General features: G+C 42.4%; 71 protein-coding genes and 2 other annotated features. Of the genes, 69 read left to right on the top strand and 2 right to left on the bottom strand.

Annotated features, from left to right (window positions below; translation table 11 throughout):
• Positions 1-477 precede the first annotated feature (477 nt).
• The 67 genes from radA (at position 478) to IHV09_RS20435 (ending at position 52,877) form a co-directional block, all read left to right on the top strand.
• Positions 478-1,854 (top strand): DNA repair protein RadA, encoded by a 1,377-nt coding sequence (gene radA, locus IHV09_RS20765; RefSeq protein ID WP_197195986.1) that lies wholly within the window; start codon positions 478-480, stop codon positions 1,852-1,854.
• An 8-nt stretch (positions 1,855-1,862) separates the two neighbouring features.
• On the top strand, positions 1,863-2,936 hold the full coding sequence (disA, locus tag IHV09_RS20760) for a DNA integrity scanning diadenylate cyclase DisA (RefSeq protein ID WP_066390602.1): 1,074 nt from the start codon (positions 1,863-1,865) through the stop codon (positions 2,934-2,936).
• Positions 2,937-3,030: 94 nt separating this feature from the next.
• A complete protein-coding gene (locus tag IHV09_RS20755) occupies positions 3,031-4,122 on the top strand; it encodes a PIN/TRAM domain-containing protein (RefSeq protein WP_197134221.1) in 1,092 nt (363 codons plus the stop codon).
• An 18-nt stretch (positions 4,123-4,140) separates the two neighbouring features.
• Entirely contained in the window at positions 4,141-4,836 is a 696-nt protein-coding gene (gene ispD / locus IHV09_RS20750) for a 2-C-methyl-D-erythritol 4-phosphate cytidylyltransferase (protein WP_197265377.1), read from the top strand.
• Complete coding sequence (gene ispF / locus IHV09_RS20745) at positions 4,833-5,309, top strand: 2-C-methyl-D-erythritol 2,4-cyclodiphosphate synthase (RefSeq protein WP_197192144.1); 477 nt, start codon at positions 4,833-4,835, stop codon at positions 5,307-5,309. Before ispD ends, ispF begins: the two co-directional genes overlap by 4 nt.
• Before the next feature lie 200 nt (positions 5,310-5,509).
• On the top strand, positions 5,510-6,979 hold the full coding sequence (gltX, locus tag IHV09_RS20740; protein ID WP_197265376.1) for a glutamate--tRNA ligase: 1,470 nt from the start codon (positions 5,510-5,512) through the stop codon (positions 6,977-6,979).
• Between the two features lie 55 nt (positions 6,980-7,034).
• Positions 7,035-7,265: a binding site (T-box leader), on the top strand.
• A 287-nt stretch (positions 7,266-7,552) separates the two neighbouring features.
• Positions 7,553-8,200, top strand: coding sequence for a serine O-acetyltransferase (cysE, locus tag IHV09_RS20735; protein ID WP_197265375.1), 648 nt, complete (start codon positions 7,553-7,555; stop codon positions 8,198-8,200).
• Entirely contained in the window at positions 8,201-9,604 is a 1,404-nt protein-coding gene (cysS, locus tag IHV09_RS20730; protein ID WP_197134210.1) for a cysteine--tRNA ligase, read from the top strand.
• Entirely contained in the window at positions 9,605-10,012 is a 408-nt protein-coding gene (locus IHV09_RS20725) for a Mini-ribonuclease 3 (RefSeq protein ID WP_197134207.1), read from the top strand.
• A 3-nt stretch (positions 10,013-10,015) separates the two neighbouring features.
• On the top strand, positions 10,016-10,789 hold the full coding sequence (gene rlmB / locus IHV09_RS20720) for a 23S rRNA (guanosine(2251)-2'-O)-methyltransferase RlmB (protein ID WP_197265374.1): 774 nt from the start codon (positions 10,016-10,018) through the stop codon (positions 10,787-10,789).
• Positions 10,786-11,304: an NYN domain-containing protein gene (locus IHV09_RS20715; RefSeq protein ID WP_137792248.1), complete on the top strand. Its 519-nt coding sequence runs from the start codon at positions 10,786-10,788 to the stop codon at positions 11,302-11,304. The genes rlmB and IHV09_RS20715 overlap by 4 nt, the downstream gene beginning before the upstream one ends.
• A 79-nt stretch (positions 11,305-11,383) precedes the next feature.
• Positions 11,384-12,034, top strand: coding sequence for an RNA polymerase sporulation sigma factor SigH (gene sigH / locus IHV09_RS20710; RefSeq protein WP_066390628.1), 651 nt, complete (start codon positions 11,384-11,386; stop codon positions 12,032-12,034).
• Positions 12,035-12,600: 566 nt separating this feature from the next.
• A complete protein-coding gene (gene rpmG / locus IHV09_RS20705; RefSeq protein WP_197134202.1) occupies positions 12,601-12,750 on the top strand; it encodes a 50S ribosomal protein L33 in 150 nt (49 codons plus the stop codon).
• Between the two features lie 57 nt (positions 12,751-12,807).
• Complete coding sequence (gene secE / locus IHV09_RS20700; protein WP_197134200.1) at positions 12,808-13,014, top strand: preprotein translocase subunit SecE; 207 nt, start codon at positions 12,808-12,810, stop codon at positions 13,012-13,014.
• A gap of 75 nt (positions 13,015-13,089) precedes the next feature.
• Complete coding sequence (gene nusG / locus IHV09_RS20695; RefSeq protein ID WP_066390634.1) at positions 13,090-13,623, top strand: transcription termination/antitermination protein NusG; 534 nt, start codon at positions 13,090-13,092, stop codon at positions 13,621-13,623.
• A gap of 158 nt (positions 13,624-13,781) precedes the next feature.
• A complete protein-coding gene (rplK, locus tag IHV09_RS20690) occupies positions 13,782-14,207 on the top strand; it encodes a 50S ribosomal protein L11 (protein ID WP_066285502.1) in 426 nt (141 codons plus the stop codon).
• A 161-nt stretch (positions 14,208-14,368) separates the two neighbouring features.
• Positions 14,369-15,070: a 50S ribosomal protein L1 gene (gene rplA, locus IHV09_RS20685; RefSeq protein WP_066390636.1), complete on the top strand. Its 702-nt coding sequence runs from the start codon at positions 14,369-14,371 to the stop codon at positions 15,068-15,070.
• A gap of 45 nt (positions 15,071-15,115) precedes the next feature.
• Positions 15,116-15,266 (top strand) — a sequence feature (ribosomal protein L10 leader region).
• A 39-nt stretch (positions 15,267-15,305) separates the two neighbouring features.
• A complete protein-coding gene (rplJ, locus tag IHV09_RS20680; RefSeq protein WP_144704568.1) occupies positions 15,306-15,806 on the top strand; it encodes a 50S ribosomal protein L10 in 501 nt (166 codons plus the stop codon).
• A 47-nt stretch (positions 15,807-15,853) separates the two neighbouring features.
• On the top strand, positions 15,854-16,219 hold the full coding sequence (gene rplL / locus IHV09_RS20675) for a 50S ribosomal protein L7/L12 (protein ID WP_066237995.1): 366 nt from the start codon (positions 15,854-15,856) through the stop codon (positions 16,217-16,219).
• Between the two features lie 345 nt (positions 16,220-16,564).
• Positions 16,565-17,167, top strand: coding sequence for a class I SAM-dependent methyltransferase (locus IHV09_RS20670; protein WP_197265373.1), 603 nt, complete (start codon positions 16,565-16,567; stop codon positions 17,165-17,167).
• Positions 17,168-17,458: 291 nt separating this feature from the next.
• Positions 17,459-21,001 carry a DNA-directed RNA polymerase subunit beta gene (gene rpoB, locus IHV09_RS20665; RefSeq protein WP_197134196.1) on the top strand — a complete coding sequence of 1,181 codons (3,543 nt, stop codon included), beginning with the start codon at positions 17,459-17,461 and terminating at the stop codon, positions 20,999-21,001.
• Between the two features lie 29 nt (positions 21,002-21,030).
• Positions 21,031-24,654 carry a DNA-directed RNA polymerase subunit beta' gene (gene rpoC / locus IHV09_RS20660; RefSeq protein WP_197192142.1) on the top strand — a complete coding sequence of 1,208 codons (3,624 nt, stop codon included), beginning with the start codon at positions 21,031-21,033 and terminating at the stop codon, positions 24,652-24,654.
• 84 nt (positions 24,655-24,738) lie between these two features.
• The gene (locus IHV09_RS20655; RefSeq protein ID WP_066237983.1) at positions 24,739-24,987 is read left to right on the top strand and encodes a 50S ribosomal protein L7ae-like protein; all 249 of its coding nucleotides are present in this window, start codon (positions 24,739-24,741) and stop codon (positions 24,985-24,987) included.
• Between the two features lie 116 nt (positions 24,988-25,103).
• Positions 25,104-25,526 (top strand): 30S ribosomal protein S12, encoded by a 423-nt coding sequence (gene rpsL / locus IHV09_RS20650; protein ID WP_197134192.1) that lies wholly within the window; start codon positions 25,104-25,106, stop codon positions 25,524-25,526.
• 46 nt (positions 25,527-25,572) lie between these two features.
• Positions 25,573-26,043 carry a 30S ribosomal protein S7 gene (rpsG, locus tag IHV09_RS20645; RefSeq protein ID WP_197134190.1) on the top strand — a complete coding sequence of 157 codons (471 nt, stop codon included), beginning with the start codon at positions 25,573-25,575 and terminating at the stop codon, positions 26,041-26,043.
• A gap of 75 nt (positions 26,044-26,118) precedes the next feature.
• Positions 26,119-28,197: an elongation factor G gene (gene fusA, locus IHV09_RS20640; protein WP_197134187.1), complete on the top strand. Its 2,079-nt coding sequence runs from the start codon at positions 26,119-26,121 to the stop codon at positions 28,195-28,197.
• A gap of 116 nt (positions 28,198-28,313) precedes the next feature.
• A complete protein-coding gene (gene tuf / locus IHV09_RS20635) occupies positions 28,314-29,504 on the top strand; it encodes an elongation factor Tu (RefSeq protein WP_066390665.1) in 1,191 nt (396 codons plus the stop codon).
• 897 nt (positions 29,505-30,401) lie between these two features.
• The gene (rpsJ, locus tag IHV09_RS20630) at positions 30,402-30,710 is read left to right on the top strand and encodes a 30S ribosomal protein S10 (RefSeq protein WP_053356198.1); all 309 of its coding nucleotides are present in this window, start codon (positions 30,402-30,404) and stop codon (positions 30,708-30,710) included.
• Between the two features lie 49 nt (positions 30,711-30,759).
• Entirely contained in the window at positions 30,760-31,398 is a 639-nt protein-coding gene (rplC, locus tag IHV09_RS20625) for a 50S ribosomal protein L3 (RefSeq protein ID WP_066237965.1), read from the top strand.
• Between the two features lie 17 nt (positions 31,399-31,415).
• Positions 31,416-32,039, top strand: coding sequence for a 50S ribosomal protein L4 (rplD, locus tag IHV09_RS20620; protein WP_066390669.1), 624 nt, complete (start codon positions 31,416-31,418; stop codon positions 32,037-32,039).
• Positions 32,039-32,326 carry a 50S ribosomal protein L23 gene (gene rplW / locus IHV09_RS20615; RefSeq protein WP_137792245.1) on the top strand — a complete coding sequence of 96 codons (288 nt, stop codon included), beginning with the start codon at positions 32,039-32,041 and terminating at the stop codon, positions 32,324-32,326. Before rplD ends, rplW begins: the two co-directional genes overlap by 1 nt.
• Before the next feature lie 28 nt (positions 32,327-32,354).
• Entirely contained in the window at positions 32,355-33,185 is an 831-nt protein-coding gene (gene rplB / locus IHV09_RS20610; protein WP_066390675.1) for a 50S ribosomal protein L2, read from the top strand.
• Positions 33,186-33,242: 57 nt separating this feature from the next.
• The gene (gene rpsS / locus IHV09_RS20605) at positions 33,243-33,521 is read left to right on the top strand and encodes a 30S ribosomal protein S19 (protein WP_066237951.1); all 279 of its coding nucleotides are present in this window, start codon (positions 33,243-33,245) and stop codon (positions 33,519-33,521) included.
• Between the two features lie 19 nt (positions 33,522-33,540).
• Positions 33,541-33,882 (top strand): 50S ribosomal protein L22, encoded by a 342-nt coding sequence (gene rplV / locus IHV09_RS20600; RefSeq protein WP_066237948.1) that lies wholly within the window; start codon positions 33,541-33,543, stop codon positions 33,880-33,882.
• A gap of 3 nt (positions 33,883-33,885) precedes the next feature.
• Entirely contained in the window at positions 33,886-34,545 is a 660-nt protein-coding gene (gene rpsC / locus IHV09_RS20595; RefSeq protein WP_066237945.1) for a 30S ribosomal protein S3, read from the top strand.
• Between the two features lie 2 nt (positions 34,546-34,547).
• Positions 34,548-34,982: a 50S ribosomal protein L16 gene (rplP, locus tag IHV09_RS20590; protein WP_066237943.1), complete on the top strand. Its 435-nt coding sequence runs from the start codon at positions 34,548-34,550 to the stop codon at positions 34,980-34,982.
• Positions 34,972-35,175 (top strand): 50S ribosomal protein L29, encoded by a 204-nt coding sequence (gene rpmC / locus IHV09_RS20585; protein WP_066237940.1) that lies wholly within the window; start codon positions 34,972-34,974, stop codon positions 35,173-35,175. The genes rplP and rpmC overlap by 11 nt, the downstream gene beginning before the upstream one ends.
• Positions 35,176-35,197: 22 nt before the next feature.
• The gene (gene rpsQ / locus IHV09_RS20580; RefSeq protein WP_066390676.1) at positions 35,198-35,461 is read left to right on the top strand and encodes a 30S ribosomal protein S17; all 264 of its coding nucleotides are present in this window, start codon (positions 35,198-35,200) and stop codon (positions 35,459-35,461) included.
• Positions 35,462-35,506: 45 nt separating this feature from the next.
• Entirely contained in the window at positions 35,507-35,875 is a 369-nt protein-coding gene (gene rplN / locus IHV09_RS20575; RefSeq protein ID WP_066237936.1) for a 50S ribosomal protein L14, read from the top strand.
• 57 nt (positions 35,876-35,932) lie between these two features.
• Complete coding sequence (gene rplX, locus IHV09_RS20570) at positions 35,933-36,244, top strand: 50S ribosomal protein L24 (RefSeq protein ID WP_066294477.1); 312 nt, start codon at positions 35,933-35,935, stop codon at positions 36,242-36,244.
• Between the two features lie 26 nt (positions 36,245-36,270).
• On the top strand, positions 36,271-36,810 hold the full coding sequence (rplE, locus tag IHV09_RS20565) for a 50S ribosomal protein L5 (protein WP_066390678.1): 540 nt from the start codon (positions 36,271-36,273) through the stop codon (positions 36,808-36,810).
• 24 nt (positions 36,811-36,834) lie between these two features.
• Positions 36,835-37,020, top strand: coding sequence for a 30S ribosomal protein S14 (gene rpsN, locus IHV09_RS20560; RefSeq protein WP_066390681.1), 186 nt, complete (start codon positions 36,835-36,837; stop codon positions 37,018-37,020).
• Between the two features lie 32 nt (positions 37,021-37,052).
• A complete protein-coding gene (rpsH, locus tag IHV09_RS20555) occupies positions 37,053-37,451 on the top strand; it encodes a 30S ribosomal protein S8 (protein ID WP_066390683.1) in 399 nt (132 codons plus the stop codon).
• Positions 37,452-37,475: 24 nt separating this feature from the next.
• Positions 37,476-38,015: a 50S ribosomal protein L6 gene (gene rplF, locus IHV09_RS20550; RefSeq protein ID WP_066390685.1), complete on the top strand. Its 540-nt coding sequence runs from the start codon at positions 37,476-37,478 to the stop codon at positions 38,013-38,015.
• 31 nt (positions 38,016-38,046) lie between these two features.
• Positions 38,047-38,409, top strand: coding sequence for a 50S ribosomal protein L18 (gene rplR, locus IHV09_RS20545; RefSeq protein WP_066237916.1), 363 nt, complete (start codon positions 38,047-38,049; stop codon positions 38,407-38,409).
• 14 nt (positions 38,410-38,423) lie between these two features.
• On the top strand, positions 38,424-38,924 hold the full coding sequence (rpsE, locus tag IHV09_RS20540) for a 30S ribosomal protein S5 (protein ID WP_066237913.1): 501 nt from the start codon (positions 38,424-38,426) through the stop codon (positions 38,922-38,924).
• Positions 38,925-38,938: 14 nt separating this feature from the next.
• Positions 38,939-39,127 (top strand): 50S ribosomal protein L30, encoded by a 189-nt coding sequence (gene rpmD / locus IHV09_RS20535; RefSeq protein ID WP_066237910.1) that lies wholly within the window; start codon positions 38,939-38,941, stop codon positions 39,125-39,127.
• 31 nt (positions 39,128-39,158) lie between these two features.
• Positions 39,159-39,599: a 50S ribosomal protein L15 gene (rplO, locus tag IHV09_RS20530; RefSeq protein WP_197134184.1), complete on the top strand. Its 441-nt coding sequence runs from the start codon at positions 39,159-39,161 to the stop codon at positions 39,597-39,599.
• The gene (gene secY / locus IHV09_RS20525) at positions 39,599-40,900 is read left to right on the top strand and encodes a preprotein translocase subunit SecY (protein ID WP_197134181.1); all 1,302 of its coding nucleotides are present in this window, start codon (positions 39,599-39,601) and stop codon (positions 40,898-40,900) included. The genes rplO and secY overlap by 1 nt, the downstream gene beginning before the upstream one ends.
• Positions 40,901-40,968: 68 nt before the next feature.
• Positions 40,969-41,622, top strand: a complete 654-nt coding sequence (locus IHV09_RS20520; RefSeq protein ID WP_066390692.1) for an adenylate kinase — start codon at positions 40,969-40,971, stop codon at positions 41,620-41,622.
• Positions 41,619-42,365, top strand: coding sequence for a type I methionyl aminopeptidase (gene map, locus IHV09_RS20515; RefSeq protein ID WP_197134178.1), 747 nt, complete (start codon positions 41,619-41,621; stop codon positions 42,363-42,365). Before IHV09_RS20520 ends, map begins: the two co-directional genes overlap by 4 nt.
• A gap of 14 nt (positions 42,366-42,379) precedes the next feature.
• Positions 42,380-42,703, top strand: coding sequence for a KOW domain-containing RNA-binding protein (locus IHV09_RS20510; RefSeq protein ID WP_137792243.1), 324 nt, complete (start codon positions 42,380-42,382; stop codon positions 42,701-42,703).
• Entirely contained in the window at positions 42,696-42,914 is a 219-nt protein-coding gene (infA, locus tag IHV09_RS20505; RefSeq protein WP_066237890.1) for a translation initiation factor IF-1, read from the top strand. The genes IHV09_RS20510 and infA overlap by 8 nt, the downstream gene beginning before the upstream one ends.
• Before the next feature lie 35 nt (positions 42,915-42,949).
• On the top strand, positions 42,950-43,063 hold the full coding sequence (gene rpmJ, locus IHV09_RS20500) for a 50S ribosomal protein L36 (protein ID WP_007203526.1): 114 nt from the start codon (positions 42,950-42,952) through the stop codon (positions 43,061-43,063).
• A 21-nt stretch (positions 43,064-43,084) separates the two neighbouring features.
• Positions 43,085-43,450, top strand: coding sequence for a 30S ribosomal protein S13 (gene rpsM / locus IHV09_RS20495; RefSeq protein ID WP_066390695.1), 366 nt, complete (start codon positions 43,085-43,087; stop codon positions 43,448-43,450).
• A gap of 20 nt (positions 43,451-43,470) precedes the next feature.
• Complete coding sequence (gene rpsK, locus IHV09_RS20490; RefSeq protein ID WP_066237883.1) at positions 43,471-43,866, top strand: 30S ribosomal protein S11; 396 nt, start codon at positions 43,471-43,473, stop codon at positions 43,864-43,866.
• A gap of 143 nt (positions 43,867-44,009) precedes the next feature.
• The gene (locus IHV09_RS20485) at positions 44,010-44,954 is read left to right on the top strand and encodes a DNA-directed RNA polymerase subunit alpha (RefSeq protein WP_066390697.1); all 945 of its coding nucleotides are present in this window, start codon (positions 44,010-44,012) and stop codon (positions 44,952-44,954) included.
• Between the two features lie 58 nt (positions 44,955-45,012).
• Complete coding sequence (gene rplQ, locus IHV09_RS20480; protein WP_066237878.1) at positions 45,013-45,375, top strand: 50S ribosomal protein L17; 363 nt, start codon at positions 45,013-45,015, stop codon at positions 45,373-45,375.
• A 350-nt stretch (positions 45,376-45,725) separates the two neighbouring features.
• On the top strand, positions 45,726-46,556 hold the full coding sequence (locus tag IHV09_RS20475; protein ID WP_197134175.1) for an energy-coupling factor ABC transporter ATP-binding protein: 831 nt from the start codon (positions 45,726-45,728) through the stop codon (positions 46,554-46,556).
• A complete protein-coding gene (locus IHV09_RS20470) occupies positions 46,541-47,407 on the top strand; it encodes an energy-coupling factor ABC transporter ATP-binding protein (RefSeq protein WP_197265372.1) in 867 nt (288 codons plus the stop codon). The genes IHV09_RS20475 and IHV09_RS20470 overlap by 16 nt, the downstream gene beginning before the upstream one ends.
• Before the next feature lies 1 nt (position 47,408).
• Complete coding sequence (locus IHV09_RS20465; RefSeq protein ID WP_197265371.1) at positions 47,409-48,206, top strand: energy-coupling factor transporter transmembrane component T family protein; 798 nt, start codon at positions 47,409-47,411, stop codon at positions 48,204-48,206.
• A 13-nt stretch (positions 48,207-48,219) separates the two neighbouring features.
• Complete coding sequence (gene truA, locus IHV09_RS20460) at positions 48,220-48,972, top strand: tRNA pseudouridine(38-40) synthase TruA (protein ID WP_197265370.1); 753 nt, start codon at positions 48,220-48,222, stop codon at positions 48,970-48,972.
• Positions 48,973-49,123: 151 nt separating this feature from the next.
• Positions 49,124-49,561, top strand: coding sequence for a 50S ribosomal protein L13 (gene rplM, locus IHV09_RS20455; protein ID WP_066237860.1), 438 nt, complete (start codon positions 49,124-49,126; stop codon positions 49,559-49,561).
• 16 nt (positions 49,562-49,577) lie between these two features.
• Entirely contained in the window at positions 49,578-49,970 is a 393-nt protein-coding gene (gene rpsI, locus IHV09_RS20450) for a 30S ribosomal protein S9 (RefSeq protein WP_066237857.1), read from the top strand.
• A 342-nt stretch (positions 49,971-50,312) separates the two neighbouring features.
• Positions 50,313-50,753 (top strand): DUF2521 family protein, encoded by a 441-nt coding sequence (locus tag IHV09_RS20445; protein ID WP_197265369.1) that lies wholly within the window; start codon positions 50,313-50,315, stop codon positions 50,751-50,753.
• 72 nt (positions 50,754-50,825) lie between these two features.
• Positions 50,826-51,551 (top strand): N-acetylmuramoyl-L-alanine amidase CwlD, encoded by a 726-nt coding sequence (gene cwlD, locus IHV09_RS20440; protein ID WP_197134160.1) that lies wholly within the window; start codon positions 50,826-50,828, stop codon positions 51,549-51,551.
• Positions 51,552-51,827: 276 nt separating this feature from the next.
• Positions 51,828-52,877, top strand: coding sequence for a P-loop NTPase (locus IHV09_RS20435; RefSeq protein ID WP_197134157.1), 1,050 nt, complete (start codon positions 51,828-51,830; stop codon positions 52,875-52,877).
• Positions 52,878-52,907: 30 nt separating this feature from the next.
• Here the strand turns inward: IHV09_RS20435 and gerD are convergent, their stop codons facing one another.
• Complete coding sequence (gene gerD / locus IHV09_RS20430) at positions 52,908-53,537, bottom strand: spore germination lipoprotein GerD (protein ID WP_197192137.1); 630 nt, start codon at positions 53,535-53,537, stop codon at positions 52,908-52,910.
• A gap of 148 nt (positions 53,538-53,685) precedes the next feature.
• Here gerD and IHV09_RS20425 point away from each other — a divergent pair, with 148 nt between their 5' ends.
• Complete coding sequence (locus tag IHV09_RS20425; RefSeq protein WP_197195973.1) at positions 53,686-54,306, top strand: KinB-signaling pathway activation protein; 621 nt, start codon at positions 53,686-53,688, stop codon at positions 54,304-54,306.
• A 22-nt stretch (positions 54,307-54,328) separates the two neighbouring features.
• Here the strand turns inward: IHV09_RS20425 and pdaB are convergent, their stop codons facing one another.
• A complete protein-coding gene (gene pdaB / locus IHV09_RS20420; protein ID WP_197192135.1) occupies positions 54,329-55,090 on the bottom strand; it encodes a polysaccharide deacetylase family sporulation protein PdaB in 762 nt (253 codons plus the stop codon).
• A 150-nt stretch (positions 55,091-55,240) separates the two neighbouring features.
• Between pdaB and IHV09_RS20415 the strand changes: the two genes are divergently transcribed.
• Positions 55,241-55,465, top strand: coding sequence for a hypothetical protein (locus tag IHV09_RS20415; protein ID WP_231618441.1), 225 nt, complete (start codon positions 55,241-55,243; stop codon positions 55,463-55,465).
• Positions 55,466-55,641: the final 176 nt, after the last annotated feature.

Raw genomic sequence — 55,641 nt, 5'->3', positions numbered from 1 at the left:
TACAAAAGACCCGGAAGACAGACATGTCCTCCGGGTTTTTGTCGAAATAATCTTAGCTGTTCGCCTTTTTTTGCAGAGCTCAAATGGAAGTAGTTGTTAGGTTTTATGTTATGATATTAGTGAATAAATCTTGATATTTTCAGTATTTAACTTGTTAAATTAGTAAACCTATATTGATATACAATGATGCCTTGAAAGTGGTTGATTTCCGTTACAGGTGTTCGCTTTCCGCGGGGCGTGCGGTGAGCCCCCTGCCGCTTTGCGCCTTTAGGGGTCTCTCCTGCCCACTCGTCCCGCAGGAGTCTCACACCTTTCACTTCAATCAACCTTTCTATGAAGTCTTTTCAGGGATACTCTAGAAAAGTCTTTTCAGTAATACTTTAGAAGCATCAACTCACCAAGCGTCTGAAAGTAGAAACTAAAGGTTATGAAATAGATAGATATTAAAGTGTTAAGTTTGGAAGAGGAGTTTTTTAGATGGCTAAAGTAAAATCAATCTTTCTTTGCCAAGATTGCGGTTATGAATCTCCGAAATGGATGGGAAAATGTCCGGGATGCCATGCGTGGAACACGATGGTGGAGGAAACGATTCGACCTGAAAAAAATATTAGAGGATTAAGCTCTGGCGGAGATAAGAACGTAAAGCAGAAACCCCAGTCAATAGCAGATGTAAAAAGTGAGCAAGAGCCGCGCATACCGACAAACTATCAGGAATTCAACCGTGTTTTAGGTGGGGGGATCGTTCCAGGCTCAATGGTTTTAGTTGGAGGAGACCCCGGAATCGGTAAGTCCACACTATTGCTGCAAACATCAGCGCAGCTTGCACAAAGAGGAGAGCGTGTTCTATACATATCTGGTGAGGAATCTGTTAAACAGACGAAGCTGCGTGCAGATCGTTTAGATATCGGAGCAAAAGACTTGTTTGTTTTAGCAGAAACAGATCTAGAACTGATTGAGCAGGCGATGGCAGATGTGATGCCTTCTGTAATGATCATCGACTCGATTCAAACCGTCTATCGGGCTGAAGTGACTTCAGCTCCAGGAAGTGTATCGCAAGTACGAGAGTGTACGTCACATTTGATGCGTATGGCGAAAACGAAAGGTATTGCTGTATTTATCGTTGGACATGTTACAAAAGAAGGAAATATCGCCGGACCGCGTCTTTTAGAGCACATGGTAGATGCCGTATTGTACTTTGAAGGAGAACGTCATCATACTTTCCGTATCTTACGAGCAGTTAAGAACCGTTTCGGCTCTACGAATGAAATCGGTGTTTTCGAAATGAAGGAAGTCGGCCTCGAAGAAGTATTAAACCCTTCTGAGATCTTTTTAGAAGAACGTTCGAAAGGGGCAGCGGGTTCGACAGTAGTTGCGTCTCTTGAAGGAACGCGTCCGATGCTAGTAGAACTTCAGGCTTTAATATCACCAACGAGCTTTGGTAATCCTAGAAGGATGGCTACGGGTATCGATCACAACCGTGTATCGCTGCTTATGGCTGTTTTAGAAAAGAGAGTCGGACTGCTGCTTCAGAACCAGGATGCGTATCTGAATGTTGCAGGTGGAGTTCGGCTGGATGAGCCAGCGATCGATCTTGCTGTTGCGATCAGCATCGCTTCAAGCTTTCGCGATTCACCAACAAAGCCAACAGATGTTATGATTGGAGAAATAGGATTAACGGGAGAGGTTAGAAGAGTTTCCCGTATCGAGCAGCGCGTACATGAAGCTGCCAAATTAGGTTTTACGCGAGCTATTATACCTGATAAAAATATAGGCGGCTGGACGGTTCCAAAAGGAATACAAGTCGTCGGAGTATCGACCGTTTATGAGGCGTTACAAGCAGCGTTAGGAGGGTAAAGCATATTATGGACCATGCGATAAAAGAAGCAATCATAAGCCAAATGCTACAGCTAGTTGCTCCCGGGACACCACTTCGGGAAGGAATCGACAACGTACTGCGAGCGAACACTGGTGGACTGATCGTTGTTGGATATAACGATAAAGTAAAAGAAATCGTTGATGGAGGTTTCTCTATTAACTGTAAATACTCACCCGCATCACTATATGAACTTGCCAAGATGGATGGTGCGATCATTTTGAATGAAGATGCTGTTAAAATTCTGTATGCGAACACACAGCTCATTCCAGATACGGTGATTCCGTCTACAGAAACGGGGATTCGTCACAGAACCGCCGAACGTGTTGCGCGCCAAACAGGCAACCTTGTGATCTCTATCTCTCAACGTCGTAACGTAATCACTCTATATCAAGGGATGATTCGTTATTCACTAAAAGAGATCGGTGTGATTTTGACGAAAGCGAATCAAGCGATTCAAACGCTTGAGAAATATAAAGTGGTTTTTGACCAAAGTGTTACGAACCTTGGAGCGCTAGAATTTGAAGAATTAGTGACTTTCCAAGAAGTTACACAAGTTATTCACAGAATTGAGATGGTTTTACGCATAAAAAATGAGATTATTAAATATGTTAATGAACTTGGTGTTGAAGGAAGACTGATTCGAATCCAGATGGAGGAGCTCGTTTCTAACATTGAGGAAGAAGCATTGCTTTTAATCAAGGACTATATGAAAGATCGTGAAAGTGATCCTTATGCGATTCTTCGCCAATTGAACAAACTATCATCTGAAGAATTATTTGATGAATCCGTTATTATGAAACTTTTAGGCTTCTCAGCCGGTATGAATATGCAGGATGAGACGATTCATCCACGCGGATACCGTATTCTTGGCAAGATTCCAAGGCTTCCAGCTGTTATTATTGAGAATTTAACAGATGCATTTGAAAACCTTCCGCAAATTTTGCGTGCGTCCATCGATGAATTGGACGAGGTAGAGGGTATCGGTGAGATTCGTGCCAAAAAAGTAAAAGAAGGGCTCAAACGCATTCAGGAACAGCTTTTCGTCGATCGTCATATCTAAATGGAACATTCTGAGTAAAAAAAGGAATTTTCTATTTTTGCACGTTTTTAATACGGTCATTTTGTAAATAATGATTAGGGGAGGTGAATCAGGCATGCTAAAAAGAATTGTTCAACTATTTTTCATCGTAATAGGGGGCATGCTAGGCTATCTATATATACCAGATCTCATTCGTGTACTTAATTTCGGTGATCTTCCGAATCAAGTAACATCCCCATATGTCGGGGCAGTGATTGGTGCACTTATATTATTTTTATCTACATTCTGGCTGTCCGATTACGTAGTAGGTTTAATCCGCTGGGCTGAGGAGACGGTTGTAAAAGCTCCAGCAACTGATCTTTTATCCGGTACGATGGGACTTATTATCGGACTGATCGTAGCCTTTTTAATCCAGTCACCGTTAAGCTCTATGGATATTGTTGTGGTCAGCTCGATCCTGCCGATCGCGATCACATTCCTGCTCGGTTATTTAGGCTTTCAAGTAGGTTTTAAAAAGAGAGACGAGTTGATTCAGCTGTTCTCTTTGAAAAGCCAAGGGAAAGAACGAAAAAAAGAAGCAGAGATCGAAAAGCCGGGTGGTAAGTATAAGATTTTAGATACGAGCGTCATTATCGATGGCCGAGTGGCTGATATCTGTCAAACTGGCTTTTTAGAAGGTCCGCTTATCATTCCTCGTTTTGTTTTAGAAGAATTGCAATATATTGCTGATTCCTCAGATGTTTTAAAACGTAACAGAGGGCGCCGTGGCCTTGATATTCTAAATCGTATTCAAAAAGAGCTTTCTATGAAAGTTGAAATCTATGAAGGTGACTTTGAAGAGGTAACAGAAGTTGATAGCAAGCTTGTAAAGCTCGCTCAACTGTTATCCGGTGTCGTCGTTACGAATGATTTTAACTTGAACAAAGTATGTGAACTGCAAAACGTTGCAGTACTAAATATTAATGACCTTGCAAATGCGGTAAAACCCGTTGTTCTTCCTGGCGAAGAACTTGTTGTACAAGTGATCAAAGACGGAAAAGAACAGAGTCAAGGTGTAGGCTATCTGGACGATGGAACGATGATCGTTGTAGAAGATGGTCGCGATTATGTAGGCAAGACGATTGATGTTGTTGTTACATCCGTACTTCAAACATCAGCGGGCAGAATGATTTTTGCCAAAAAGAAACTATTAGAAAAAGCATTGTAACGAACGGTGGGGAAGCACGTGAATTATTGGACAGTCATTCCTGCTGCTGGACAAGGTAAACGCATGAATGCTGGGATCTCTAAGCAGTGGATCGAGCTCTTAGGAAAACCAGTTCTCGCGCACACACTACATGTGTTTGAAAACGATCCGCATTGCGAGGGTGTGATTCTTGTCGGCAGTGAAAAGGAATTGCAGCAGATGCAAGACTTTGTAGAGTCGTTCCAATACAAAAAAGTGCGCAAAATCGTTCCAGGCGGAAAAGAACGTCAGCAAAGTGTCTATGAGGGATTGAAGGTCGTACCTACAGATGTAGACCTCGTTCTCATTCATGATGCAGCACGGCCTTTCATCACACATGATTCTATTTTACAACTCATTAACACGGCACGAGATACAGGCTCTGCCGTGTTAGCTGTTCCTGTTAAGGATACGGTCAAGCGGGTATTAGAGAATGTAGTGGAAGAAACGATCGACCGTTCCAGCTTGTGGGCTGTTCAAACCCCGCAAGCTTTTCGTCTTTCTATCGTAATGGATGCACACAGAAAGGCAGACGAAGAAGGCTATATTGGAACGGATGACGCAAGCCTAGTGGAACGAATTGGACAAACAGTCGCTATTGTAATGGGAGACTATCATAATATAAAATTAACTACGTCTGATGACTTGTTATTTGGACAAGCCATTTTGTTAGAGAGACAGGGGGAAAAAGCATGATGCGCATCGGACAGGGTTTTGATGTACATGCCTTTAGTGAGGGTCGTCCGTTAATCATTGGCGGTGTAACGATTCCTTATGAGAAGGGACTTTTAGGGCACTCTGATGCTGACGTTCTTTTGCATGCGATTACAGATGCATTGCTAGGCGCAGCAGGTGAAGGAGATATCGGGAAACACTTTCCAGATACAGATCCAGCTTACAAAGGCGCAGATTCGAAGCGCTTGTTGCTCGATTCTTGGAAATTGGTCGAGAAAAAAGGTTATTCTTTAGGTAATATAGATTGTACGATCATTGCTCAAAAACCAAAGATGCTTCCGTACATTGAAGAGATGCGCGGAGTGATCGCCGGTATTTTTGATGTTGATGTAGATAGAATCAACGTGAAGGCGACGACGACTGAAAAGCTAGGATTTCCTGGACGCGAAGAGGGAATCGCAGCTCAAGCGGTAGTGTTGATAGAGAAGGCATAGTTATACTGCTGTAGAAGGAAGACTATGGAGTTTAAGGGAGCGGTTGATTTCCGTTCCAGGTTGCTCGCTTTCCGGGGGGCGTGCGGTGAGCCCCCAGGAGTCTCGCACCTTGCACTCCAATCAACTTTTCAGTGAAGAGGATCCGTCAAACGATCCAACCATTCATCTAAAGAAGAAAAAAATTATAGAGGTGAAACATGATGGCAAACGAAGTTCGAGTGCGTTATGCACCAAGTCCAACGGGACACTTACATATAGGGAATGCACGTGCAGCTCTATTCAATTATCTATATGCACGCCACACTGGCGGGAAATTTATTATTCGTATTGAAGATACGGACCAAAAGCGTAACATTCAAGGCGGAGAAGAGAGTCAGCTGGATCATTTGAAATGGCTCGGTATGGATTGGGATGAAAGTGTTGATATCGGAGGAGATTACGGTCCGTATCGTCAGATGGAACGTTTAGATTTATACGAGAAGTATACAGATGAACTACTTTCAAAAGGTCTTGCATACACTTGTTATTGTACAGAAGAAGAGCTTGAGGCTTCTCGTGAAGAGCAGATGGCAAAAGGGGATACTCCTGTTTATGATGGACGCTGTCTAAACTTATCAGTTGAAGAAAAAGCGGCTCTAGAAGAAGAAGGTCGCCGTCCGAGCATTCGTTTTAAGGTTCCACAAGACCGTACGATCACGTTTGATGACATGGTAAAAGGTGAAGTTTCATTTGAATCAAGCGGCTTTGGTGATTTTGTTATCGTAAAGAAAGACGGTATCCCAACTTACAACTATGCGGTTGTTATTGATGATCACGAAATGGCGATCTCTCACGTCCTTCGTGGGGATGATCACATCTCAAACACACCAAAGCAGTTATTAATCTATGATGCGCTTGGTTTTTCTCATCCTAAGTTCGGTCACACAACATTGATCGTAAATGAAAACCGTAAAAAACTGAGTAAACGTGATGAATCGATCGTTCAGTTTATCGAACAATACAAAGATTTAGGATACTTGCCAGAAGCGCTGTTTAACTTTATTGCGCTACTAGGCTGGTCTCCAGGTGGAGAAGAAGAGATCTTCAGCCGTGAGCAGTTTATTGAAATTTTTGATCCGAACCGTCTATCCAAAGCTCCTGCCGTTTTTGATACGCAAAAGTTAGAATGGCTGAACAACCAATATATGAAACAGCAAGACGTAGCTCGTATCGTTGAGTTGTGTATGCCTCACCTAGTAAAAGCGGGCAGAGTTTCAGAAAACCCAAGTCCTGAAGAACAGGAGTGGATTAAGAAACTTGTCGCTCTTCATCAGGAAAAAATGAGCTATGGTGCTGAAATCGTAGACTTAACGGAACTATTCTTCAAACAAGAGATCGAGTATGAAGGAGAAGCACTTGAAGTCTTACAAGGTGAAGGGGTTCCATCCGTTATGGAATCGTTCTTAACTCAGATCGAAAACAGTGATTCTTTTGAAGCGGAAGACATCAAGGCGATGATGAAAGCTGTTCAGAAGGAAACAGGTCAAAAAGGGAAGAACTTGTTCATGCCGATTCGTGTGGCAACAACTGGTCAGCAACATGGTCCAGATCTGCCTGCTGCCGTGTCCCTTCTCGGTAAAGATGTGATTACAAAGCGCGTAAATGCTGTACTGACTCAAATTAAAAAGTAATAAAAGTACACATTTTGCAAAGATTATAATATAGTAAAAGAAACTTATAAAAACATGTAAAACGCAGATGAGGAAAGTAGGCTAGCGCCTTTTCATAGTAGAGAGAACCATCACCGGCTGAAAGTGGTTCATGAAAATGCTTGCTGAAGTGCCCCTCGGAGTCCCTTGCCGAAAGTTTTAGTAGGTTTGGGCGGCAACTCCCCGTTATGGAGCTTAAGGGAACAGGTGAGTTTTAAATTAAGCCTGTTAAACAGAGTGGAACCGCGTCTATTAGTACGTCTCTGTGTCATATATGGCACAGGGGCGTTTTTTATTTTCTAATGCTTAGATTAGATCTAAACAATTTTGCTTATGAATCACTTTTTCAACTTTGCCTAGTTGATTGTAGTGGAAGGTGTAAGACTCTAGGCTAGGACGAGTGGGCAGGAGAGACCCCTAAAGGCGCAAAGCGGCAGGGGGCTCACCGCACGCCCCGCGGAAAGCGAAGCACCTGGAACGGAAATCAACCTCTTCCAAGGCAACATTGTATTCACGGTAAGAGCACGATATTTTTATGCAAGGAGGTTGGAGAACATGTTTTCAGCCATGAGAGAAGACATTCAGGTTGTTTTTGAGAAAGACCCAGCAGCTAGAAGTTCATTCGAAGTATTCCTAACATACAGTGGACTGCATGCGGTTTGGGCCCATAGATTAGCACATAAGTTATTCAAACGAAACTGGCTGTTTTTAGCTCGTTTAATCTCACAGATCAGCCGCTTTTTTACCGGTATCGAAATACACCCAGGAGCCCAGATCGGCAGACGCTTTTTTATCGATCACGGAATGGGTGTTGTGATCGGCGAAACGTGTATCATCGGCAATGACGTGACGCTCTATCAGGGTGTTACGCTCGGAGGTACGGGAAAAGAAAAAGGTAAAAGGCATCCCACGCTTGAAGATCACGTTCTTGTTGCTACAGGAGCCAAGGTGCTAGGTAACATTACCATCGGAAAAAATTCAAAAGTTGGGGCAGGATCGGTTGTTCTTCAACACGTTCCGCCTGATGCCACAGTAGTTGGAATACCAGGAAGAGTCGTGATTAAGGATGGCATTAAAGTAGGATGCGAACTTGATCATCGCGATCTGCCTGATCCGGTAGCTGATAAATTTAGAGAAATGCATAACGAGATGAAACGAATGCGCGAAGAACTGGAAACATTGAAAAAAAGGAGTGAAGTTTAAATGGGTATTAAAATCTATAATACGATGACTCGTCAAAAAGAGCTTTTCGTTCCGTTAGAAGAAGGAAAAGTGAAGATGTATGTGTGCGGACCGACTGTATATAACTATATCCATATCGGTAACGCGAGACCGGCTATTGTTTTTGATACAGTGAGAAAGTACTTGGAATACAGAGATTTTGATGTGCAGTTCATTTCCAATTTTACGGATGTTGATGATAAGCTCATTAAAGCGGCTAATGAGATGGGAAGCGATGTCCCAACGATCGCCGAGAAGTTCATCCATGCGTATCATGAGGATACTTGCGCACTAGGCGTACAAAAAGCTGACGCACATCCGCGTGTAACAGAAACGATGCCAGAGATCATTGATTTTATCGAAAACCTCATCAAAAAAGGTTTTGCTTATGAAGCAGCGGGAGATGTTTATTTTAAGACGCGTTCGTTCAACGGCTATGGTAAACTTTCTCATCAATCGATCGATGACTTAAGATCTGGTGCGAGAATTGAAGTAGGAGAGAAAAAAGAAGATCCACTTGATTTTGCGCTATGGAAAGCAGCGAAAGATGGGGAGATCTATTGGGAGAGCCCTTGGGGGAAAGGTCGTCCAGGCTGGCATATCGAATGCTCCGCTATGGCGAAAAAATACTTAGGTGACTCGATCGACATTCATGGCGGCGGTCAAGATCTAGCTTTTCCTCATCACGAGAATGAGATCGCACAATCGGAAGCATTAAATGAAGCTCCGATGGCTAAGTATTGGATGCATAATGGGTATATTAATATTGATAACGAAAAAATGTCCAAATCACTTGGGAACTTTGTACTTGTTCATGATCTTGTGCAACAGCAGGATCCGCAAGTTATCCGATTCTTTATGCTGGCCGTACACTACCGCAATCCGATCAACTTCAGTCAAGAGTTGTTAGAAGCGGCAGAGGCAGGGTTGAATAGAATCCGTACGTCTTATGAAAACTTAAAACACCGCTTGAGTGTATCAGCAGACTTATCTGTAGATACAGAAAAATGGACTCAGCTTGTTAAAGAGACTAGAGAGAAATTCATCACGGATATGGATGATGATTTTAACACGGCGAACGCGATCTCTCATCTTTTTGATTTTTCGAGAGAAGCGAACGTATATCTGCAAGAGAAAAACACTTCTAAAGCCGTTATTACAGAGTTCATCGCTCTGTTCGATGAGCTTGCGGGTGTGCTGGGACTTACTCTTCATAAAGAAGAGGAATTGTTAGATGAAGAGATTGACGCTCTCATTCAAGAACGTAATCAAGCGCGTAAAGAAAAGAACTTTTCTCGCGCTGACGAAATTCGTGATCAGCTAAAAGAACAGAACATCATTTTGGAAGATACCGCACAAGGTGTACGGTGGAAAAGAGATAAGTAAATGAAGATAACGGACGCAGATATTAAACAATTGAACGGAACCACGCTTGCTTATATGGGAGATGCAGTAATGGAGCAGTTCGTGCGTGAACACCTTATCCGTAATGGACAGGTGAAGCCGAACAAGCTCCACGTATCGGCCACGAAGTTTGTTTCAGCAAAAGCGCAAGCGAGCATGGTCGTTCAGCTGCTTGAAGAAAACTATTTTACAGAAGAAGAGGTCGCTGTTATTAAGCGTGGGCGCAATGCGAACCAAGGAACCGTTCCGAAAAATACGGATGTTCAAACGTACCGGCATGCAACAAGCTTTGAGGCGATCATCGGTTATCTCTATCTGTTAAATAACCATGAACGTTTAGCGAACATGATGGAATATGTGTTATCAGATAATAAAAAGGGGGAGGTCTAAAAGATGAGTGAAGCAAAAGAACAAAAAGAACAAGAATTGATCATCGGCAGAAATCCAGTGATGGAAGTACTTCGTTCAGGCCGTGATATTAATAAAATCTTCGTAGGTGAAGGATCTCAAAAAGGACCGGTAAGTACGATCGTCTCAATGGCGAAAAAACAAAATGTCCTTGTGCAATATGTACCGAAGCAAAAGCTCGATTCATTAAGCGGGGGAGGCAACCATCAAGGTGTAATCGCTGGTGTAGCAGCATACTCTTACGCAGATATTGATGATCTATTTAAAATTGCCGAAGAAAGAGGAGAAGAACCGTTCTTTCTTTTATTGGACGAGCTTGAAGATCCTCATAATTTAGGTTCGATCATGCGTACGGCTGATGCAGTTGGTGCACATGGCATCATTATTCCGAAAAGACGTTCAGTAGGATTGACCGCTACAGTAGCAAAAGCTTCAACGGGTGCGATCGAATACATTCCGGTTGTTCGTGTTACGAATCTTGTTCAAACGATGAAAGAGTTAAGAGACCGCGGTATGTGGTTTGCCGGTGCAGACATGAAAGGGAAAGATGACTACAGACAAGCAAAGTGGGACATGCCTTTAGGTCTTGTGATCGGAAGCGAAGGAAAAGGAATGGGAAGACTCGTATCAGAAACGTGCGATTTCCTTGTTCAGCTTCCGATGAAAGGGAAGGTTACCTCGCTTAATGCATCAGTTGCTGCTAGTCTCTTGATGTATGAAGTGTACCGTAACCGCAATCCGTTAGAAGCGCGAAAATGAAAACCCGCCACTATTTGATTGTTGATGGCTACAACATCATTGGCGCTTGGCCCGAATTACGGAGCTTAAAAACATCTGATTTTGCCAAAGCAAGAGACCTGCTGATCGAATATATGGCAGAATACCAGGGGACGACCGGGTATCAAGTAATCGTCGTATTTGATGCCCATCTCACACCTGGCACAGAGAAAAAAACGAAAAACCACCGCGTTGAAGTCATTTTTACAAGAGAGAACGAAACGGCAGATGAGCGGATTGAACGTTTGGTCGGAGAGTTAAAATCAATCGATACGCGAATTTACGTAGCAACTTCAGATTCAACCGAACAGTGGCAGATTTTTGGTAAAGGCGCATTGAGAAAATCTGCGAGAGAATTAAAGAATGAGATGGACGAAATCGAAAAGCATATCCATGTGTCCGTTGGCGAGCGGAAAAGGAAGCAAACCTCCTCATCTATCCTTCTTTCAGACGAAATTGCCGAAATATTTGAAAGATGGAGAAGAGGGCAAAAATAAGGAATCTTGACGCTTTTGTGAACTATGAGCTATAATATTGCTATATTTTGCCGGTAAAAACCTGGTGGGGGGATTTGTCGTGAACATAGATCTCAAGGAACGGTCAGTAAGCGATTACGAGCTCATGGAAGATGAAAGCCTTGTGGAACTGGTTCATGAGGGGGACAGCGCAGCACTTGAATATTTGATCAACAAATATAAAAACTTTGTTCGTGCGAAAGCAAGATCATACTTTTTGATCGGTGCAGACCGTGAAGATATCATTCAAGAAGGTATGATCGGGCTGTATAAAGCCATTCGCGATTTTAAAGAGGACAAGCTGTCATCCTTTAAAGCTTTTGCCGAACTATGTATAACAAGGCAAATGATTACCGCTATCAAAACGGCAACTAGACAAAAGCACATTCCGTTAAATTCTTACGTGTCGTTGGACAAGCCAATCTATGATGAGGAGTCCGACCGTACACTAATGGATGTAATATGCGGTACAAAAGTCACTGATCCAGAAGAACTGATTATCAATCAAGAAGAATTTGATGATATTGAAGTGAAGATGGGAGAAATATTAAGTGACCTGGAACGTAAAGTTCTGATGCTGTACCTTGACGGAAGATCGTACCAGGAAATCTCAGTGGATCTCGACAGACACGTGAAGTCGATCGACAACGCGCTTCAACGAGTGAAACGTAAATTAGAGCGTTATTTAGAGCTAAGAGAAATATCATCTTAAGAGTGGGGATTGTTCCTGCTCTTTTTCTTTTGGATTTGAGAGGTTGTTTAGCTGGTATGCGCGTGGGTGGGGTTATTTGACGGGTTGATGATAATCGTATTTTGTCAACTCGCCGATATATGCACAAAACTCGCTGGATTAATTGAATGATTTCTAGAATTAAGGCTCAAATTTCATGGATTAGCAGGATGAATACTAGGGTGGGTATACGTTAATCACCTGATTTGAGTAGAAAATGGCAAGAACTATTGTGCTCATGAGAACAAAATAGCTAGCTAAATCATTTTTAGCTGACTTTCACACATTTTTATCGATGAGTGATGGTTTTTATCATTAATTTTGTTTAATCAAGCTACCGCCAAGTTGTCTGGAGTACAAAATGGAGTTGCATCCCTAACAAAGCAAACCCTCTAAAACGATAATCAACCACTTACATTCCCAACACAATGAGCTCTCAAAACGTCATTTTCCCTTTATTGACAAGCGTATACCCCTATGTTAAGGTTTTAAAAGTAACATTGTAACGTGGATGAGTGGGTTTGTCGCACGAAAGGTGTTTATTTAGCATGAGAAAAAAAGTTTTTTTAGCCTGTAAAGAATGCTCGAAACGAAATTATACAACGATGAAGAACCAGCAAAACAATCCTGAACGAGTCGAGGTTAAAAAGTTTTGCAGCTACTGCAATGCTCATACCATTCACCAGGAAACGAAGTAAGCGAAACAAGCTTTTTTTATAAATGTTAATTGATCAAAGGCATGGGGGTTTATGAAGATGGCGGATGTTGCAGAAAAGACAAAGAAATCACCAGCAAAGTTTCTTTCCGATGTAAATAAGGAGATGAAGCGTGTTAGCTGGCCTACGCGAAAAGAGTTATTTCGCTATACGGGGATTGTACTGTCAACTGTAGTGATTATGGCTTTGTTCTTCTGGGTTGTGGATCTAGGTATTTCACAATTAGTTGAGCTTATTTTAGGGTAGATTAGATATAGCTTCTTTTGGATAGAATGCTAGAGTATATCCATTTTAGGAGGGAAAGGACACGGGTCCCATCGTATGGAAAAAAATTGGTACGTAGTTCATACCTATTCAGGTTATGAAAACAAAGTAAAAGCAAACTTGGAAAAGCGTTTGGAATCTATGGGGATGACAGATAAGATTTTCCGTGTACTTGTACCTGTAGAAGAAGAGACCGAAACAAAGAACGGTAAGACAAAAACAAGCATGAAGAAAGTTTTCCCTGGTTATGTATTAACGGAGATGATCATGACAGATGATTCATGGTACGTTGTACGTAATACGCCAGGGGTAACAGGATTTGTCGGTTCTGCTGGAGCGGGCTCGAAGCCAACGGCACTTTTGCCTGAGGAAGTAGATCATATACTTAAAGGTATGGGTATGGAAGCTCCGCGCGTTGAAGTTGATTTCGAAATCAAGGAATCTGTAAAAGTAAAAGAAGGTCCTTTTGCTGACTTTGTTGGTACGATCGAAGAGATCGATGCAACAAAACAGAAGCTGAAAGTTCACGTCAACATGTTTGGCCGTGAGACACCAGTTGAACTTGAGTTTACCCAAGTTAGCAAGTTATAATGGAAAAAGACTTGTAATCACTTCAAAAAGGTGATAGAATTTTTTATGTTTGATATTACTAATCAACTGCTTCCTCTCTTTTAGGAGGGGAAGCGTATTTTTGAGTGGGAGGGTTTCGGCCCATAATACCACATCACGGACTTAAGGAGGTGTGTCGCGTGGCTAAAAAGGTTATTAAGATGGTAAAGCTTCAAATCCCTGCTGGTAAAGCAAACCCGGCACCGCCAGTTGGACCTGCACTAGGACAAGCTGGGGTAAACATCATGGGATTCTGTAAAGAATTCAACGCTCGTACTGCTGATCAAGCTGGTTTAATCATTCCGGTAGAAATCACGGTTTTCGAAGACCGTTCATTTACATTCATCACTAAAACTCCTCCGGCTGCTGTTCTTTTAAAGAAAGCTGCAGGAATCGAGTCAGGTTCTGGTGAGCCGAACAAGAAAAAAGTTGCGACTGTAAAGCGTGATAAAGTTCGCGAAATCGCAGAATCAAAAATGCCTGACCTAAACGCTGCTAGCGTTGAAGCTGCAATGCGTATGGTTGAAGGTACTGCACGCAGCATGGGAATTGTTATCGAAGACTAATCCCTGTGTTTGATGTCTATTAGGTTGCGAGTAAATGGATTGATATCCTGCCCGTCAAACGGTTCGCAACCTTTATTCATGCAATGCGTGTAATTGCACTTGATTTTTTAGTGCAATAAGTGGGAGGAATATCCGCTAAACCACATAAGGAGGACAATACAATGGCAAACAAAGGTAAGAAGTACCAAGAAGCGGCTAAATTAGTAGACCGCACAAAAGCATATGACGCTGCAGAAGCGATCGAGCTAGTTAAAAAAGCTGCTCCTGCAAAATTTGACGAGTCTGTAGAAGTTGCAGTTCGTTTAGGTGTAGACACGAAGAAAGCTGACCAACAAGTTCGTGGAGCAGTAGTGCTTCCAAACGGAACTGGTAAGACTCAACGTGTATTAGTTTTCGCAAAAGGTGAAAAAGCAAAAGAAGCTGAAGCTGCTGGAGCAGATCACGTTGGCGATTCTGACTACATCAACAAAATCCAACAAGGTTGGTTCGAGTTCGACGTAATCGTTGCAACTCCGGACATGATGGCTGAAGTTGGTAAACTTGGACGTGTTCTAGGACCTAAAGGTTTAATGCCTAACCCTAAAACAGGAACAGTTACATTTGAAGTTGAAAAAGCGATTAACGAAATCAAAGCTGGTAAAGTAGAATACCGTGTCGACAAGACTGGTAACGTTCACGTTCCAATCGGTAAAGTATCTTTCGAAGCTGAAAAGCTTGCAGAAAACCTTAACACAATCATCGAAACATTGTTGAAAGTTAAGCCTGCAGCTGCAAAGGGAACTTACATGAAGAACGTAGCTGTTTCTTCTACAATGGGACCTGGGATCAAAGTTAATCCATCTTCATTCGCTGTAAAACGATAGTTGACAAACGGGTTTCGACCCGTTATATTATATACTGTTAAACACAAACGCATCAGATGAATGCCGTAGACAGCAGGAGCCAACTGGCTTAAATCTTCCTGCCGAGGTGAAGCATCGTAAGCTCATTAGTTAATTACTTATGACTTTAGATACTCACGCCTCCATGTCTCGACATGGAGGCTTTGTTTTTGGACAAAACCTGCGGTGATGCAATCATTTTACAGGAGGTGTAATAATGAGCAGCATTTTAGAAACAAAAAAGCAGTTAGTATCCACTATTTCTGAGAAAATCAAAAATAGCCAATCAACAATCCTTGTTGACTACCGTGGTCTTACTGTTTCTGAGGTTACTGAACTTCGTAAGTCTTTACGTGATGCTGGCATCGAGTTTAAAGTTTACAAAAACTCAATGGTAGTTCGCGCTGCTGAAGAGAATGACCTTAAAGAATTAGCAGAACACTTAACTGGTCCTACAGCGATCGCATTCTCGAATGAAGATGTTGTAGCTCCTGCTAAGATTCTTAACGACTTCGCTAAGAAACACGAAGCGCTTGAGATCAAAGCTGGTGTAATCGAAGGACGTATCGCGTCTCTAGAAGAAGTGAAAGCTCTTGCTGAACTTCCATCAAGAGAAGGTCTTCTTTCTATGGTACTCAGCGTGCTTCAAGCACCTATCCGCAACTTTGCGTTGGCTACTAAAGCCGTTGCAGAACAAAAAGAAGAACAAGGCGCATAAGCCTTATCTTCAACCAATAACTTACATTCCATAAGGAGGAAATTATAATGTCTAAAGAGCAAATCATTGAAAGCTTAAAAACAATGACTGTTTTAGAGCTTAACGACCTAGTAAAAGCAATCGAAGAAGAGTTTGGTGTAACTGCTGCTGCTCCTGTAGCTGTAGCTGGTGGAGCTGCTGGTGGAGACGCTGCTGCTGAACAAACTGAATTCGACGTAATTCTTGCAAGCGGTGGAGCTTCAAAAATTAAAGTTATCAAAGTTGTTCGTGAACTTACAGGTCTTGGACTTAAAGAAGCGAAAGAACTTGTTGACGGTGCTCCTAAGCCAGTTAAAGAAGGCGTATCTAAAGACGAAGCTGAAGAAATCAAAGCTAAGCTTGAAGAAGTTGGAGCTTCTGTTGAAGTTAAGTAATTCAAAAGAAAAGGTTCGCCCGATGGCGGACCTTTTTGTTTGTTTCGCTTAATCTTTTTAGAATGAACTATTCTAAAATCTTGCTGCTTTTTATCTTGTCGCTTCTTTGAACAGTTGATTGAAGTGTAAGGTGGGAGACTCCTGCGGGACAGGCGGGCAGGTGAGACACTTAAGAGTGAAACGTACGAATGTGGCTCACCGTCTGCCCCGCGGAAAGCGAGCACCTGTAACGAAAATCAACACATTCAAAGGCGACATTGTAAAAGCATCTTTATAGATAGACCGTTAAAGAATTACGGAACGGGAATACTGTCTTTATCAGAAGGTAAGGAGAGTTTAAAAACGATGAAGAACCATTATTATTCTGAAACACCTGGTACAGAAAGTAAAAGAGAAACATGGGATTTTTCATTAAATGGCGAAAAATTTCGCTTTACGACGGATGCTGGTGTCTTTTCGAAGAAAGAAGTAGATTTTGGCAGCCGCGTTTTAATAGAGTCCTTTGTACCTCCAGAAGTACCTGGTGATTATATAGATGTAGGATGCGGATACGGACCGATTGGACTTTCGCTTGCTAGAGCGGAACAAGATCGTGTTGTTCAAATGGTGGATATCAATGAAAGAGCAGTTGAGCTTGCTAAGCTGAATGCAGATAAGAACAAGGTGAGTAACGTTAAGATCTATAAAAGTTACTTATTTGCGGAAGTGAAAGATGAAGAGTTTGCTGCTGTTATCACAAATCCTCCAATTCGTGCAGGTAAGACAGTCGTTCATCAAATCTTTGAAGAAGCTTATCACAAACTTTGCGTTGGTGGCGAGTTGTGGGTAGTCATTCAAAAGAAACAAGGTGCACCATCTGCTATCGATAAAATGGAACAATTATTCGGTCAAGTTGAAACGGTAGCGAAGAAAAAAGGCTACTATATTTTACGTGCAATAAAAGTTTGACTTGATAAATTCCGTATGTTAGTATTATAAAATGCCAATGGATTCGCATTTTGCTGCTTATTTTTCGTGGTAAGCGAAAAAACGTTGATAAATCAACGTTTTTTACTCATGTTTAGACGTATAGAATGCGAAAAAGTTGGACAAAATTATATAATAGCTTTTATCAAAATAGGAAAACTGCGGTTTTAAAAATATGAAACCCTTTTTCTTTTTGTTTTCTAACCTTCTTAATAGAATGTTAGATAGAAATATGATACACGAAAAAAACGCTGGATTTGAGGGGTGAAGCAGTTGACAGGTCAACTAGTTCAGTTTGGACGCCACCGCCAACGAAGAAGTTATGCAAGGATTAGCGAAGTGCTTGAATTACCAAACTTAATTGAAATTCAAACCGCTTCCTATCAATGGTTTCTTGATGAGGGGTTACGTGAAATGTTCCGAGATATTTCGCCGATTGAAGATTTTACAGGGAACCTCGTTTTAGAGTTTATTGATTATAACTTAGGTGAGCCGAAGTATCCTGTAGATGAATCAAAAGAGCGCGATGTTACTTACGCTGCTCCGCTTCGTGTGAAAGTGCGTCTGATCAATAAAGAGACGGGCGAAGTAAAAGAGCAGGAAGTATTTATGGGAGATTTCCCGTTAATGACAGATACGGGAACCTTTGTGATCAACGGGGCAGAGCGTGTAATTGTATCACAGCTCGTTCGTTCACCAAGTGTTTACTATAGCGAGAAAATCGACAAAAACGGTAAAAAAGGTTTTACCGCTACTGTCATTCCAAACCGCGGTGCTTGGCTGGAGTTCGAAACAGATGCTAAGGACGTAGTTTATGTGCGTATTGACCGCACAAGAAAAATCCCTATTACCGTATTGCTTCGTGCTTTAGGGTTTGGGTCTGATCAAGAAATCATTGATTTGCTTGGAGAAGATGAGTATCTTCGCAATACGCTAGATAAGGATAATACAGAAGGAACGGAAAAAGCCCTTCTCGAAATCTATGAGCGTCTTCGTCCGGGAGAGCCTCCAACAGTAGATAATGCAAAAAGTTTGTTAGATTCTAGGTTCTTTGATCCTAAACGCTATGACTTAGCTAATGTTGGACGCTACAAAATCAATAAAAAGCTTCATATAAAGAATCGTCTCTTCAACCAGAAACTAGCTGAAACGCTTGTTGACGCTGAAACTGGTGAAGTGATCGCTGAAGAAGGTACGCTTCTTGACCGTAGAACGCTAGATAAGATTATCCCTGCTCTTGAGAGTGGTGTAGGCTTTAAAACCGTAACACCAGCAGGAGGAGTGGCTGAAGATCAAGATATCGCTCTTCAATCTATCAAAATCTATGCGCCTGATGATCAAGAGGGTGAAAGAATCATTAATGTTATCGGAAACGGACTTGTTGATAAAGAAATTAAAAACATCACGGTTTCTGACATTATTGCTTCTATCAACTACTTCTTCAACTTGTTGCATCAAGTAGGTACTACAGATGATATTGACCATCTTGGAAACCGTCGTCTGCGTTCTGTTGGTGAGCTTCTTCAAAACCAATTCAGAATCGGACTTTCCAGAATGGAACGTGTTGTGCGTGAGCGTATGTCGATCCAAGACACAAATGCGATTACACCACAAGCGTTGATCAATATTCGTCCTGTTATCGCATCTATTAAAGAGTTCTTCGGAAGCTCTCAGCTTTCACAGTTCATGGATCAAACGAACCCACTAGCAGAATTGACGCACAAACGTCGTCTATCCGCACTAGGGCCAGGTGGTCTTACACGTGAACGTGCAGGCTTTGAAGTTCGTGACGTTCACTACTCTCACTACGGTCGTATGTGTCCGATTGAGACGCCAGAGGGTCCGAACATCGGTTTGATCAACTCACTTTCTTCTTATGCAAAAGTGAACCAATATGGATTTATCGAAACACCATACCGTCGGGTTGATCCTGAAACAGGTCGTGTAACGAGCCGTATTGATTACTTGACTGCTGATGAAGAAGATTTATACGTAGTTGCACAGGCGAACTCGATCTTAGGTGATAACGGAGAGTTCATGAACGAAGACGTAATCGCACGTTTCCGTGGTGATAACACTGTTGTTAAACGCGAACGCATCGATTATATGGATGTATCGCCGAAACAGGTAGTATCTGCCGCGACAGCATGTATTCCGTTCTTAGAGAATGATGACTCCAACCGTGCCCTAATGGGAGCGAACATGCAACGTCAGGCTGTACCTTTACTTGTTCCTGAATCACCGATCGTTGGTACAGGAATGGAGCACGTATCAGCAAAAGACTCTGGAGCTGCAGTTATCTGTAAGCACGAAGGAATCGTTGAACGTGTTACAGCAAAACAAGTTCAAGTACGCCGCATTAAAGAAGTAGATGGCAAGGAAGTTTCAGGCGACCTTGACACTTACAACATGCTTAAGTTTATTCGTTCCAACCAAGGAACGTGTTATAACCAGCGTCCGATCGTAAGCACAGGTAACCGCGTGACGAAAGGGGAAATCTTAGCGGATGGCCCTTCAATGGAAGTCGGTGAACTTGCTTTAGGTCGTAACGTTCTTGTTGCCTTCATGACTTGGGAAGGTTACAACTACGAGGATGCTGTCATCATGAGTGAGCGTCTCGTTAAAGACGACGTTTATACTTCGATCCATATTGAAGAATATGAGTCAGAAGCGCGTGATACAAAACTTGGACCGGAAGAGATCACTCGTGATATTCCAAACGTCGGAGAAGATGCATTACGCAACCTGGACGAACGCGGAATCATCCGTGTTGGTGCAGAAGTTAAAGATGGAGATATCTTAGTTGGTAAAGTAACGCCTAAGGGTGTAACTGAATTAACAGCTGAAGAACGTCTATTGCATGCGATCTTCGGTGAAAAAGCTCGTGAAGTTCGCGATACATCATTGCGTGTTCCTCACGGTGGAGATGGAATCATCCTTGACGTTAAAGTGTTTAACCGTGAAGATGGCGATGAACTTCCTCCAGGTGTGAATCAGCTCGTTCGTGCATACATCGTGCAAAAACGTAAGATTCACGAAGGAGATAAGATGGCCGGCCGTCACGGTAACAAAGGTGTAATTTCTAAAATTATGCCTGAAGAAGATATGCCTTATCTTCCAGATGGAACACCAGTTGACATCATGTTAAACCCGCTAGGGGTACCTTCCCGTATGAACATCGGTCAGGTATTGGAGCTTCACCTTGGAATGGCTGCACGTCAGCTAGGCATTCATGTTGCTACACCGGTATTCGATGGAGCGCGTGAGGAAGATGTTTGGTCTACGATCGAAGAAGCTGGAATGGCTCGCGATGGTAAAACGGTACTTTATGATGGACGTACAGGTACGGCGTTTGATAACCGTGTATCAGTTGGGGTTATGTATATGATCAAACTGGCTCACATGGTTGATGACAAGTTGCATGCTCGTTCTACTGGACCTTACTCACTTGTTACACAGCAGCCTCTGGGTGGTAAAGCTCAATTTGGAGGTCAGCGTTTCGGTGAGATGGAAGTATGGGCACTTGAAGCATATGGTGCTGCATACACACTACAGGAAATTCTAACGGTTAAATCCGATGATGTTGTCGGCCGTGTGAAAACGTATGAAGCCATCGTTAAGGGTGAAAACGTTCCTGAACCTGGTGTTCCAGAATCATTTAAAGTATTGATCAAAGAACTTCAATCTCTTGGAATGGACGTTAAGATCTGTTCTGGAGATGACAAGGAAATTGAAATGAGAGAGCTTGATGATGAAGACGATCAGGCAAGCGAGAAATTAAATCTAAATCTTGAGTCTTACACTTCGAATGACTAAAACAGGATATCAAAAGGGAGGTACGCTCCTTGATAGACGTAAATAATTTTGAATATATGAAAATTGGTCTTGCTTCACCGGACAAAATCCGGTCGTGGTCAAGAGGGGAAGTAAAGAAACCTGAAACAATCAACTACCGTACACTTAAGCCTGAAAAAGACGGCTTGTTCTGTGAAAGAATTTTCGGTCCGACAAAAGACTGGGAATGTCATTGCGGAAAGTATAAGCGCGTCCGTTATAAAGGCGTGGTTTGTGACCGTTGTGGTGTTGAAGTAACAAGAGCTAAAGTTCGACGTGACCGTATGGGTCACATCGAACTTGCTGCTCCTGTATCTCACATTTGGTACTTCAAGGGTATCCCAAGCCGTATGGGTCTTGTTTTGGATATGTCTCCAAGAGCATTAGAAGAAGTAATCTACTTTGCTTCATATGTTGTTACTGATACAGGAGATACACCTCTTGAGAAGAAACAACTGCTTTCAGAGAAGGAATACCGCACATACCGTGAAAAGTATGGAAAAGGTTTTACTGCACAAATGGGTGCAGAAGCGATCAAACGTCTTCTAGAAGACATCGATGCTGAAAAAGAAGTTGAGATGTTGAAAGAAGAGCTTAAAACAGCACAAGGACAACGTCGTACACGTGCGATTAAGCGTTTAGAAGTATTAGAAGCATTCCGTCATTCTGGCAACCATGCCGACTGGATGATTCTTGAAGTACTTCCGGTTATTCCGCCGGAATTGCGTCCGATGGTTCAGCTTGATGGTGGACGTTTTGCCACATCTGACCTTAACGACCTTTACCGTCGTGTTATCAACCGTAACAACCGTCTGAAGCGTCTATTAGATCTAGGTGCTCCTAACATTATCGTTCAAAATGAAAAACGTATGCTTCAAGAAGCAGTCGATGCATTAATCGATAATGGTCGTCGTGGCCGTCCGGTTACTGGACCAGGAAATCGTCCGTTAAAATCACTTTCACACATGCTGAAAGGGAAACAAGGACGTTTCCGTCAAAACTTGCTAGGTAAACGTGTTGACTACTCTGGACGTTCGGTTATCGTAGTAGGTCCGAACTTAAAGATGTACCAATGTGGTCTTCCTAAAGAGATGGCACTTGAGCTCTTCAAACCATTCGTTATGAAAGAGCTTGTATCAAAAGGTCTTGCACACAACATTAAGAGTGCAAAACGCAAAGTAGAGCGCGTTCAGCCAGAAGTTTGGGATGTACTTGAAGAAGTTATTCGTGAACACCCAGTTCTACTAAACCGTGCACCTACACTTCACAGACTAGGTATCCAAGCATTCGAACCGACGCTTGTAGAAGGTCGTGCAATTCGTCTTCACCCGCTCGTATGTACAGCTTACAACGCTGACTTTGACGGTGACCAAATGGCGGTCCACGTTCCTCTATCTGCTGAAGCACAAGCAGAGGCTCGTATTCTAATGCTAGCTGCCCAAAACATCTTGAACCCGAAAGATGGTAAGCCGGTAGTAACACCGTCACAGGATATGGTTTTAGGTAACTATTACCTAACTCTTGAACGTGAAGGAGCTATTGGTGAAGGGTCTGTATTCAAAGACATCAATGAAGCGATCATCGCTTATGAAAATGGATTCGTGCACTTGCATTCTCGTATTGCAGTACCGGTATCCAGCTTAAATAAAGAAACTTTCACAGATGAACAGCAATCTAAGCTTCTTATGACTACAGTAGGTAAGTTGTTATTCAACGAAATCCTGCCGCCGTCATTCCCGTACATTAACGAACCGACTACGACGAACCTTCAAGTGGAAACACCTGAAAAGTACTTCTTAGATCCGGCTGCTAATGTAAAAGAGGAAATTCAGAAGCATGAGGAAATTGTTCCATTTAAGAAAGGAATCCTAGGTAAGATTATCGCGGAAGTATTCAAACGCTTTAAGATTACTGAAACGTCTAAGATGCTTGACCGCATGAAGGACTTAGGATTTAAATATTCTACGCGCGCTGGTATCACGATCGGTGTATCCGATATCGTTGTATTACCTGAAAAGCAAGAGATCCTTGCTGTAGCCGAAGAAAAAGTAGTTAACGTTACAAAGCAATTCAGACGTGGTTTGATCACGGAAGAAGAGCGCTATGAGCGTGTAATTAATGTTTGGAGTTTGGCGAAAGACGAAATCCAAAATAAATTGATGGGTACACTTGATAAGCGAAACCCAATCTTCATGATGAGTGACTCCGGTGCCCGTGGTAACGCATCTAACTTTACGCAGCTAGCTGGTATGCGTGGTCTGATGGCCAACCCGGCTGGTAAAATCATCGAGCTTCCAATCAAATCAAGTTTCCGTGAAGGTCTAACAGTACTCGAGTACTTTATCTCTACACACGGAGCGCGTAAAGGTCTTGCCGATACAGCCCTTAAAACAGCTGACTCAGGTTACCTTACTCGTCGTTTGGTTGACGTTGCTCAAGATGTTATCGTACGTGAAGATGACTGTGGAACGGACCGTGGCTTAGAAGTTGCAGCTATTAAAGAAGGCAACGAAGTTATCGAGCCTCTTCATGAGCGTTTGATCGGCCGTACTGCTTATAAAAAGGTATACCATCCTGAAACAAAAGAACTTCTTGTAGACGTTAATCAGCTGATCACTGAAGACATGGCCGCTCATATTGAAGAAGTAGGCGTGAAAGCAGTAACGATCCGTTCTGTATTTACTTGTGACACACGTCACGGCGTTTGTAAGAAATGTTACGGACGAAACCTTGCAACAGGCTCTGACGTTGAAGTTGGGGAAGCTGTTGGAATTATCGCCGCTCAATCCATCGGTGAGCCAGGTACACAGCTTACAATGCGTACTTTCCATACAGGTGGTGTAGCTGGAGACGATATTACACAAGGTCTTCCGCGTATCCAAGAATTGTTTGAAGCGCGTAACCCGAAAGGTCAAGCGGTTATCTCTGAGCTTGAAGGTACGGTTGTTGGCGTGAACGACAATAAAGATAAGCGTGAAGTAGTCGTTCAAGGTGAGATTGAATCTAGAACTTACACAATTCCTTTCGGTGCCCGCATTAAAGCGGTCGAAGGCGATAAAGTAACTGCAGGTCAAGTATTGACGGAAGGTTCGATCGATCCTAAAGAATTAATTAAAGTACGTGGTGCAGAAGGCGTACAAGAATACCTATTGCGTGAGGTTCAGAAAGTTTACCGTATGCAAGGGGTAGAAATCGGAGATAAGCACGTTGAAGTAATGGTTCGCCAAATGCTTCGTAAAGTGCGCATCATCGATTCTGGTGATTCTCAAGTACTTCCAGGAGCTCTTATGGATATTCATGCCTTCACGGATGTTAACCGTAGTGTACTTCTTGAAGGTGGAACGCCTGCCACAGGTCGTCCAGTGCTTCTTGGTATCACAAAAGCATCTCTTGAGACAGAATCATTCTTATCTGCTGCATCATTCCAAGAAACAACACGAGTTCTTACGGATGCTGCCATCAAAGGTAAGCGTGACGAATTACTCGGACTTAAGGAAAACGTTATTATTGGTAAGCTGATCCCGGCTGGAACAGGTATGAACCGTTACAGAAACATCGGAATCAACTCTCCAGTAGTTGAAGATGAGAACAATGAAGAGGCAGAATTGCCTACAGAACTTGTTTCTCAAGATTAATAAATGAAATGTTGACATCGGGAGCGCATCGGTGATATGATTACGGATGTGCTCCTAAGATTTGTTACTTTGGAGGATATTCGTATGTCTTATGAAAAAGTGACACAGGCTTCTGAAATTATCGTAGGTACTAAGCAAACAATCAAGGCTTTACAGAACGGCGAGGTCAAAGAGCTGGTCGTTGCGGAAGACGCGGATTTTCGAGTAACGAGCAAAGTATTGCAAATTGCCGAAGAGAAGCACGTACCGATCGTAAAGGTTGATTCCATGAAAAAGCTTGGAAAAGCATGCGGTATAGATGTCGGGGCCGCAACTGTTGCGATAAAAGGATAAAATTCATGTTTTTGCGATGGGCATCAATATCGCTCCTCTCGCAAAAACTTTCTTTTGTCCTAAAATGAACCACCTGGGTCGGTGGTATTACGAAAAAAGAGAGGAGGAAATACAAAATGCCTACAATTAACCAATTAGTTCGCAAAGGTCGTGTTTCTAAATCAAAGAAATCTGACTCTCCTGCGTTAAACAAAGGTTACAACAGCTTCAAAAAGTCCCAAACTGACGTTTCATCTCCGCAAAAGCGTGGAGTTTGTACGCGTGTTGGTACTATGACTCCTAAGAAGCCGAACTCGGCGCTTCGTAAATATGCGCGTGTTCGTCTAACTAACGGAATCGAAGTTACAGCTTACATTCCTGGTATTGGCCACAACCTTCAAGAGCACAGTGTTGTTCTTATCCGTGGAGGACGTGTAAAAGATTTACCGGGGGTACGTTACCACATCGTTCGTGGTGCTCTTGATACGGCTGGTGTTAACAACCGTATGCAAGGTCGTTCTAAATACGGAACGAAGCGTCCAAAGGAAGCTAAGAAGTAATATTATTAAAATAAATTAAAACAACTATCAGAAAGGAGGGGACCACATGCCACGTAAAGGACCTGTTGCTCGTCGTGATGTGTTACCTGATCCAATTTACAAGTCTAAGCTTGTAACTCGTCTAATCAATAAAATTATGATTGACGGTAAGAGAGGGGTAGCTCAAACAATCTTGTACAATGCGTTCGAACTTATTAAAGAACGTACAAACCAAGATCCTATGGAAGTGTTTGAACAAGCTCTTAAAAATATCATGCCAGTTCTTGAAGTTCGTGCTCGCCGTGTTGGTGGAGCTAACTACCAAGTACCAGTTGAAGTTCGCCCAGAGCGTCGTACAACACTAGGACTTCGTTACCTAACGAACTACTCTCGTCTACGCGGAGAAAAGACAATGGAAGAACGTCTTGCGTATGAGATCATGGATGCTGCTAATAACACTGGTGCTTCAGTTAAGAAGCGCGAAGATATGCACAAAATGGCAGAAGCAAACAAAGCGTTTGCTCACTACCGCTGGTAAAATCATAGAGACAGTTCTCGGACTGTCTCTAAAACACTATAAAAATTCCTTTTAAAAAGGGAAGGAGAGAAATTCATGGCTAGAGAATTCTCCTTAAAAAATACTCGTAATATCGGTATCATGGCTCACATCGATGCTGGTAAAACAACGACTACTGAACGTGTTCTTTACTATACTGGCCGTATCCACAAAATTGGTGAAACTCATGAAGGAGCTTCACAAATGGACTGGATGGAGCAGGAACAAGAGCGTGGAATCACGATTACTTCCGCTGCTACTACTGCTCAATGGAAAGGTCACCGTGTCAACATCATTGATACACCAGGACACGTAGACTTTACAGTTGAAGTAGAACGTTCATTACGTGTATTAGACGGAGCGGTTGCATTACTTGATGCTCAATCAGGTGTTGAACCACAAACAGAAACAGTTTGGCGTCAAGCGACTACTTACGGGGTACCTCGTATTGTATTCGTAAACAAAATGGACAAGATCGGTGCGGATTTCTTATACTCCGTAAAAACGATTCATGACCGCCTTGGTGCTAACGCTCACCCGATCCAATTACCGATCGGTGCGGAAGACCAATTCGAAGCAATCATCGACCTTATCGAAATGAAAGCTGTATTCTACGGAAACGACCTTGGTACTGATATCGAAGTTCGTGACATTCCGGAAGAGCACATGCCTTTAGCTGAAGAATACCGTGGAAAACTTATCGAAGCGGTTGCTGAGCTAGATGAAGAAATGATGATGAAGTACTTAGAAGGCGAAGAAATTACGAACGAAGAACTTAAAGCAGGTATCCGTCAAGGTACTTGTAACGTTGAGTTCTATCCGGTAATGTGTGGTTCGGCATTTAAGAACAAAGGTGTACAGCTTATGCTAGACGCAGTTCTTGATTACCTTCCATCGCCAATCGATGTACCAGCTATCAAGGGTGTACTTCCTGACTCTGAAGAAGAAGTAACTCGTGAATCAAGTGACGAAGCACCATTCTCTGCACTTGCATTTAAAGTTATGACTGACCCTTATGTTGGTAAGTTAACATTTTTCCGTGTGTACTCTGGTACACTAAACTCAGGATCATACGTACAGAACTCTACTAAAGGAAAGCGCGAGCGTGTTGGACGTATCCTTCAAATGCATGCAAACTCCCGTGAAGAGATCTCTGTCGTATACGCTGGAGATATCGCAGCTGCTGTAGGTCTTAAAGACACTACAACTGGTGATACACTTTGTGATGAAAAGAGCCTTGTTATCTTAGAATCCATGGTATTCCCAGAGCCAGTTATCTCACTATCTATCGAGCCGAAGTCTAAAGCAGACCAAGACAAGATGGGTATGGCACTTGCTAAGCTAGCTGAAGAAGATCCAACATTCCGTACTGAAACAAACGAAGAAACTGGACAAACGATCATCGCAGGTATGGGTGAGCTTCACCTTGACATCCTAGTTGACCGTATGCGCCGTGAATTCAAGGTAGAAGCTAACGTGGGTGCTCCTCAGGTTGCTTACCGTGAAACAATTCGCCAAGCTGCTAAGGTTGAAGGTAAATTCGTTCGTCAGTCTGGTGGTCGTGGACAATACGGTCACGTTTGGATCGAATTCGAGCCAGGTGATGAAGGATCTGGATTCGTATTTGAAAACAAAATCGTTGGTGGGGCAGTTCCTCGTGAATACATCCCTGCAGTTCAAGCTGGTATCGAAGAATCAATGAAAAACGGAATGCTTGCTGGTTTCCCATTACTTGACCTTAAAGCTCGTATCGTTGATGGATCATACCATGATGTTGACTCCAACGAAATGGCGTTTAAGATTGCCGGTTCAATGGCTCTTAAGAACGCTAAATCAAAGTGTGACCCTGCAATTCTAGAGCCGATCATGAAAGTTGAAGTAACGGTTCCTGAAGAGTATATGGGTGACATCATGGGTGACGTAACTTCCCGTCGTGGACGTGTTGAAGGTATGGAAGCTCGTGGTAACGCACAAATCGTTAAAGCGATGGTTCCACTTGCTGAGATGTTCGGATATGCAACTAGCTTGCGTTCTCGTACACAAGGCCGCGGTACTTACTCAATGCACTTCGATCACTACGAAGAAGTACCTAAGTCAATCTCTGAAGAAATCATCAAAAAATCAACTGGAGCTTAATCTCTTCGGTTGTAAGAAGCAACATTTTCATGTAATCTAAAATGGGCAGTACAAACTGTTCGTTTTAAATAAAAAAATCTACTATATGTAAACATATTTAAGGAGGAATCTTTCTCATGGGTAAAGAGAAATTTGATCGTTCCAAAACGCATGCTAACATTGGTACTATCGGTCACGTTGACCATGGTAAAACAACTTTAACAGCTGCTATCACTACTGTTCTTGCTAAGAAAAACGGTAAGGGTGTAGCAATGGCTTATGACCAAATCGACGGTGCTCCAGAAGAGCGCGAACGTGGAATCACAATCTCAACTGCACACGTTGAGTATGAAACTGATTCTCGTCACTATGCACACGTAGATTGCCCAGGACATGCTGACTATGTTAAGAACATGATCACTGGTGCAGCACAAATGGATGGTGGGATCCTAGTAGTATCTGCTGCTGACGGCCCAATGCCACAAACTCGTGAGCACATCCTTCTTTCTCGTCAAGTAGGTGTACCTTACCTTGTTGTATTCATGAACAAGTGTGACATGGTAGACGACGAAGAACTTCTTGAGCTAGTAGAAATGGAAGTTCGTGACCTTCTTTCTGAGTATGACTTCCCAGGAGATGATATTCCTGTAATCAAAGGTTCTGCTCTTAAAGCTCTTGAAGGAGACGCTGATTGGGAAGCTAAAATCTACGAGCTAATGGACGCTGTAGATTCTTATATCCCAACTCCTCCACGTGACACTGAAAAGCCATTCATGATGCCAGTTGAGGATGTATTCTCAATCACTGGTCGTGGTACAGTTGCTACTGGACGTGTTGAGCGTGGTGTAGTAAAAGTTGGTGACGTAGTTGAGATCCTTGGTCTTACTGAAGAGCCAAAATCAACAACTGTAACAGGTGTTGAAATGTTCCGTAAGCTTCTTGACTATGCTGAAGCTGGTGACAACATTGGTGCACTTCTTCGTGGGGTTTCTCGTGAAGATGTTGAGCGTGGACAAGTTCTTGCTAAGCCAGGTACTGTTAAAGCTCACACTAAGTTCAAATCAGAAGTTTATGTTCTTTCAAAAGAAGAGGGTGGACGTCACACTCCATTCTTCTCTAACTACCGTCCTCAGTTCTACTTCCGTACAACTGACGTAACTGGTATCATCCAACTTCCTGAAGGCGTAGAAATGGTTATGCCTGGAGATAACGTTGAGATGACTGTAGAACTAATCGCTCCAATCGCTATCGAAGAAGGAACTAAGTTCTCTATTCGTGAAGGTGGACGTACAGTTGGTGCAGGCGTAGTTGCAACAATCACTGAGTAATCTTATTACTCTTTAATAAAAACACTCTCCTTTTGGAGGGTGTTTTTTTTGTATATAATCGAATTCGATTATACTAAAGAAATTTTTCGTAAAACTTTGTTGCTTATGGAAGGGGTTGATTTCCGTTCCAGGTTGCTCGCTTTCCGCGGGGCAGGCGGTGAGCCCCTTGCCACTTTGTGCCTTTAAGGGTCTCACCTGACCGCTCGTCCCGCAGGAGTCTCGCACCCTCCACTCCAATCAACTGATCAAAGAAGAGAATGAACAAATACCCCAATTGAAACATGCAGTAAGAAAAAAAGATTGATTTTTAAGTATAAATGAATCAATAGTGAAGAAATCTCTTTCCAATTAGCATTGAGTAGCTACTCCTGAATGTCAGAATGTACCTGAAATAGCTTGAAACACAATCTATCCAAAAATAAAGATGATGAATCCAGAAATTTAATAGCTGAATCCAAAAGTTGGGGCCTTGAATCCACGAGTTTTGGTCGTGAATCCACAAATAGTAAAATATATATGACATGCGATTACAGTCGGCTGAAAAACTGAATAACCACATGCGGATCAGCAACGCATTATCTGAATCACCACTACCATTCGCATCTCTTCTATATATATAGAAGAAACACATTCAAATATGCAAAAGAAGAAAAAGGAAGTTGAAATCTCCTGATAAAGTCTCTATAATAGAAAAAGTGCGATTAGCAATAAATAAATGCAAATAACACTTGCATTGGGCATTGCTTTTCTCTATAATAAGTAATGTTGGTCATTCACTGCGATGATCCGGAAGGTTGCTGACACACTAGGCCCCTTTGCCATGGCTGGTGATATCAGGTTGAATTTCCGCGGAGCAATGTCTGTTTATCAAAATAGGCGAATAAAGGAGGGAAAAAAATGGCAAAGCAAAAGATTCGTATCCGTTTAAAGGCGTATGATCACAGAATTCTTGATCAATCAGCTGAAAAAATCGTAGAAACTGCTAAGCGTTCAGGAGCAAAGGTATCAGGTCCTATCCCACTACCTACTGAGAAAGCGATCTACACGATCCTTCGTGCGGTTCATAAGTACAAGGACTCTCGTGAGCAGTTCGAAATGCGTACTCATAAGCGCTTGATCGATATTATCGAGCCAACACCACAAACAGTTGATTCGTTAATGCGTTTGGATCTACCGTCTGGTGTAGACATCGAAATTAAACTATAATTTCACGTTTGCTTATAAATATTTTACTTATTAATAGGAGGTGTGACGAATGACCAAAGGAATCTTAGGTAGAAAAATTGGTATGACTCAAGTTTTCGCAGAAAACGGAGATCTAATTCCAGTTACTGTAGTAGAAGTAACTCCTAACGTTGTTCTTCAAAAGAAATCCGTTGAGAATGATGGCTACGAAGCTATCCAACTTGGATTTGATGATAAAAAAGACTCTCGTACTAACAAGCCACAAGCAGGACATGCTGCTAAAGCTAGCACGAGCCCTAAGCGCTACGTTAAAGAATTCCGTAATGTTGATGTTGCGGGATACGAAGTTGGTCAGGAAGTCAAAGCTGACATTTTTGCAGAAGGTGACGCTGTAGACGTTACTGGTACATCTAAAGGAAAAGGATTCCAAGGTGTTATCAAACGTCACGGGCAATCACGCGGGCCGATGAGCCATGGTTCCCGTTACCACCGTCGTCCTGGTTCAATGGGTGCAGTTGACCCTAACCGTGTTTTCAAAGGGAAAGCATTACCTGGACGTACTGGCGGAGATACAGTAACTGTACAAAACTTAGAAGTTGTAAGAGTTGATGCAGAACGTAATCTTCTACTAATCAAAGGTAACGTACCTGGAGCGAAAAAGAGCTACGTTACAATTAACTCTGCTGTTAAAGCAAAGGATGCTAAATAAGGAAGGAGGACAATCTGATGCCAAAAGTAGCATTATTTAAACAAGATGGTACTCAAGCTGGCGATATCGAATTAAACGATTCCGTTTTCGGTATTGAACCAAATAAAAGCGTGCTTTTTGACGCTGTTATTATGCAGCAAGCATCACAGCGCCAAGGAACGCACGATGTAAAGAACCGTTCTGAAGTTGCTGGTGGTGGACGCAAGCCTTGGAAACAGAAAGGTACTGGACGTGCTCGTCAAGGATCTATCCGTTCTCCACAATGGGTTGGCGGTGGAGTGGTTTTCGGACCAACACCAAGAAGCTATTCTTACAAATTACCAAAGAAGGTTCGTCGCTTAGCTATTAAATCAGCGCTATCTTCTAAGGTTCTAGATAACGACTTAATCGTTTTAGAAGGTCTTGCATTCGAAGCTCCTAAAACAAAGGAAATGATGCAAGTTCTTGCAAATCTATCCGCAGATCGTAAAGCATTAGTTGTAACTGCTGATTACAATGACGCTGTTGCATTGTCTGCACGTAACATCCCTGGCGTAACAGTTGTTACGGCTAACGGCGTTAGTGTTCTTGACGTGTTAAACCACGACAAGCTTCTTATGACTAAAGACGCTGTGGAAAAAGTAGGGGAGGTGCTCGCATAATGGAAGCTCGTGATGTGATTAAGCGCCCCGTTATTACAGAGCGTTCTACTGAAATAATGGCTGACAAAAAATACACGTTCGAAGTTAATCCTCGTGCTACTAAGACTCAAATCAAAGGCGCACTAGAAGAAATCTTTGGCGTAAAAATTCAATCTGTAAACACTGCTACCTACAAAGGTAAGTTCAAGCGTGTAGGCCGTCATACTGGTTACACTTCTAAACGTAAAAAAGCAGTAGTTACATTAACTCCAGAAAGCAAAGAACTCGACTTTTTTGAAGGAGTTTAAAAAGAACTCGTAAAGGAGGGAAATTACAATGGGTATCAAAAAGTTTAAACCGACAACTAACGGTCGTCGTAATATGTCTCAGCTTGACTTTGCTGAAATTACAACTGACCAACCAGAAAAATCCTTGCTTGCTCCTCTTAGCAAAAAAGCTGGGCGTAACAACCAAGGTAAACTAACTGTTCGTCACCAAGGTGGAGGACACAAGCGTAAGTATCGTATCATCGATTTCAAACGTAACAAAGACGGAATACCAGGTCGCGTTGCTACAATCGAGTACGATCCAAACCGTACGGCTAACATCGCGCTAATCCACTATGCAGATGGTGAGAAGCGTTATATCTTAGCTCCAAAAGGAATTAAAGTAGGGCAAGAAATCATGTCCGGTACTGAAGCTGATATTAAAGTAGGAAACTCACTTCCATTAGCTAACATTCCTGTAGGTTCTACAATTCACAACATCGAACTTAAGCCTGGTAAAGGTGGACAATTGGCTCGTTCAGCTGGTGCTGAAGCTCAACTTCTTGGTAAAGAAGAAAAGTACGCGCTAGTTCGTCTTGGTTCTGGTGAAGTTCGTATGATCCTTCTTACTTGCCGCGCAACAATCGGTCAAGTTGGAAACCTAGAGCATGAACTTGTAAACGTTGGTAAAGCAGGTCGTTCTCGTTGGAAGGGTATCCGCCCAACAGTTCGTGGTTCTGTAATGAACCCTAACGATCACCCACACGGTGGTGGTGAAGGACGCGCTCCAATCGGACGTAAATCACCAATGTCTCCATGGGGTAAACCAACTCTTGGATATAAAACTCGTAAGAAAAATAGCCAAACTGACAAGTACATTGTACGTCGTCGCAAAAAATAATGTGATTGTACTACGGTTCAATCGAGCCGTAGCGCAAACACAAAGGGAGGTTCTCAAATGGGTCGCAGTTTGAAAAAAGGGCCTTTTGTAGATGACCACTTGATGAAAAAGGTCGAGGCACTTAATGAATCTAACGACAAGAAAGTAGTTAAAACTTGGTCTCGTCGTTCTACGATTTTCCCTGACTTCATCGGTCACACAATCGCTGTTTATGATGGTCGTAAGCACGTGCCGGTTTATTGTACAGAAGATATGGTCGGTCACAAGTTAGGTGAGTTTGCACCTACTCGTACTTACAAAGGCCATGCAGCTGATGATAAGAAAACAAGACGTTAATTGAGGGGAGGTACACAAAATGGAAGCAAAAGCAATTGCTAAACAAGTGCGTATTGCTCCTCGTAAAGCTCGCATCGTAATCGACTTGATTCGAGGCAAGCAAGTAGGTGAGGCACTTGCGATTCTACGTTTGACGCCTAAAGCAGCTTCTCCTGTAATTGAAAAGGTGCTTAAGTCTGCTATCGCAAACGCAGAACACAACTATGAAATGGAACCGAACAACTTGGTGATTAAGCAAGCGTTCGTTGATGAAGGTATTACTCTTAAGCGTTTCCGTCCTCGTGCGATGGGTCGCGCAAGCCGTATCAACAAACGTACTAGCCACATCACAATCGTTGTTTCTGAAAAGAAGGAGGGTTAAGACGTGGGTCAAAAAGTAAATCCAATAGGTCTACGTATTGGCGTCATCCGTGACTGGGATTCAAAATGGTACGCTGAAAAGGATTACGCTAATCTTTTACATGAAGACCTTAAGATCCGTTCTTATATTGAAAAGCGTTTAAAAGACGCTGCTGTATCAGGTGTTGAAATCGAACGTGCAGCTAACCGTGTGAATATCACAATCAAAACTGCTAAACCAGGAATGGTTATCGGTAAAGGTGGATCTGAAGTTGAAGCACTTCGTAAAGCCCTTAACGACATCACTGGTAAAAGAGTTCACGTAAACATCTTTGAAATCAAACAAGCTGACGTTGATGCTAAGCTAGTAGCTGAAAACATCGCTCGTCAACTTGAAAACCGTGTATCTTTCCGTCGTGCTATGAAGCAGGCGATCCAACGTGCAATGCGTATGGGAGCGAAAGGTATCAAAACACAAGTGTCAGGCCGTCTTGGCGGAGCTGATATCGCTCGTGCTGAACATTATAGTGAAGGTACAGTTCCTCTTCACACACTTCGTGCAGACATCGATTACGGTACTGCTGAAGCAGACACAACTTACGGTAAGCTTGGAGTTAAAATCTGGATTTATCGTGGTGAGGTCCTTCCAACAAGAGGAACGAAAAAAGAGGAAGGAGGCAAATAATTATGTTATTGCCAAAACGTGTTAAATATCGTCGTGAACACCGCGGTAAAATGCGTGGGAACGCAAAAGGCGGTACTGAAGTTCATTTCGGAGAATTCGGTTTGCAAGCTCTTGAAGCTAGCTGGATTACTAACCGTCAGATCGAAGCAGCTCGTATTGCGATGACTCGTTATATGAAGCGTGGCGGTAAAGTATGGATTAAAATTTTCCCGTCTAAGCCTTACACTGCAAAGCCTCTAGAAGTCCGAATGGGATCTGGTAAAGGTGCTCCTGAAGGATGGGTAGCAGTAGTTAAGCCAGGAAAAGTTATGTTTGAAATCGCAGGTGTCTCTGAAGAAGTGGCACGCGAAGCGTTGCGTCTTGCAGCACACAAACTTCCTGTAAAATGTAAGTTTGTTAAACGCGAAGAAGTGGGTGGTGACACAAATGAAGGCTAATGATATTCGTAACCTGACCACTGCAGAAGTTGAACAAAAAGCAAAAGCACTTAAAGAAGAGCTTTTTAACCTTCGTTTCCAACTAGCGACAGGTCAACTTGAAAACCCGGCCCGCATTCGTGAAGTTCGTAAAGCAATTGCCCGTGCAAAAACGGTTTTACGTGAAAGAGAGCTTGGGATTACTAACGGTTAAATCTTGAGAGGAGGTTCGCACAATGAGTGAACGTAACCAGCGCAAGGTGTACACTGGTCGTGTTGTTTCTGACAAGATGGACAAAACGATTACAGTGCTTGTAGAAACTTACAAGACTCACACTTTATATAACAAGCGCGTTAAATACTCTAAAAAGTTAAAAGCGCATGATGAAAACAACACTGCTAAAATTGGCGATATCGTAAAGGTTATGGAAACGCGTCCGCTTTCTAAAGACAAGCGATTCCGTCTAGTTGAAGTAGTACAAGAAGCAGTAATTATTTAATAAATTGTTCGGATTATACTCATATCCGAAAGGAGGTCCATTCGCATGATTCAACAAGAATCCCGTTTAAGAGTAGCTGATAACTCCGGTGCGAAAGAGTTACTTTGCATTAAAGTTCTTGGTGGTTCTGGTCGTAAGTACGCTAACGTTGGTGACATTATCGTTTGTTCGGTTAAGTCCGCAACACCAGGTGGCGTTGTTAAGAAAGGTGACGTTGTTAAAGCGGTAGTGGTACGTTCTAAGCGTGGTATGCGCCGTAACGACGGATCTTACATCCGCTTTGATGAGAACGCGGCTGTAATCGTTAAGGATGATAAAGGTCCTCGAGGAACTCGTATCTTCGGACCAGTAGCACGTGAACTTCGTGACAAGCAATTTATGAAAATCGTATCTCTTGCTCCAGAAGTTCTTTAATATATTTACTAGCAAGGCGTTTATTGTCTTGTAAGGAGGTGCAACATCACAATGCCATTGCATGTGAAAAAAGGCGATAAAGTACAAGTTATTTCCGGCAAGGATAAAGGTAAACAAGGTGTGATCCTTGAAGCTTATCCGAAGCTAAATAGAGTGCTTGTTGAAGGTGTGAACGTTGTTAAGAAACACGCAAAACCTTCTCAAGCTAATCCACAAGGTGGAATCCTTAGCCAAGAAGCACCAATTCATGCTTCTAACGTAATGCCTCTTGACCCTAAAACTGGTGCTCCTACTCGTGTAGGCTACAATGTAGTTGATGGGAAAAAAGTTCGTGTGGCCAAAAAATCTGGTGAAACCCTAGATAAATAAGTCTCAGAGTGAAAGGAGGACACATAATGAACCGTCTACAAGAGCGATATAAAGCAGAGATCTTACCATCTCTAATGGAAAAGTTTAATTACACTTCAGTAATGCAAGCACCAAAGATCGAAAAAATCGTTATCAACATGGGTGTTGGTGAAGCAGTATCCAACTCTAAAGTGTTAGATACAGCAGTAGAGGAACTTACAGCAATCGCTGGTCAAAAGCCTGTGATCACGCGTGCTAAGAAATCTATCGCTGGATTCAAACTTCGTGAAGGTATGCCGATCGGATCAAAAGTTACACTTCGCGGAGAGCGCATGTATGACTTCCTTGATAAGTTAATCAGCGTTTCCCTTCCACGTGTACGTGACTTCCGCGGGGTTTCCAAGAAGTCTTTCGACGGCCGCGGTAACTACACGCTTGGAGTTAAAGAGCAATTGATCTTCCCGGAGATCGACTATGATAAAGTAAACAAAGTTCGCGGAATGGACATCGTTATCGTAACGACTGCGAACACTGACGAAGAAGCACGTGAGCTTCTTACACAAGTCGGAATGCCGTTCCAAAAATAACCTTTAGCCAAAGGAGGTTTACCCGTGGCAAAGAAATCCATGATTGCTAAGCAACAACGCAAGCAAAAGTTCGGAGTGCAAGAATATACGCGCTGTGAACGTTGCGGGCGTCCTCATTCAGTAATCCGCAAGTTCAAACTGTGCCGTATTTGTTTCAGAGAACTTGCTTACAAAGGTCAAATTCCTGGCGTTAAAAAAGCCAGCTGGTAATACCCTGAAAAAAGGGAAGGAGGTAACTAGTAATGGTTATGACAGATCCAATTGCAGATATGCTTACTCGTATCCGCAACGCAAACACTGTTCGTCACGATAAATTGGAGCTTCCTGCTTCTAATATGAAAAAAGAAATCGCAGAAATCCTAAAGCGTGAAGGTTTTGTTCGCGATGTGGAATATGTAGAGGATAGCAAACAAGGAATGATTCGTATCTTCCTTAAGTACGGTTCTAACAATGAGCGTGTAATCTCAGGTCTTAAGCGTATCTCTAAGCCTGGACTACGTGTTTATGCAAAATCAACTGATCTTCCACGTGTACTTGGAGGACTTGGTATTGCGATCGTATCTACTTCTAAAGGCATTATGACTGATAAAGAAGCTCGCCAATCACAAATGGGTGGCGAAGTACTAGCGTACGTTTGGTAATAAATAGCGAATGGAGGTGTCAACATGTCTCGCGTAGGTAACAAACCGATTGAAGTTCCAGGTGGCGTTACAATCGATGTTGCAACTGACAACACGGTTTCTGTAAAAGGCCCTAAAGGTGAACTTTCTCGCAAATTCAATGCTGACATTAAGATTAATGTTCAAGATAACGAAATTACTGTGGAACGCCCGAGCGACCACAAAGAGCACCGTGCATTGCATGGTACAACTCGTAGCGTACTAAACAACATGGTTATCGGTGTAACTAACGGTTATGAAAGAGCTCTAGAAATTATCGGGGTTGGATATCGTGCTTCCAAAGCTGGTAACAAGCTTGTACTTAACGTAGGTTACTCTCATCCTGTTGAAATCGTTCCTGAGCAAGGGATCGACATCGAAGTACCTTCTAACACGAAGGTAATCGTTAAGGGTATTGACAAGCAACGTGTAGGTGAAGTTGCTGCAAACATCCGTTCAGTTCGTTCACCTGAGCCTTACAAAGGTAAAGGTATTCGTTACGAAGGTGAATTCGTTCGCCGTAAAGAAGGTAAAACTGGTAAATAAAGCCGTTAGGTAGCGGAAAGGAGTGCAAAGGATGATCACGAAAGCAGATAAGAATGTCGCTCGTAAGAAAAGACATGCTCGTGTTCGCCGCGTTGTAAGCGGAACAGCACAACGTCCTCGTTTGAACGTATTCCGTTCTACAAAGCACATCTATGCTCAATTGATCGATGATCAAGCAGGTGTAACAATTGTATCTGCATCTTCCCTTGATAAAGGTGTAAGTGTAGAAAACGGTGGAAACGTAGATGCTGCTAAAGCGATTGGTCAAGAAATCGCTAAGCGCGCAGTTGAAAAAGGAATCAAATCGGTAGTATTTGACCGAGGCGGATATTTATATCACGGACGTATTAAAGCATTAGCAGACGCAGCTCGTGAAGCTGGGTTAGAATTTTAATCGAAGGAGGGAACCTGATGCGTATCGACCCTAACAAACTTGAACTTGAAGAACGCGTCGTTACCGTTAACCGTGTAGCTAAGGTAGTAAAAGGTGGACGTCGTTTCCGCTTTGCTGCAGTAGTTGTAGTTGGTGACAAAAACGGTCACGTTGGATTCGGTACTGGTAAAGCCCAAGAGGTACCAGAAGCGATCCGTAAGGCGATTGAAGATGCTAAGAAGAACTTAGTAACTGTACCGATCGTAAAAACAACAATTCCTCACCAAGTAATTGGACGCTTTGGAGCAGGTAACGTACTTCTTAAACCTGCATCTGAAGGTACTGGGGTAATTGCTGGTGGACCTGTACGTGCAGTATTGGAGCTTGCTGGTGTAGGTGACATCCTTTCTAAGTCACTTGGATCTAACAACCCAATCAACATGGTTCGTGCAACTATCGAAGGTTTGAAAAATTTAAAGCGTGCTGAAGACGTTGCGAAACTTCGCGGTAAATCAGTACAAGAGCTTTTAGGTTAAGGAGGGAACTTTAGATGGCTAAGAAATTAGAAATCACCCTCACTCGTAGTGTTATCGGCCGTCCTGAAAACCAACGTATCGTTGTTAAGACACTTGGTTTGCGCAAAATGCACCAGACGGTTGTACACGAAGATAACGCGGCTATCCGCGGTATGGTTAACAAGGTGTCTCACCTTTTAACAGTGAAAGAATTAGAAGCTTAATAAGATAAATAAATCATGAGGAGGTGCTCAGATGAAACTTCATGAGTTGAAGCCATCAGAAGGATCCCGTAAAGTTCGCAACCGTTTAGGTCGCGGTATCGGATCAGGCAATGGTAAAACAAGTGGTCGTGGTCATAAAGGTCAAAACTCTCGTTCAGGCGGTGGTGTTAGACCTGGATTCGAAGGTGGACAAAATCCACTAGCACGTCGTTTACCGAAACGCGGATTCACAAACCCTACTCGTAAAGAGTATGCAGTTGTAAATCTTGAGAAGCTAGTTCGTTTTGAAGAGGGCACAGTAGTTACTCCGGAACTTCTTATCGAAACAGGAGTAGTTAGCAGTCTTAAAAACGGAATTAAAGTTCTTGGAAATGGCAAGTTAGAAGCTAAGCTTACAGTTAAGGCGCACAAATTCTCTGTTTCTGCTAAAGAAGCAATTGAAGCAGCGGGCGGAACTACTGAGGTGATCTAATGTTCCAGACAATCTCCAACATTATGCGTGTGGGTGATCTGAGAAACAAGATATTGTTTACACTTGCTATGCTGGTAGTGTTCCGTCTAGGAACATTTATCCCAGTACCAGGCGTAAATCGTGATGTACTGAAATTCAGTACGGGCGACAGTGCTAACATTTTTGGTTTTTTGAATACGTTTGGCGGTGGAGCTTTACAGAACTTCTCCATTTTCGCTATGGGTATCATGCCGTATATTACAGCATCGATCATCGTGCAGCTTCTGCAGATGGACGTTGTTCCTAAATTTACGGAGTGGAGTAAGCAAGGTGAAGTTGGGCGTAAGAAATTAGCTCAGTTCACTCGCTATGGAACTATTGTTCTTGGTTTTATCCAGGCAATCGGTATGTCTATCGGTTTTAACAATCTTTTCCCAGGACTTATTCAAAACCCTAGTATGTCTACGTATCTTTTTATCGCGTTAGTTTTAACTGCAGGTACTGCATTCTTAATGTGGTTAGGTGAGCAGATTACCCTTAAGGGGATTGGAAACGGAATTTCAGTTCTGATTTTTGCGGGGATTGCCGCAGCTATTCCTACAGCAGTTAACCAGCTTTTCACAACGCAATTTGAAGGTGGTAACGATCAGTTATTCATGCATATTGTAACGATTGTACTGCTTGCTCTTGCGATTGTACTCATTATTATGGGTGTTATCTTTATTCAACAAGGTGTTCGGAAAATCCCGATTCAGTATGCAAAGCGAGTCGTTGGAACAAAGCCTGTTGGCGGCCAGTCAACTCATCTTCCGATTAAAGTAAACGCAGCAGGTGTTATCCCGGTTATCTTCGCGATTTCCTTGATCATCACGCCAAGAACTGTTGCCGGCTTCTTCGGACAGAATGATGTTACGACTTGGATTATCAACACGTTTGACTACACGAAACCAGTCGGAATGATTATATATGCGCTCCTTATTATCGGATTCTCGTATTTCTATACGTTTATCCAAGTAAATCCGGAGCAAATGGCGGAAAACTTAAAGAAGCAGGGTGGATACATTCCTGGCATTCGTCCAGGAGCTAACACTCAAACTTATATAACAAGAATTCTGTATCGATTAACATTTGTTGGATCTCTTTTCCTGGCTGCAGTTGCAGTCCTGCCAGTTGTCTTTACAGCAATTCCAGGTTTGAACCTTCCGCCAGCCATTCAAATTGGTGGAACAAGCTTGCTGATTGTTGTAGGTGTGGCACTTGACACCATGAAGCAGATTGAGAGTCAGCTGATCAAGCGACACTACAAAGGCTTCATTAAATAAGAGCACGGGAAGATTCATCTTCCCATATGCTCTTGATAAAAGACGATTGTGATTTATGGAGGGATTAGATGTATCTAGTCTTAATGGGATTGCCCGGAGCAGGTAAGGGTACTCAAGCAGAAAGAATTGTTGAAAAATACGGAATACCTCATATCTCTACTGGAGATATGTTCCGAGCAGCAATTAAAGAGGAGACTCCTCTTGGACTTGAGGCAAAATCGTACATGGATGCGGGTAACCTCGTTCCTGACGAAGTTACAATCGGTATCGTACGTGACCGACTTTCTAAAAAGGACTGCGAAAAAGGATTTTTACTAGATGGATTCCCTCGGACAGTTGCCCAAGCGGAAGCACTGGAAGAAATCACAACAGAGCTTGGAAGAACGATTGATTATGTGTTAAACATTTCAGTAGATTCTGATCAGCTTATGCAGCGATTAACAGGTCGTCGGATTTGCCAAACATGCGGAAGCACGTATCATGTAATATTCAACCCGCCAAAGGTTGAAGGAGTATGTGATAAAGACGGCGGTACGCTTATCCAACGTCAAGATGATAATGAAGAGACCGTTCGAAACCGTTTAAATGTAAACATGAAGCAGGCTAAACCACTGCTTGATTTTTATGGTGAAAAAGGTTACCTGAAAAACATGAATGGTGATCAGGATATCGACAAAGTCTTTCAAGACATTGACCAACTTATTGGGGGATTGGCGAAATGATAATCTGCAAAACACCGCGAGAGATTGAAATCATGCGGGAGGCAGGTCGCATTGTTGCCTTAACTCATCAAGAGTTAAAAAAACACATTAAGCCTGGCATAACTACTAAGGAACTGGATAAAATTGCTGATACGTTTATCCGCAGCCAAGGTGCAATTCCTTCATTTAAAAACTATAATGGTTTTAGTGGAAGCATCTGTGCTTCTGTAAATGAAGAACTTGTGCACGGAATTCCAGGTAAACGCGTACTCAACCATGGCGACATTATCTCTATAGATATTGGGGCGAAGTACAAAGGATACCACGGTGACTCCGCTTGGACGTATGGAGTTGGCGAGATTTCAGATGAAGCTCAAAAACTTCTGGATGTAACGGAAGAGTCTTTGTATAAAGGACTCGAAAAAGCAAAAGCCGGTGCCCGGTTAACTGACATTTCTCATGAGATACAAAAGTATGCTGAGGGTGAAGGGTTTTCTGTTGTTCGCGAATATGTCGGACACGGAATAGGCCAGGACTTACATGAGGACCCGCAAATTCCTCATTATGGACCGCCTGGTAAAGGGCCGGTGCTGAAAAAGGGCATGGTTCTAGCAATAGAGCCTATGATTAATGCGGGAACTCGCTATGTTCGAACATTATCCGATAACTGGACGGTTGTCACAACGGATGGCAAATGGTGTGCTCATTTCGAACACACGGTTGTCATTACGGAAGAAGGCTTTGAAATCTTAACAAAGATCTAAGTGAAGGTGATGAAATGGTAAGCGAATCTGATTCGGTACCGAGCATAGGTCAACTGGTTCGGATACTAAAAGGAAGAGACGCAGATCGGTTAGGTGTGATTGTCGGTATTCTCGATGGACGTTTCGTCCTCGTAGCAGATGGTGACAAGAGAAAGTTTGATCGAGCCAAGCGTAAGAACCTAAACCACTTAGAGCTGCTGGATTTTACTTCTCCGGAAGTTGTTAAAAGCATTCTTGAAACAGGTCGTGTAACCAATGGCAAATTGCGTTATGCAGTAGCGAAGTTTTCCGACGAGAAAGTCATTGCTCTGAAGAAGGGAGATCAAGTCGATGGCTAAAGATGATGTTATTGAGGTCGAAGGTACAGTAATTGAACCTCTTCCGAACGCCATGTTTCGTGTTGAACTAGAAAACGGACACAAAGTTCTAGCGCACGTTTCTGGAAAGATTCGTATGCACTACATTCGAATTCTTCCAGGGGATAAAGTAACCGTAGAATTGTCTCCGTATGACTTATCACGTGGTCGTATAACGTATCGTTTTAAATAATCAATGTACTCCGTGACATAAGGAGGTTATAAACAATGAAGGTAAGACCATCAGTCAAGCCAATATGTGAAAAATGTAAAGTGATTCGCCGCAGAGGCACTGTAATGGTGATCTGTGAAAATCCGAAACATAAACAAAAACAAGGTTAATATACAGGAGGTGCAAAAATTATGGCACGTGTTGCAGGTGTAGATATTCCTCGTGATAAGCGAGTAGTAATCTCTTTAACATACATCTTCGGTATCGGTAAAACAAAAGCACAGCAAATTCTTGCTGGAGCTGGAGTTTCTGAAGATACACGCGTTCGTGATCTTACTGAAGATGAATTAAATAAAATCCGCGAAGTCATCGATGGACACAAAGTGGAAGGTGACCTTCGTCGTGAAGTATCACTAAACATCAAGCGTCTAATCGAGATCGGAGCATATCGTGGTGTTCGTCATCGTCGTGGATTACCAGTACGTGGTCAAAACACGAAGAACAACTCCCGTACTCGTAAAGGACCTCGTCGTACAGTAGCGAATAAGAAAAAGTAAGTAAAGGAGGTAAACTCTAAATGGCAAAAGCACGTAAGACTAATACACGTAAACGTCGTGTCAAAAAGAATGTTGAAGTCGGCGTAGCACATATCCGTTCTACATTCAACAACACGATCATTACGATCACTGACACGCACGGGAACGCAATCTCTTGGGCGACTGCTGGTCACCTAGGATTTAAAGGTTCTCGTAAGTCTACTCCGTTCGCAGCACAAATGGCAGCTGAAACAGCTGGTAAAACTGCAATGGAACATGGTATGAAAACGTTGGAAGTATCCGTTAAAGGACCTGGTGCTGGACGTGAAGCAGCAATCCGTGCCCTTCAAGCGGTAGGCTTAGAAGTAACAGCTATTCGTGACGTTACTCCTGTACCTCACAACGGTTGCCGCCCGCCAAAACGCCGTCGCGTGTAACAATATACACGGTATATATTTCTATAACTTGTCTATAATGGTTATAGTGAAAGTTTTGGTAAATGATAAGTCGGAATGCCTATGGGGAATTTCGGCTGGAAACCTCCAGCCGAGATTCGACGTTTGAAGGAGGGTTCAGTTGAATGATCGAAATCGAAAAGCCAAGAATTGAGACGGTTGAAATCAGCGACGATGCCACATACGGAAAGTTTGTTGTTGAACCACTTGAACGTGGATACGGGACTACACTAGGCAACTCCTTGCGTCGTATCTTGTTGTCCTCACTACCTGGTGCAGCAGTTACATCTATTCAGATCAATGGCGTATTGCATGAGTTCTCTACAGTTGAAGGTGTAGTTGAAGATGTTACAACCATCATCTTAAACTTAAAGAAACTTGCAATGAAGATTTACTCTGATGAAGAGAAGACACTTGAAATCGATGTACAAGGTGACGGTGTTGTAACAGCTGGCGACATTACTCATGACAGCGATGTTGAAGTCCTTAATCCGGATCTTCATATCGCAACACTAGCAAAAGGAGCTCATTTCCAAATGAAGCTTCATGCGAAACGTGGTCGTGGTTATGTACAGGCAGAAGGCAATAAACGCGAAGACCTGCCGATCGGGGTAATTCCTGTTGATTCAATTTACACGCCAATTTCGCGTGTGAACTATCAAGTGGAAAACACTCGTGTAGGACAAGTAACAAACTATGATAAGCTAACGCTTGATGTATGGACAGATGGGAGCATTCGTCCAGAGGAAGCAGTTTCTCTTGGTGCGAAGATCATTAGCGAACATTTAAACATTTTTGTTGGCTTAACAGATCAAGCTCAGAACGCTGAGATTATGGTAGAAAAAGAAGAAGACCAAAAAGAAAAAGTACTTGAGATGACGATCGAAGAACTTGATCTTTCTGTTCGTTCTTATAACTGCCTAAAGCGTGCTGGCATTAATACAGTTCAAGAACTTGCGAATAAGTCTGAAGAAGACATGATGAAAGTACGCAACCTTGGAAAGAAATCTCTTGAAGAAGTTCAAGAGAAACTTGAAGAGCTAGGTCTTTCATTACGCGCTGACGATTAATTCGTAATACGCGCTTTTTCAAGACGAGAGAGAAACGCGCAGAGGAGGGAATACAAGCATGGGATACCAAAAGTTAGGTCGTGTATCTGCGGTTCGTAAAGCAATGCTTCGTGATTTAGCTACTGATTTAATCATCAACGAGCGTATTGAAACTACAGAAGCACGTGCAAAAGAAGTTCGTAAATTTGCTGAGAAAATGATTACGCTTGGTAAGCGTGGAGACCTTCATGCTCGCCGTCAAGCTGCATCGTTCCTTCGTAACGAAGTAGCAGACGCTGAGTCTGGACAAAGATCTCTACAAAAGCTTTTCAGTGATCTTGCACCTCGCTATGCAGAGCGTAACGGTGGTTACACTCGCATCGCAAAAATCGGCCCTCGCCGTGGTGATGGTGCACCAATGGTTATCATTGAATTAGTTTAATAAAACGTATGAAAGGGCGGGATCAAGTCTTCAATGACAATCTTGCCCTTTTTTATTTTTATTGAAAAGCCAAGTAGTAATTGCGAGAGTTGATTTGCGCTCCAGGTGCTCGCTTTCCGCGGGGCAGGCGGTGAGCCCCTTGCCGCTTTGCGCCGTTAAGGGTCTCACCTGACCGCTTGTCCCGCAGGAGTCTCGCACCTTGCGCTCCAATCAACTTTTCAATGAAGGGACAACAAAGTTCTAAAGCAAAACCATTAAAAAAAGTTATTGAAAGTTCAAGCCCATTATTGTTAAAAGTAATTGAGCAGAGAGCAGCTTAGAATGAGCAGCAGTTAAGAGGAGGATGTCACATGGAAAACATCATTACCGTTAAAGATGTGACCTTTTATTATCCGGGAGAAGAGACACCTACGCTTAAAGGTGTAACGTTAGATGTACACAAAGGGGAATGGCTATCGATCGTGGGCCATAACGGCTCTGGGAAGTCCACGTTGGCAAAAATGCTCAACGGGCTGTTGTTGCCTAATGAGGGGGCTGTATATGTCTCACAGTACACGACAGGCCTTCCAGACGACATCTGGGAAATAAGAAGACTTGTCGGGATGGTGTTTCAAAATCCAGATAACCAGTTTGTAGGAACGAGCGTACAAGATGACATCGCGTTTGGCCTGGAGAATTTCGGTGTTCCGCGAGACGAGATGGTAAAGCGTATCAATGAAAGTATAGAGAGAGTGGGAATGGAAGCTTTCTTAAACCAGGAACCTCATCAATTATCCGGTGGGCAGAAGCAACGAGTGGCAATAGCCGGTATATTGGCACAGAAACCTTCTGTTATCGTTTTGGATGAAGCGACATCGATGCTCGATCCGATCGGTCGAATTGAAGTGATCGAGACTGTGCGCGAACTGAATGAAAAAGAGGGCATCACTGTCATTTCTATCACTCATGATTTAGAGGAAGCGCTAAGTGCAGACAGAGTTGTCGTCATGAAAATGGGAGAGAAGGCAGCTGAAGGCGTACCTGAAGACATTTTTCAGCAGCGTGAACTTTTGAAATCGGCCGGTCTGGATTTACCGTTTTCACTAAAGTTAAGTGAGGCTCTTCGCCAACAAGGTGTGGAGCTTGATAAAAGCTATTTAACGCAGGAAGAGCTGGTGAATGCATTATGGAAATTAGCATAAACCGTCTAGAGCATAGATACATGGAGGGAACTCCGTTCGAGAGGCGTGCTCTGCACGATATTAACCTCGACATCGCGGATGGTACTTTCCTTGCTTTGATCGGGCACACTGGCTCTGGAAAGTCTACACTTATTCAACATCTTAACGGGCTATTAAAGCCTTCAGCAGGCTCAATAAAGATGGGCAGTACTGAACTTAAGGCTGGCGGTAAGAAACAAGATTTAAAATCACTTCGAAAAAAAGCAGGTATTGTTTTTCAGTATCCTGAGCATCAGCTTTTTGAAGAAACGGTTGAAAAAGATATCATGTTTGGTCCACGGAATTTTGGTGTGTCTGAAGAAAGCGCGAAGCTAACTGCTACTAAAGTAATTGAGATGGTAGGACTTCCAGAGAGTGTTCTAAGTAAATCTCCTTTTGACTTGAGCGGTGGCCAGATGCGTCGTGTGGCGATTGCAGGTGTTCTTGCCATGAATCCCGAAGTGCTTATCTTGGACGAGCCTACAGCAGGACTTGATCCAGCTGGGCGTGTTGAGATTATGGAGCTGTTCTATTCTCTGCATGAGAGAAATAACCTCACTACGATACTTGTTACTCACAGTATGGAAGACGCTTCGAGATACGCGGATGAGATCGCTGTGATGCATAAAGGTGAACTGTATCTACATGGTAAGCCGACTGACATCTTTAGCGAGCGAGAAGCTCTCCAGAAAGCCGGATTAGATGTGCCAGAGACCGTTCAATTTTTACAAAAATGGAATGAGAAGTCTGGTTTGAATCTGACATTATCGAAGTTTACAGTGGACGAGCTGGCTAAACAAGTTAGTCAGAGTCTGAAGAAGAGGGGGAATTAATATGCTGCAGAATGTTATTATCGGGCAGTATTACCCAGCTTCCTCTCCCCTTCATCGAATGGATTCCCGCTCGAAGCTCATTGCTGCCTTCTTTTATTTGTTTATCGTCTTTTTGGCGAACAACTGGCTGACTTATGGACTACTAATCGCTTTTACGTTTGTAACGATCAGTTTGTCAAAAGTTCCACTTCGTTATTTATATAAAGGATTAAAGCCGATTCTTTTACTTGTCGTGTTTACGATGCTTTTGCATATTTTCTTAACAAAAGAAGGCGATTTGCTTTATAAAGCGGGCTTTCTTGAAATTTACGAAGGCGGAGTGATTCAAGGGATCTTCATTGCCCTAAGGCTTTTATTACTTGTTATGATGACGTCACTTTTGACTTTAACAACAACACCGATCGATATTACAGATGGTTTGGAACACTTGTTAGGACCTTTAAAAAAGTGGAAACTTCCTGTTCATGAGTTCGCATTGATGATGTCGATCTCACTCAGGTTTATTCCAACACTCTTACAAGAGACGGAAAAAATCATGAAAGCGCAGATGGCACGTGGTGCTGATTTCACGAGCGGACCGATCAAAGAACGAGCAAAGGCTTTTGTACCGCTGTTAGTTCCGTTATTCGTCTCTTCGTTTAAGCGGGCTGAAGAACTCGCTCTTGCGATGGAGGCGAGAGGTTATCGTGGTGGTGAAGGCAGAACGCGACTTCGTGCGCTAGAGTGGCATCAGCGTGATACGTTTGCTTTGCTTTTACTAACATTGCTGACTCTTGCGCTATTCTTATTACGCAATTAAAAGGAGATTGAACATGGCTCGTATGAAAGTAACCGTAGCCTATGATGGTACTGGGTTTGCCGGATACCAAATACAGCCTAGCGGCAGAACGGTGCAAGGAACGATTCAGGCCGTCCTGCAAAAGATGCACAAAGGGGAACCTGTAGGAATCTATGCCTCAGGACGCACAGATGCGGGTGTTCATGCCATCGGTCAAGTGTTTCATTTTGATACACCCATGGAGATTCATTCTGAAGCTTGGGGGAAGGCATTGAATGCGATGCTTCCGAATGATATTCTAATAAAAGAAGTAGAGATGGTCAGTGATTCTTTTCATTCTCGTTTCTCTGCAACAGGTAAAGAGTATCACTATAAAATTTTAAGAAGTAAGCAACCAGATGTTTTTCAAAGAAATCATATGTTTCATTTCCCTTACTCCTTAAACGTAGAGGATATGAAGCAAGCTGCATCGTTATTTTTAGGTACACATGACTTTACCTCATTTTCATCAGCAAAGTCGGAAGTGGAAGACAAAATTCGTACGATCTTTGCTTTAGATGTTGAGGAAGAAGGCAATGTCCTAACACTGAAGGTAAGAGGCAGTGGTTTTTTATATAACATGGTTCGCATACTTGTTGGTACACTTTTAGAAGTTGGTCAAGGAAAGCGAAAAACTGAGGAGATCTCAGCGATTATTAAAAGCAAAGACCGTGCGCTCGCTGGAAAAACAGCTCCGGCAAACGGACTCTATCTCTTTCATGTAGAATATGAAGATAAAACGGAATAATATTTAGGATACGCTTGACATCGTTGTTTATATATTATAAGATATTATTTGGTATTTCTACAGATATCGTCCACATGCCCCGTGTAGATATCTCGGGAAATGTTCACATGAATATAATGAAATTTGATTGAAGATACAGGAGGGAAAACACATGCGTACGACTTTCATGGCGAAAGCTTCTGAAGTAGAACGTAAATGGTTTGTGATCGACGCTGAAGGCAAAACACTTGGACGTCTATCCAGTGAAGTTGCATCTATCCTTCGCGGTAAGCATAAGCCTATTTATACACCACACGTTGACACTGGTGATCACGTAATCATCATCAACGCTGAGAAGATTGAATTAACAGGTAAGAAATTAACAGACAAAATTTACTACCGCCACACTGGTCACCCAGGTGGACTGCGTACGAGAACTGCATTAGAAATGCGTACAACTCGTCCAGTTCAAATGCTTGAGCTAGCAATCAAAGGTATGCTTCCAAAGAACAGCCTTGGTCGCCAAATGTTCAAAAAGCTTCACGTTTACGCTGGAGCTGAGCACAACAACCAAGCACAAAAACCTGAAAACTACGAGTTACGCGGATAAAAAGGAGGGTATTTACGTGGCACAAGTACAATATTATGGCACTGGACGTCGTAAGCACTCCGTAGCGCGTGTACGATTAGTTCCTGGTGAAGGCCGTATCGTAATCAACGGACGTGACATTGACGAATTTTTCGGATTAGAAACATTAAAGCTTATCGTTAAGCAACCACTTAACACAACTGAAACAACTGACAAGTATGACGTATTAGTTACTGTTCATGGCGGTGGATACACTGGACAAGCAGGAGCTATCCGTCACGGTATCTCTCGTGCGCTTCTTGAAGCAGATCCTGAGTACCGCGGTTCTCTTAAAGCAGCTGGATTCCTTACTCGTGACGCTCGTATGAAAGAGCGTAAGAAGTACGGACTTAAAGGCGCTCGTCGTGCACCTCAGTTCTCAAAACGTTAATTTCCTATTACGTTTTTCAAAACCCTGTTCTCTTTTTTAGAGAGCGGGGTTTTTTTATTTGTGAATTGCGTCTAGTTCGAGAAGATTGAGTCTAATTCCGAACCATTAAGCCTTTGATCGTGAAAATTAAGTCTTAACCCAAATAATTAAGTCTAATTTAAAATAATTAAGTCAAAAACGAAAAAATTAAGTCTAACGCTAACGCAGATCTTATCGTGCCCTGCCTTTTTCCCCTCCATAATGCCATAAAGAGTTATTCCCATCTTTTATGAAGTGTCGTGAAGCTATCTCTGGAGAAAATATAGATATGGAAAACACAACATGATGAAAGGGGAGGTATTAATGGCAATCGTATTAAACAACTTTAAAGAAAAGCAGCGCTTCAAAAAAGAAACGTTCGAGCGGAAAGTACTTCGGGACTTATCCCTTGCTAACATAAAAAAAGAATTTCAGCGTTTGTTTCAACCATTTTTTCAATACTCGCTTCTTTATCAAAATGACATTGAAGATGCGTGCATCGATATGGCGATCGATTCTTATCTCTTAGGTGCAGGCTACAGCCGATTTGCGTATCATGGAGAAACATTAGAAAAGATTAAGGAAAGAGCATATGCAAAACAACAGGCAATCGCAGACGGCCTTTTTGAATATTGGCAGTTCTGGTGCTGGGGAACAGAGATGATGATGGAATCTCTTCATCTTTGCTGTGAGGCATTCGTTCATATTTGGTGGATGGAAGGCTACAAAAACGGTGAAAAACGCTACCGGATGAAGTTGCAATAATCGCTAAACAGTTATAAATTTCTTCTTGTCCCATATACATAGTGATATATGGCTTGTATAGGGGGACAAAACATGAAGAAGTGGGTGAAGGGAGCCGCATTTGCACTTGGATGCGCTGTCCTTATCTTTATTTTCACCTATCATTTTTTAGATGATGATTCGTGGCGCTCGTGGAACATGCCGCTCTCTGGAAAGATTATCGTAATCGACCCAGGCCATGGCGGTGCTGACGGTGGTGCTGTTGGTGATGGAGAAGTTCTTGAAAAAGAGATCGCATTAAACATTTCCATGTTACTTCGAGATTATTTACAAGAAGCGGGAGCGCTAGTCATCATGACACGTGAAACAGACACTGACCTCGCGGACGAAGGTACAAAAAAATTGCGACATCGCAAATGGGAAGATTTAAAAGAGCGAAAAAAAATTATTAACGAAAATCATGCGGACTTATTTATTTCGATTCACTTAAATTCTTTGCCCTCATCCAGGTGGAGAGGCGCACAAGTCTTTTATCATCCCGGCAAAGAAGACGGAGAAGCCGTATCTAAATTTATACAAGACGAAATCAAAAGAAATCTAAATAATACGGATCGGTTTGCAAAATCCATAGAAGGTTTATACTTGCTGCGGACTGCAGAAGTGCCAGGAGCGCTAGTCGAAGTCGGTTTCTTATCCAATCCATCAGAACGAGAGCTGTTAAAAACAGAATCGTACCAAAAAAGTATAGCGGCATCGATCTACCAAGGTATGCTGCGATTTTATACAAATGAAACACCACCAACATCTCCTCTTGATTAGAGGGGGTGTTTCTCTATTTCATGTGCTCGCTATTTGGGCGAGTAATTTGGAGTGGACAGTAAATATACCGAAGTGGACAGTAAATATGTAAAAGTGGACAGTAAGTTTCAATAAGTGGACAGTATTTTCATAAAAGACGACAGTAAGTGCTCATACCTCCTTTAGTGAGCTTCCTCGCTTCAGTGAAATTCACACATCTAAAAAACCGCTTACATGATTGTCGGTGGGGGTTGTGATATACTGAAAAGGAATTTTACAGGTAAAGGATGTGTCTATGTGCTTACAGAAGAAAAAGTCATCGAGCTGTTAGGTCCTATTCAAGACCCTTATTTACATAAAAGCATGGTCGACTCAGGGAGTATCCGTGAGTTGAAGATAAAAGAAGGATATGTGGGGCTGAAAATTGGCTTAGCACATACAGGAACGCCCGAACAAATGCAGCTGCAGCAGCAGATCGTTCAAGTTTTGAAAAATGCTGGAGCGGAATCTGTAGGACTTCGTTTCGAAAAAAGAGACGATATTACGGCTGTAAACCCAAGTGAAGCAGCGAATCAGAGTGCACCAACTACTCTTCTTTCCGAAAACAGCAAGACTCAATTTATCGCGATTGCTAGTGGTAAAGGCGGCGTAGGGAAATCAACGGTTTCGGTCAACTTAGCTGTTGCTCTTGCGAGACTTGGGAAAAAGGTCGGCTTGATCGATGCTGATATTTACGGATTCAGTGTTCCAGATATGATGGGAATTACAGAACGTCCGAAAGTAAAGGGCGACCGCATCTTTCCGGTTGAGCGTTTTGATGTAAAAGTAATCTCTATGGCATTTTTCGTGGAGGATAATGCACCTGTAATTTGGCGTGGACCGATGCTTGGGAAGATGCTTATGAATTTCTTCAGCGAAGTAGAATGGGGAGATCTAGACTATGTTCTTCTAGACTTGCCGCCAGGTACAGGTGATGTGGCGCTGGATGTTCATAAGATGCTTCCGAAGTGTAAAGAAGTAATCGTAACAACACCTCATGCTACAGCAGCATTCGTAGCAGCTCGAGCGGGAACGATGGCGATCAAGACAAACCATGAAGTGCTTGGTATCGTTGAGAACATGTCTTACTTCCAAAGCGGATCAACAGGTGAAAAGGAATATGTATTTGGTAAAGACGGCGGAAAGCGTTTAGCAGAAGAGTTAAATGTACCGTTGTTAGGACAAATACCGCTTGGTCAGCCTGAAATAAAAGAAGATGATTTTGCGCCAAGTGTATATGACCAAACACATCCAATCGGTGAACACTACATTCAGATGGCAAAGAAAATTATTGATAAAACAAATTAAAGAAAAAGCCTTCCGTTTGTCGGGAGGCTTTTATTGCGGGCTTGTGGACTCTTCTTGTTGCTCTTGTCCGCCGCCAGATGATGAAGCTTCTTTTCCTTTTTTCGAGATGGACTGATCAATTTCTTCATGAGCCACTTTCTTTAACATCTCTTGAATTTGAGCTTGTACGATTGGACTCTCGAACGTCTCAAGCATCACTTTTTTCATTTCTTTTCTAACTGGCTGTGTATCAACGAGCGATAATAATTTTTCTGCCATTTGCGGGTTCTGCATGATCTTCATCACTTCTGCTTGATACTGAGGATCTTTAATTAAATCCTTCATCAATTTCTCATGTTCTTTTCGCATGCTTTTCGCAAAAGCTACTGAGAACTTCGGATCTTTAAAAAGGGTCTGCCAAAACTTTTGGCCCTTTTCAGAAAGAAGCTGCTTTTCAATCGTCTGTTTGATGACTTCTTGATCAATGAGTATATCTTGTTGAATTTCTTTATCTGATAGAACTTCTTTAATGGCTTTTTTTCCTTCATCTGTCTTCAATAGATCGACAAGCATCTTTTTCGTTGCTTCGTAATCGACCTGTGAACTGCCTTGGGCTTCTTGAGCACAGCCCGAAAGAACAGCAAAAGAGATACAAAAGAGGAAAATGTATATTTTTTTCATTTGAATTCCTCCTCCTTTCAAGTTGAGCTCGATACTTATAGGATTGATTTTTAGCACGTATTTATACTGGTTATTTAAAGGAAAACTGGCAATTTAAAATAGACATTGGTACAATCGTTACGGAGCATGTTAGAGGGGGAAAACACGCGTGAAAATTAGAAGTTGGATCTTTTTATTCTTTACCACATTATTAATTGGGATTGTCAGTGCAATCACAGTTGGTCTTATATTAAAGTTTCCAGAGGACAGCAGCGCTTTAGAAGTACTTCTATATATTTTTGGACTGATCGGTTTTGGCGCGTTGTTCAGTGTATTTAGTCAGATGGGCTTTTTTGCATATTTAACGGTTCATCGCTTTGGCCTTGGTATTTTTAAAAGTCATCGCCTTTGGAACGGAGTACAACTTGTATTGATAGCGGTCGTACTTTTCGATCTGTTCTATTTACGATATACATCTTTTCACAAGGAAGGCGACAGCCTCGTTAACTACATTCTTATTCCGCTTGCGATTTTAGCTTACGGATTGGTCATTGCATATGTAAAAGTAAAACAAACATCGAGTGTAGCGTTCATCCCAACGCTTTTCTTTATTACAGTCGTAACCATCTTAGAATGGGTGCCGGTGTTAAAAGAAAACAATACCCTTTCACTATGGATGGGCTTTGTTCCGATCATGCTTTGTAACACGTATCAAATTTTAATGCTGCATCGACTGTTGCAGTCAAATCAATCTAAATCATCTAAACAAACAAAGCCCACTGCCTTATAAGGCAGGGGCGTTTTTTCATTCATCAGTTAACTTCTTTACTGTTGGCCTCGGTATTCGCGATCATCTCACTTACACTCACAAATTTAAAGCCATCGTCGCGGAGTTTATCAATAATAGTTGGAAGTGCTTTATGTGTTTGTTTAACGGAATCGGATGCATGAAGCAAGATGATGTCTCCTGCTTTCGTCTCATCAGTGGCAGTTGTAACAATACGATCTACTCCAGGGTTTTTCCAATCTTTCGTGTCGATGCTCCAATGAACTACCGTGTGGTTGAGATCTTCTGAGATGTTTAAGACACGCTCATCAAAATTCCCATTTGGCGGTCGTATAAGAGAAGTCATTTTCCCGGATACTTTTTTAATTTTCTCCTGAGCTAAAAGGATATCCCGCTTGATCTGTTTATCTTCCCAATCTGTATAGCTTTTGTATTGATAACCGAGACTAGCTACTTCATGACCATCTTTTACAATACGTTCGACGATTTCAGGATGACGTTCAGCCCAAGCGGCTGATAGGAAAAAGGTACAGTTTTTTACGCCCTTTTCCTTTAAAACGTCTAAGATCGGTGTGACCCGTTTGTCGCCCCAGCTGATATCAAACGTGAGAGATACTTTGTTTCCTTGGTCTTCTCCCTTATAAATCGCACGAGGTCCATCTTTAGATGAAAACACAGATAGTTGCTGCTGTCCTACAAATGCAAGTGAGGCAGCAAAGAAAGCTGCAAACACAACAACCATGTATTGTTTCATTTTCTTGCCGTTAATAACAAAGAAAAATTTCATAAAACCATCTACCCCCTGTCCATCTTCCTTACAAAATATCTATGATGAAAGGGACAAGATATACCGAAAATTTAGACATTCCTATAAAATATTAACTCTGACTTTTCATGGCCATAATGGTAAAAGAAAAAATAAGAGGGGTGTCGTCTATTGTCTTTGGTAGGGATGCTGTTAAATCATCAAGAGCTTTCTGAGTTTGAATATGTGTTAAAAAAGGAAATGGAAGAACTAAGGGTCGATCTTGAAGACAATAAGATTGACGCTATCGTAAAAACTGTATTAGAAGAGCGGTATCAGATCATTTATCGTTTGTTCTGCAGATTCGCTAAGCCTTCTGATTGCAGAAGATATTTAAGGCGGAAACAAAGAAATTAACTTTTTTCGAAAAAACTATTGACCATATTATCAAGAAGGTGGTATATTACTTCTTGTCGCTTTTACAGCGGCTGAAACAAACGAAACAAACAAATTAAGAATCACTAAAAAAAGCAGTTGACATCAACTAGCCAACGGTGGTATCATATAAAAGTCGCCAAAACGAGCGACACACT

The sequence above is a fragment of the Fictibacillus sp. 23RED33 genome (genome assembly GCF_015903925.1).
Lineage (GTDB): Bacteria > Bacillota > Bacilli > Bacillales > Fictibacillaceae > Fictibacillus > Fictibacillus phosphorivorans.
Note: the sequence above shows the minus strand (reverse complement) of the source record. Positions and strands in the feature narration are given on the sequence as shown.

Bases quoted from the DNA above. Each gene is read 5' to 3' on its own strand.
- ispF (WP_197192144.1), top strand. From the start codon at position 4,833: ATGATGCGCATCGGACAGGGTTTTGATGTACATGCCTTTAGTGAGGGT.
- rpsH (WP_066390683.1), top strand. From the start codon at position 37,053: ATGGTTATGACAGATCCAATTGCAGATATGCTTACTCGTATCCGCAAC.
- IHV09_RS20470 (WP_197265372.1), top strand. From the start codon at position 46,541: ATGGAAATTAGCATAAACCGTCTAGAGCATAGATACATGGAGGGAACT.
- rlmB (WP_197265374.1), top strand. From the start codon at position 10,016: ATGAGTGAAGCAAAAGAACAAAAAGAACAAGAATTGATCATCGGCAGA.
- gltX (WP_197265376.1), top strand. From the start codon at position 5,510: ATGGCAAACGAAGTTCGAGTGCGTTATGCACCAAGTCCAACGGGACAC.
- IHV09_RS20510 (WP_137792243.1), top strand. From the start codon at position 42,380: ATGGTAAGCGAATCTGATTCGGTACCGAGCATAGGTCAACTGGTTCGG.
- disA (WP_066390602.1), top strand. From the start codon at position 1,863: ATGGACCATGCGATAAAAGAAGCAATCATAAGCCAAATGCTACAGCTA.
- rpsM (WP_066390695.1), top strand. From the start codon at position 43,085: ATGGCACGTGTTGCAGGTGTAGATATTCCTCGTGATAAGCGAGTAGTA.
- rplL (WP_066237995.1), top strand. From the start codon at position 15,854: ATGTCTAAAGAGCAAATCATTGAAAGCTTAAAAACAATGACTGTTTTA.
- rplP (WP_066237943.1), top strand. From the start codon at position 34,548: ATGTTATTGCCAAAACGTGTTAAATATCGTCGTGAACACCGCGGTAAA.
- rplF (WP_066390685.1), top strand. From the start codon at position 37,476: ATGTCTCGCGTAGGTAACAAACCGATTGAAGTTCCAGGTGGCGTTACA.
- rplM (WP_066237860.1), top strand. From the start codon at position 49,124: ATGCGTACGACTTTCATGGCGAAAGCTTCTGAAGTAGAACGTAAATGG.
- rpmC (WP_066237940.1), top strand. From the start codon at position 34,972: ATGAAGGCTAATGATATTCGTAACCTGACCACTGCAGAAGTTGAACAA.
- rplW (WP_137792245.1), top strand. From the start codon at position 32,039: ATGGAAGCTCGTGATGTGATTAAGCGCCCCGTTATTACAGAGCGTTCT.
- rplN (WP_066237936.1), top strand. From the start codon at position 35,507: ATGATTCAACAAGAATCCCGTTTAAGAGTAGCTGATAACTCCGGTGCG.
- IHV09_RS20715 (WP_137792248.1), top strand. From the start codon at position 10,786: ATGAAAACCCGCCACTATTTGATTGTTGATGGCTACAACATCATTGGC.
- rplO (WP_197134184.1), top strand. From the start codon at position 39,159: ATGAAACTTCATGAGTTGAAGCCATCAGAAGGATCCCGTAAAGTTCGC.
- rpmJ (WP_007203526.1), top strand. From the start codon at position 42,950: ATGAAGGTAAGACCATCAGTCAAGCCAATATGTGAAAAATGTAAAGTG.
- IHV09_RS20465 (WP_197265371.1), top strand. From the start codon at position 47,409: ATGCTGCAGAATGTTATTATCGGGCAGTATTACCCAGCTTCCTCTCCC.
- rpsK (WP_066237883.1), top strand. From the start codon at position 43,471: ATGGCAAAAGCACGTAAGACTAATACACGTAAACGTCGTGTCAAAAAG.
- pdaB (WP_197192135.1), bottom strand. From the start codon at position 55,090: ATGAAATTTTTCTTTGTTATTAACGGCAAGAAAATGAAACAATACATG.
- rplV (WP_066237948.1), top strand. From the start codon at position 33,541: ATGGAAGCAAAAGCAATTGCTAAACAAGTGCGTATTGCTCCTCGTAAA.
- tuf (WP_066390665.1), top strand. From the start codon at position 28,314: ATGGGTAAAGAGAAATTTGATCGTTCCAAAACGCATGCTAACATTGGT.
- rpsL (WP_197134192.1), top strand. From the start codon at position 25,104: ATGCCTACAATTAACCAATTAGTTCGCAAAGGTCGTGTTTCTAAATCA.
- IHV09_RS20655 (WP_066237983.1), top strand. From the start codon at position 24,739: ATGTCTTATGAAAAAGTGACACAGGCTTCTGAAATTATCGTAGGTACT.
- IHV09_RS20475 (WP_197134175.1), top strand. From the start codon at position 45,726: ATGGAAAACATCATTACCGTTAAAGATGTGACCTTTTATTATCCGGGA.
- IHV09_RS20445 (WP_197265369.1), top strand. From the start codon at position 50,313: ATGGCAATCGTATTAAACAACTTTAAAGAAAAGCAGCGCTTCAAAAAA.
- truA (WP_197265370.1), top strand. From the start codon at position 48,220: ATGGCTCGTATGAAAGTAACCGTAGCCTATGATGGTACTGGGTTTGCC.
- map (WP_197134178.1), top strand. From the start codon at position 41,619: ATGATAATCTGCAAAACACCGCGAGAGATTGAAATCATGCGGGAGGCA.
- gerD (WP_197192137.1), bottom strand. From the start codon at position 53,537: ATGAAAAAAATATACATTTTCCTCTTTTGTATCTCTTTTGCTGTTCTT.
- IHV09_RS20755 (WP_197134221.1), top strand. From the start codon at position 3,031: ATGCTAAAAAGAATTGTTCAACTATTTTTCATCGTAATAGGGGGCATG.
- IHV09_RS20485 (WP_066390697.1), top strand. From the start codon at position 44,010: ATGATCGAAATCGAAAAGCCAAGAATTGAGACGGTTGAAATCAGCGAC.
- infA (WP_066237890.1), top strand. From the start codon at position 42,696: ATGGCTAAAGATGATGTTATTGAGGTCGAAGGTACAGTAATTGAACCT.
- rplR (WP_066237916.1), top strand. From the start codon at position 38,047: ATGATCACGAAAGCAGATAAGAATGTCGCTCGTAAGAAAAGACATGCT.
- rpmG (WP_197134202.1), top strand. From the start codon at position 12,601: ATGAGAAAAAAAGTTTTTTTAGCCTGTAAAGAATGCTCGAAACGAAAT.
- secY (WP_197134181.1), top strand. From the start codon at position 39,599: ATGTTCCAGACAATCTCCAACATTATGCGTGTGGGTGATCTGAGAAAC.
- IHV09_RS20520 (WP_066390692.1), top strand. From the start codon at position 40,969: ATGTATCTAGTCTTAATGGGATTGCCCGGAGCAGGTAAGGGTACTCAA.
- cysE (WP_197265375.1), top strand. From the start codon at position 7,553: ATGTTTTCAGCCATGAGAGAAGACATTCAGGTTGTTTTTGAGAAAGAC.
- rpsS (WP_066237951.1), top strand. From the start codon at position 33,243: ATGGGTCGCAGTTTGAAAAAAGGGCCTTTTGTAGATGACCACTTGATG.
- rplD (WP_066390669.1), top strand. From the start codon at position 31,416: ATGCCAAAAGTAGCATTATTTAAACAAGATGGTACTCAAGCTGGCGAT.
- rplJ (WP_144704568.1), top strand. From the start codon at position 15,306: ATGAGCAGCATTTTAGAAACAAAAAAGCAGTTAGTATCCACTATTTCT.
- rpmD (WP_066237910.1), top strand. From the start codon at position 38,939: ATGGCTAAGAAATTAGAAATCACCCTCACTCGTAGTGTTATCGGCCGT.
- cwlD (WP_197134160.1), top strand. From the start codon at position 50,826: ATGAAGAAGTGGGTGAAGGGAGCCGCATTTGCACTTGGATGCGCTGTC.
- rplC (WP_066237965.1), top strand. From the start codon at position 30,760: ATGACCAAAGGAATCTTAGGTAGAAAAATTGGTATGACTCAAGTTTTC.
- secE (WP_197134200.1), top strand. From the start codon at position 12,808: ATGGCGGATGTTGCAGAAAAGACAAAGAAATCACCAGCAAAGTTTCTT.
- IHV09_RS20670 (WP_197265373.1), top strand. From the start codon at position 16,565: ATGAAGAACCATTATTATTCTGAAACACCTGGTACAGAAAGTAAAAGA.
- rpsG (WP_197134190.1), top strand. From the start codon at position 25,573: ATGCCACGTAAAGGACCTGTTGCTCGTCGTGATGTGTTACCTGATCCA.
- rplB (WP_066390675.1), top strand. From the start codon at position 32,355: ATGGGTATCAAAAAGTTTAAACCGACAACTAACGGTCGTCGTAATATG.
- fusA (WP_197134187.1), top strand. From the start codon at position 26,119: ATGGCTAGAGAATTCTCCTTAAAAAATACTCGTAATATCGGTATCATG.
- rpsQ (WP_066390676.1), top strand. From the start codon at position 35,198: ATGAGTGAACGTAACCAGCGCAAGGTGTACACTGGTCGTGTTGTTTCT.
- cysS (WP_197134210.1), top strand. From the start codon at position 8,201: ATGGGTATTAAAATCTATAATACGATGACTCGTCAAAAAGAGCTTTTC.
- rplQ (WP_066237878.1), top strand. From the start codon at position 45,013: ATGGGATACCAAAAGTTAGGTCGTGTATCTGCGGTTCGTAAAGCAATG.
- IHV09_RS20725 (WP_197134207.1), top strand. From the start codon at position 9,605: ATGAAGATAACGGACGCAGATATTAAACAATTGAACGGAACCACGCTT.
- rplA (WP_066390636.1), top strand. From the start codon at position 14,369: ATGGCAAACAAAGGTAAGAAGTACCAAGAAGCGGCTAAATTAGTAGAC.
- nusG (WP_066390634.1), top strand. From the start codon at position 13,090: ATGGAAAAAAATTGGTACGTAGTTCATACCTATTCAGGTTATGAAAAC.
- radA (WP_197195986.1), top strand. From the start codon at position 478: ATGGCTAAAGTAAAATCAATCTTTCTTTGCCAAGATTGCGGTTATGAA.
- rplE (WP_066390678.1), top strand. From the start codon at position 36,271: ATGAACCGTCTACAAGAGCGATATAAAGCAGAGATCTTACCATCTCTA.
- rpsJ (WP_053356198.1), top strand. From the start codon at position 30,402: ATGGCAAAGCAAAAGATTCGTATCCGTTTAAAGGCGTATGATCACAGA.